General features: G+C 71.5%; 54 protein-coding genes (1 of these 54 cut by a window edge). 14 read left to right on the top strand and 40 right to left on the bottom strand.

The window, feature by feature from the left end; genetic code table 11:
- The 18 genes from pgeF to asnS all read right to left on the bottom strand — a co-directional run.
- Positions 1-772, bottom strand: the 5' portion of a protein-coding gene (pgeF, locus tag AC1U7O_RS04945; protein ID WP_479893471.1) for a peptidoglycan editing factor PgeF. Its footprint begins 11 nt before the window's first position; only the first 772 of its 783 coding nucleotides appear in the window; it begins with the start codon at positions 770-772; its stop codon lies beyond the left edge, outside the window.
- Between the two features lie 158 nt (positions 773-930).
- Entirely contained in the window at positions 931-2,133 is a 1,203-nt protein-coding gene (gene ftsZ, locus AC1U7O_RS04940; RefSeq protein WP_479893469.1) for a cell division protein FtsZ, read from the bottom strand.
- 225 nt (positions 2,134-2,358) lie between these two features.
- A complete protein-coding gene (gene ftsA, locus AC1U7O_RS04935) occupies positions 2,359-3,594 on the bottom strand; it encodes a cell division protein FtsA (RefSeq protein ID WP_479893467.1) in 1,236 nt (411 codons plus the stop codon).
- Positions 3,595-3,610: 16 nt separating this feature from the next.
- Entirely contained in the window at positions 3,611-4,435 is an 825-nt protein-coding gene (locus tag AC1U7O_RS04930; RefSeq protein WP_479893465.1) for a cell division protein FtsQ/DivIB, read from the bottom strand.
- Entirely contained in the window at positions 4,432-5,505 is a 1,074-nt protein-coding gene (locus AC1U7O_RS04925) for a D-alanine--D-alanine ligase (protein ID WP_479893463.1), read from the bottom strand. Before AC1U7O_RS04925 ends, AC1U7O_RS04930 begins: the two co-directional genes overlap by 4 nt.
- A 20-nt stretch (positions 5,506-5,525) precedes the next feature.
- Entirely contained in the window at positions 5,526-6,488 is a 963-nt protein-coding gene (gene murB / locus AC1U7O_RS04920; protein ID WP_479893462.1) for a UDP-N-acetylmuramate dehydrogenase, read from the bottom strand.
- Between the two features lie 14 nt (positions 6,489-6,502).
- Positions 6,503-7,885, bottom strand: coding sequence for a UDP-N-acetylmuramate--L-alanine ligase (murC, locus tag AC1U7O_RS04915; RefSeq protein ID WP_479893499.1), 1,383 nt, complete (start codon positions 7,883-7,885; stop codon positions 6,503-6,505).
- A 106-nt stretch (positions 7,886-7,991) separates the two neighbouring features.
- A complete protein-coding gene (gene murG, locus AC1U7O_RS04910; RefSeq protein ID WP_479893461.1) occupies positions 7,992-9,089 on the bottom strand; it encodes an undecaprenyldiphospho-muramoylpentapeptide beta-N-acetylglucosaminyltransferase in 1,098 nt (365 codons plus the stop codon).
- Between the two features lie 8 nt (positions 9,090-9,097).
- Positions 9,098-10,312, bottom strand: a complete 1,215-nt coding sequence (ftsW, locus tag AC1U7O_RS04905) for a putative lipid II flippase FtsW (protein WP_479893460.1) — start codon at positions 10,310-10,312, stop codon at positions 9,098-9,100.
- A gap of 117 nt (positions 10,313-10,429) precedes the next feature.
- Positions 10,430-11,842, bottom strand: a complete 1,413-nt coding sequence (murD, locus tag AC1U7O_RS04900; RefSeq protein ID WP_479893459.1) for a UDP-N-acetylmuramoyl-L-alanine--D-glutamate ligase — start codon at positions 11,840-11,842, stop codon at positions 10,430-10,432.
- 58 nt (positions 11,843-11,900) lie between these two features.
- Positions 11,901-12,977: a phospho-N-acetylmuramoyl-pentapeptide-transferase gene (gene mraY, locus AC1U7O_RS04895; RefSeq protein WP_479893458.1), complete on the bottom strand. Its 1,077-nt coding sequence runs from the start codon at positions 12,975-12,977 to the stop codon at positions 11,901-11,903.
- A 108-nt stretch (positions 12,978-13,085) separates the two neighbouring features.
- The gene (locus tag AC1U7O_RS04890; RefSeq protein ID WP_479893457.1) at positions 13,086-14,510 is read right to left on the bottom strand and encodes a UDP-N-acetylmuramoyl-tripeptide--D-alanyl-D-alanine ligase; all 1,425 of its coding nucleotides are present in this window, start codon (positions 14,508-14,510) and stop codon (positions 13,086-13,088) included.
- 40 nt (positions 14,511-14,550) lie between these two features.
- Positions 14,551-14,763 (bottom strand): hypothetical protein, encoded by a 213-nt coding sequence (locus AC1U7O_RS04885; RefSeq protein WP_479893456.1) that lies wholly within the window; start codon positions 14,761-14,763, stop codon positions 14,551-14,553.
- 16 nt (positions 14,764-14,779) lie between these two features.
- Positions 14,780-16,279, bottom strand: a complete 1,500-nt coding sequence (locus AC1U7O_RS04880) for a UDP-N-acetylmuramoyl-L-alanyl-D-glutamate--2,6-diaminopimelate ligase (RefSeq protein WP_479893455.1) — start codon at positions 16,277-16,279, stop codon at positions 14,780-14,782.
- Positions 16,276-18,024 carry a peptidoglycan D,D-transpeptidase FtsI family protein gene (locus AC1U7O_RS04875; RefSeq protein WP_479893454.1) on the bottom strand — a complete coding sequence of 583 codons (1,749 nt, stop codon included), beginning with the start codon at positions 18,022-18,024 and terminating at the stop codon, positions 16,276-16,278. Before AC1U7O_RS04875 ends, AC1U7O_RS04880 begins: the two co-directional genes overlap by 4 nt.
- A 1-nt stretch (position 18,025) precedes the next feature.
- Positions 18,026-18,373 (bottom strand): hypothetical protein, encoded by a 348-nt coding sequence (locus AC1U7O_RS04870; RefSeq protein WP_479893453.1) that lies wholly within the window; start codon positions 18,371-18,373, stop codon positions 18,026-18,028.
- Positions 18,370-19,308 (bottom strand): 16S rRNA (cytosine(1402)-N(4))-methyltransferase RsmH, encoded by a 939-nt coding sequence (rsmH, locus tag AC1U7O_RS04865; protein WP_479893498.1) that lies wholly within the window; start codon positions 19,306-19,308, stop codon positions 18,370-18,372. The genes AC1U7O_RS04870 and rsmH overlap by 4 nt, the downstream gene beginning before the upstream one ends.
- 242 nt (positions 19,309-19,550) lie before the next feature.
- Entirely contained in the window at positions 19,551-20,846 is a 1,296-nt protein-coding gene (gene asnS / locus AC1U7O_RS04860) for an asparagine--tRNA ligase (protein WP_479893452.1), read from the bottom strand.
- A gap of 159 nt (positions 20,847-21,005) precedes the next feature.
- Here asnS and AC1U7O_RS04855 point away from each other — a divergent pair, with 159 nt between their 5' ends.
- Complete coding sequence (locus tag AC1U7O_RS04855) at positions 21,006-22,025, top strand: hypothetical protein (RefSeq protein WP_479893451.1); 1,020 nt, start codon at positions 21,006-21,008, stop codon at positions 22,023-22,025.
- Between the two features lie 59 nt (positions 22,026-22,084).
- Here AC1U7O_RS04855 and AC1U7O_RS04850 read toward each other — a convergent pair whose 3' ends face one another.
- The 9 genes from AC1U7O_RS04850 to AC1U7O_RS04810 form a co-directional block, all read right to left on the bottom strand.
- Positions 22,085-23,158: a WD40/YVTN/BNR-like repeat-containing protein gene (locus AC1U7O_RS04850; protein WP_479893450.1), complete on the bottom strand. Its 1,074-nt coding sequence runs from the start codon at positions 23,156-23,158 to the stop codon at positions 22,085-22,087.
- A gap of 46 nt (positions 23,159-23,204) precedes the next feature.
- Positions 23,205-23,702, bottom strand: a complete 498-nt coding sequence (locus AC1U7O_RS04845; protein WP_479893449.1) for a YajQ family cyclic di-GMP-binding protein — start codon at positions 23,700-23,702, stop codon at positions 23,205-23,207.
- A 244-nt stretch (positions 23,703-23,946) separates the two neighbouring features.
- Entirely contained in the window at positions 23,947-25,935 is a 1,989-nt protein-coding gene (locus tag AC1U7O_RS04840; protein WP_479893448.1) for a carbon starvation CstA family protein, read from the bottom strand.
- Between the two features lie 54 nt (positions 25,936-25,989).
- Positions 25,990-26,991, bottom strand: coding sequence for a lysylphosphatidylglycerol synthase transmembrane domain-containing protein (locus AC1U7O_RS04835; protein WP_479893447.1), 1,002 nt, complete (start codon positions 26,989-26,991; stop codon positions 25,990-25,992).
- Positions 26,984-28,399 carry a CDP-alcohol phosphatidyltransferase family protein gene (locus tag AC1U7O_RS04830; RefSeq protein WP_479893446.1) on the bottom strand — a complete coding sequence of 472 codons (1,416 nt, stop codon included), beginning with the start codon at positions 28,397-28,399 and terminating at the stop codon, positions 26,984-26,986. The genes AC1U7O_RS04835 and AC1U7O_RS04830 overlap by 8 nt, the downstream gene beginning before the upstream one ends.
- A complete protein-coding gene (locus AC1U7O_RS04825; protein ID WP_479893445.1) occupies positions 28,396-29,121 on the bottom strand; it encodes a phosphocholine cytidylyltransferase family protein in 726 nt (241 codons plus the stop codon). The genes AC1U7O_RS04830 and AC1U7O_RS04825 overlap by 4 nt, the downstream gene beginning before the upstream one ends.
- Positions 29,122-29,134: 13 nt before the next feature.
- The gene (locus AC1U7O_RS04820) at positions 29,135-30,229 is read right to left on the bottom strand and encodes a pyridoxal-phosphate-dependent aminotransferase family protein (RefSeq protein WP_479893444.1); all 1,095 of its coding nucleotides are present in this window, start codon (positions 30,227-30,229) and stop codon (positions 29,135-29,137) included.
- 77 nt (positions 30,230-30,306) lie between these two features.
- Positions 30,307-30,897, bottom strand: coding sequence for a thiamine pyrophosphate-dependent enzyme (locus AC1U7O_RS04815; protein WP_479893443.1), 591 nt, complete (start codon positions 30,895-30,897; stop codon positions 30,307-30,309).
- Positions 30,894-31,391, bottom strand: coding sequence for a thiamine pyrophosphate-binding protein (locus AC1U7O_RS04810; protein ID WP_479893442.1), 498 nt, complete (start codon positions 31,389-31,391; stop codon positions 30,894-30,896). Before AC1U7O_RS04810 ends, AC1U7O_RS04815 begins: the two co-directional genes overlap by 4 nt.
- Positions 31,392-31,602: 211 nt before the next feature.
- On the opposite strand from AC1U7O_RS04810, the gene AC1U7O_RS04805 reads away from it, so the two are divergent.
- From AC1U7O_RS04805 to AC1U7O_RS04795, 3 genes are all read left to right on the top strand, one after another.
- Entirely contained in the window at positions 31,603-32,181 is a 579-nt protein-coding gene (locus AC1U7O_RS04805) for a hypothetical protein (protein WP_479893441.1), read from the top strand.
- A gap of 34 nt (positions 32,182-32,215) precedes the next feature.
- Positions 32,216-32,767: a hypothetical protein gene (locus AC1U7O_RS04800; protein ID WP_479893440.1), complete on the top strand. Its 552-nt coding sequence runs from the start codon at positions 32,216-32,218 to the stop codon at positions 32,765-32,767.
- Positions 32,768-32,855: 88 nt separating this feature from the next.
- Positions 32,856-34,529, top strand: coding sequence for an isocitrate lyase/phosphoenolpyruvate mutase family protein (locus AC1U7O_RS04795; protein WP_479893439.1), 1,674 nt, complete (start codon positions 32,856-32,858; stop codon positions 34,527-34,529).
- 22 nt (positions 34,530-34,551) lie between these two features.
- Here AC1U7O_RS04795 and AC1U7O_RS04790 read toward each other — a convergent pair whose 3' ends face one another.
- The 3 genes from AC1U7O_RS04790 to AC1U7O_RS04780 are packed head-to-tail and all read right to left on the bottom strand — an operon-like array spanning position 34,552 to position 35,990.
- Positions 34,552-35,040 (bottom strand): hemerythrin domain-containing protein, encoded by a 489-nt coding sequence (locus AC1U7O_RS04790; RefSeq protein ID WP_479893438.1) that lies wholly within the window; start codon positions 35,038-35,040, stop codon positions 34,552-34,554.
- Between the two features lie 33 nt (positions 35,041-35,073).
- Positions 35,074-35,514 (bottom strand): OsmC family protein, encoded by a 441-nt coding sequence (locus AC1U7O_RS04785; protein ID WP_479893437.1) that lies wholly within the window; start codon positions 35,512-35,514, stop codon positions 35,074-35,076.
- Positions 35,511-35,990, bottom strand: a complete 480-nt coding sequence (locus AC1U7O_RS04780) for a hypothetical protein (protein WP_479893436.1) — start codon at positions 35,988-35,990, stop codon at positions 35,511-35,513. Before AC1U7O_RS04780 ends, AC1U7O_RS04785 begins: the two co-directional genes overlap by 4 nt.
- Positions 35,991-36,311: 321 nt before the next feature.
- Between AC1U7O_RS04780 and AC1U7O_RS04775 the strand changes: the two genes are divergently transcribed.
- The 3 genes from AC1U7O_RS04775 to AC1U7O_RS04765 are packed head-to-tail and all read left to right on the top strand — an operon-like array spanning position 36,312 to position 41,480.
- Positions 36,312-36,965 carry a TetR/AcrR family transcriptional regulator gene (locus AC1U7O_RS04775; RefSeq protein WP_479893435.1) on the top strand — a complete coding sequence of 218 codons (654 nt, stop codon included), beginning with the start codon at positions 36,312-36,314 and terminating at the stop codon, positions 36,963-36,965.
- Positions 36,962-38,152, top strand: a complete 1,191-nt coding sequence (locus AC1U7O_RS04770; protein WP_479893434.1) for an efflux RND transporter periplasmic adaptor subunit — start codon at positions 36,962-36,964, stop codon at positions 38,150-38,152. The genes AC1U7O_RS04775 and AC1U7O_RS04770 overlap by 4 nt, the downstream gene beginning before the upstream one ends.
- A 58-nt stretch (positions 38,153-38,210) precedes the next feature.
- Positions 38,211-41,480: an efflux RND transporter permease subunit gene (locus AC1U7O_RS04765; protein WP_479893433.1), complete on the top strand. Its 3,270-nt coding sequence runs from the start codon at positions 38,211-38,213 to the stop codon at positions 41,478-41,480.
- Here the strand turns inward: AC1U7O_RS04765 and AC1U7O_RS04760 are convergent.
- A complete protein-coding gene (locus tag AC1U7O_RS04760) occupies positions 41,477-41,803 on the bottom strand; it encodes an SCP2 sterol-binding domain-containing protein (protein WP_479893432.1) in 327 nt (108 codons plus the stop codon). The genes AC1U7O_RS04765 and AC1U7O_RS04760 overlap by 4 nt on opposite strands.
- A gap of 54 nt (positions 41,804-41,857) precedes the next feature.
- Positions 41,858-42,394 carry a Slp family lipoprotein gene (locus AC1U7O_RS04755; RefSeq protein WP_479893431.1) on the bottom strand — a complete coding sequence of 179 codons (537 nt, stop codon included), beginning with the start codon at positions 42,392-42,394 and terminating at the stop codon, positions 41,858-41,860.
- Positions 42,395-42,497: 103 nt separating this feature from the next.
- Here AC1U7O_RS04755 and AC1U7O_RS04750 point away from each other — a divergent pair, with 103 nt between their 5' ends.
- Positions 42,498-42,668, top strand: coding sequence for a hypothetical protein (locus tag AC1U7O_RS04750; RefSeq protein ID WP_479893430.1), 171 nt, complete (start codon positions 42,498-42,500; stop codon positions 42,666-42,668).
- Between the two features lie 75 nt (positions 42,669-42,743).
- Here the strand turns inward: AC1U7O_RS04750 and AC1U7O_RS04745 are convergent, their stop codons facing one another.
- The 8 genes from AC1U7O_RS04745 to AC1U7O_RS04710 form a co-directional block, all read right to left on the bottom strand.
- Positions 42,744-44,057: a tetratricopeptide repeat protein gene (locus AC1U7O_RS04745; protein ID WP_479893429.1), complete on the bottom strand. Its 1,314-nt coding sequence runs from the start codon at positions 44,055-44,057 to the stop codon at positions 42,744-42,746.
- A 102-nt stretch (positions 44,058-44,159) separates the two neighbouring features.
- Positions 44,160-45,278: a DUF2914 domain-containing protein gene (locus AC1U7O_RS04740; protein ID WP_479893428.1), complete on the bottom strand. Its 1,119-nt coding sequence runs from the start codon at positions 45,276-45,278 to the stop codon at positions 44,160-44,162.
- A gap of 16 nt (positions 45,279-45,294) precedes the next feature.
- Positions 45,295-46,356 (bottom strand): hypothetical protein, encoded by a 1,062-nt coding sequence (locus tag AC1U7O_RS04735; protein WP_479893427.1) that lies wholly within the window; start codon positions 46,354-46,356, stop codon positions 45,295-45,297.
- Between the two features lie 30 nt (positions 46,357-46,386).
- Entirely contained in the window at positions 46,387-47,010 is a 624-nt protein-coding gene (locus AC1U7O_RS04730) for a YajG family lipoprotein (protein WP_479893426.1), read from the bottom strand.
- Between the two features lie 125 nt (positions 47,011-47,135).
- Positions 47,136-47,756, bottom strand: coding sequence for a hypothetical protein (locus tag AC1U7O_RS04725; RefSeq protein ID WP_479893425.1), 621 nt, complete (start codon positions 47,754-47,756; stop codon positions 47,136-47,138).
- Positions 47,753-48,121 carry a hypothetical protein gene (locus AC1U7O_RS04720; RefSeq protein ID WP_479893424.1) on the bottom strand — a complete coding sequence of 123 codons (369 nt, stop codon included), beginning with the start codon at positions 48,119-48,121 and terminating at the stop codon, positions 47,753-47,755. Before AC1U7O_RS04720 ends, AC1U7O_RS04725 begins: the two co-directional genes overlap by 4 nt.
- Positions 48,122-48,157: 36 nt before the next feature.
- Complete coding sequence (locus tag AC1U7O_RS04715) at positions 48,158-48,499, bottom strand: hypothetical protein (protein WP_479893423.1); 342 nt, start codon at positions 48,497-48,499, stop codon at positions 48,158-48,160.
- The gene (locus AC1U7O_RS04710) at positions 48,496-48,774 is read right to left on the bottom strand and encodes a C1 domain-containing protein (protein WP_479893422.1); all 279 of its coding nucleotides are present in this window, start codon (positions 48,772-48,774) and stop codon (positions 48,496-48,498) included. The genes AC1U7O_RS04715 and AC1U7O_RS04710 overlap by 4 nt, the downstream gene beginning before the upstream one ends.
- 194 nt (positions 48,775-48,968) lie before the next feature.
- Here AC1U7O_RS04710 and AC1U7O_RS04705 point away from each other — a divergent pair, with 194 nt between their 5' ends.
- The 6 genes from AC1U7O_RS04705 to AC1U7O_RS04680 all read left to right on the top strand — a co-directional run bounded on the left by AC1U7O_RS04705 (position 48,969) and on the right by AC1U7O_RS04680 (position 54,632).
- On the top strand, positions 48,969-49,220 hold the full coding sequence (locus AC1U7O_RS04705) for a hypothetical protein (protein WP_479893421.1): 252 nt from the start codon (positions 48,969-48,971) through the stop codon (positions 49,218-49,220).
- Between the two features lie 25 nt (positions 49,221-49,245).
- The gene (locus AC1U7O_RS04700; RefSeq protein ID WP_479893420.1) at positions 49,246-49,488 is read left to right on the top strand and encodes a DUF2283 domain-containing protein; all 243 of its coding nucleotides are present in this window, start codon (positions 49,246-49,248) and stop codon (positions 49,486-49,488) included.
- A 106-nt stretch (positions 49,489-49,594) separates the two neighbouring features.
- Complete coding sequence (locus AC1U7O_RS04695) at positions 49,595-52,006, top strand: ATP-binding cassette domain-containing protein (protein WP_479893497.1); 2,412 nt, start codon at positions 49,595-49,597, stop codon at positions 52,004-52,006.
- Positions 52,003-52,794 carry an energy-coupling factor transporter transmembrane component T family protein gene (locus AC1U7O_RS04690; protein WP_479893419.1) on the top strand — a complete coding sequence of 264 codons (792 nt, stop codon included), beginning with the start codon at positions 52,003-52,005 and terminating at the stop codon, positions 52,792-52,794. The genes AC1U7O_RS04695 and AC1U7O_RS04690 overlap by 4 nt, the downstream gene beginning before the upstream one ends.
- 19 nt (positions 52,795-52,813) lie before the next feature.
- On the top strand, positions 52,814-54,079 hold the full coding sequence (soxC, locus tag AC1U7O_RS04685) for a sulfite dehydrogenase (protein ID WP_479893418.1): 1,266 nt from the start codon (positions 52,814-52,816) through the stop codon (positions 54,077-54,079).
- Positions 54,072-54,632, top strand: a complete 561-nt coding sequence (locus AC1U7O_RS04680; protein WP_479893417.1) for a c-type cytochrome — start codon at positions 54,072-54,074, stop codon at positions 54,630-54,632. Before soxC ends, AC1U7O_RS04680 begins: the two co-directional genes overlap by 8 nt.
- Positions 54,633-54,766: the final 134 nt, after the last annotated feature.

Below are 54,766 nucleotides of genomic sequence, written 5' to 3'. Positions count from 1 at the left end.
GAAGCCTCCGGCGATTGACAGGTCGCAAGCGCCCGGCCCGCTCCGGCCGGCCCGTCGGGGGGCGGCGGCCGGTCAGCATGATCCCGCTCACCATCGTGCCGCGCACCTCGCCGTCGCGCCGGTAGGAATGGAAGAGGGCGGGGCGACAGATCGTGCAGAGGTTGACGGCCTGGATCGAGTCGGCCGGCACGCCGGCGGCCTCCGCCTGCAGGCGCACGAGCAGCCGGAGGTCGAGGAGGGCCCGACCGGGCCGATGGACACGGAGCACCGACGGCCAATCGGGCACCGACGCGCGCAGCCCGGCGAGCACCGGCTCGTCCACCTCGTAGCAGCAGGGCCCTGCCGAGGGGCCGACGGCGACCCGGAGCGCCGCGGGGACGGAGCCGAACCGCTCGGCCATGGTCGCGATCGTCCGCGGCACGATCCCCCCCAGCGCGCCGCGCCAGCCCGCATGGACCGCCGCGACCGCACGCCGGGCCGGGTCGTGGAGCAGGACCGGGACGCAGTCGGCCGTCCGCACCGTCACCATGACGCCGGGCTGGTCCGTCATCAAGGCGTCCCAGCCGCCGTCGAAGGTTTCGCCGGGCTCGACGGGACGGTCCAGTACGAGCACGTCCGTCCCGTGCACCTGGCGGACCGCCACGATCACCGGCTCACGGCCGCGTCCCGCCCAGCCCCGCCGGGGCGCGGACGCCAGCCGCGTTCCGAAGAAGTGCCGCGCCCCCGCGCGCTCGGTCGAAAAGGCCGGCAGCGTGATCACCCCCACCGCCATCGGATCATCCCTTCTCACTGGTGACACATCCCCGGCCGCTCGTGCAGCGTCACTCGCGGGGCTGATTGCTTCCTCCCGTTTCCCGCCTCCCGTCTCACCTTTCCCGCCTCACCTTTCACGTTTCACCCCTTACCCCTTACTCCTCACCGCTCCCCCCCTCACGCCTCCCGCTTGCGCAAGAACGTCGGTACGTCGAACTCGTCGTCGATGTCCAGTCGGAGCCGCTCCTGCATCGCGTGCGACGTGACGGGCCTGCGCGTGAAGGCGGGCCGGTCCAGATCCTTCTCGGTCAGGCACCCGTCCCCGCCGGCCCCCACGCCCGCGGGCACCGGCTGCGGCACGCTGGGCGCCGGCCGATCCCCGTACGTCCCACGATCCGGCAGACCGATCCGCGGCTGGGGCTCCTCCCGGTCGAAGCCGGTCGCGATGACCGTCACCACGATCTCGTCGGTCATGGCCGGGTTGATGACCTGGCCGACGATGATGTGGGCCTCCGGGTCCGCGGCCTTCTCGATGATCGAGGCCGCCTCGCCCACCTCGTGCAGCGAGAGGTTCGCCCCGCCGGTGATGTTCAACAGCACGCCGCGCGCGCCGCCCACGCTCCCCTCCTCCAGCAGGGGGCAGGACACGGCCTTCTCCGCCGCCTCGACCGCGCGGTTCGTCCCGCGCGAGACGCCCATGCCCATGACGGCGCGGCCCGTGTAGGTCATCACCGTCCGCACGTCGGCGAAGTCCACGTTCACGTGCCCCGTCGTCGTGATGACGTCGGCGATGCCCTGGATCGCCTGGCGCAGCACGTCGTCCGCGACCTTGAAGGCTTCCAAAAGCGGCATGGCCTTGTCCACGAGGCTCATGAGCTTCTGGTTGGGGATGACCAGGAGCGTGTCCACCTGCTTGCGCAGCTCCCGGACGCCCTCCTCGGCGTAGCTCATCCGCCGCCGTCCCTCGTACTGGAAGGGCTTGGTGACGACCCCGACCGTCAGGATGCCCAGCTCGCGGGCGATGCCGGCGACGACGGGCGCGGCGCCGGTCCCGGTCCCGCCGCCCATGCCCGCGGTGACGAAGACCATGTCCGCGCCCTCCAGCACCTCGCGGATCTGCACCTTGCTCTCCAGCGCGGCCTCCCTGCCGACCTCGGGCTTGGCGCCCGCGCCCAGCCCGCGGGTCCGCTCCAGCCCGAGCTGCACCTTGAAGGGCGCCCGCGCCTGGCCCAGGGCCTGCACGTCCGTGTTCGCCGCGATGAACTCGATCCGGTTGAGCCCCGCCGCGATCATCGTATTCACGGCGTTGCACCCCGCCCCGCCGACCCCGATCACCTTGATCGAGACCGGCATCACCTCATCGTCCTCGAAGGAATACATTGTGCCCCTCCCTCGTTGGGAAGCCTTCGGCTTCCGGTCTTCCGGCTCGTCGATCCGGCTCACCGTCGTCGCCCCGGCGGAAGCCGCGGCCCGGTCCGCGCACCGTGCGTGCGACCGAGGATCGGGCTCCGGCATTCGTCGGGATGACGTGCGCCCCCCGCCATCCCTCATCCGGGGCCCGCCCCGGAATGTCCCAATCCGGGGCCTGTTGCCCGACCGCCCTCGTTAGAAAAACTCGAACATCCACGTGCGCATCCGCTCCCAGACTCTTCCCAGCCGCCGGCCGCCCCGCGCGCCGACCGCCTCCAGGTCCTCGGCGTGCCGGCGGGCGTAGAGGATCAGGCCGACGCCCGTGGCGTACATCGGGTCATGGACGATGTCCCGCAGCCCGCCGACGCCGCTCGGCAGGCCACGGCGTACGGGCAGGTCCAGCACGCGCTCGCCCACTTCGACCATGCCGTCGAGCAGCGAGGTGCCGCCCGTGATCACCGCGCCGGCCGCGAGCATCCCCTCGTAGCCGGTCTTGACGATCTCCCGCCGGACCAGATCGAGCATCTCCTCCGCCCGCGAGTGGATGATCTCGGCCATCTGCCGCTTCGCCACGATGCGGGGCGGCCGCTCGCCCACGCTGGGCACCTCCACGGTTTCCTCGTCCGGCACCTGCGCGACCAGCGCCGTGCCGTGCCGGACCTTCAGCTTCTCCGCCTCGGCCTGCGGCGTGCGCAGCCCGATCGCCAGGTCGTTCGTCAGATGCAGCCCGCCGATCGGCAACACGGCCGTGTGCCGGATGCTCCCCTCCACGAAAATCGCCAGGTCCGTCGTGCCGCCGCCCAGGTCCACCATCACGACGCCGAGGTCCCGCTCCTCCGGCGTCAGCACCGCCTCGCTGGAGGCCAGGGGCTGCAACACGATCTCCTCCACGTCGAGGCCCGCCCCGTTGACGCTCTTGATGATGTTCTGCGCCGTGGTGTCCGCCCCCGTGATGATCTGCACCTCGACCTCCAGGCGTCCGCCCGACATCCCCAGCGGGTCGCGGATGGAGTCCTGGTCGTCCACCCTGAAGTCGCGCGGCAGCACATGCAGCACGCGCCGGCCCGGCTCGATGGGGGTCAGCGCCCGCGCCGCCTCGACCGCGTGCTGGATGTCGCCGGGGGTGACCTCCAGCTTCTTGAGCGCGACCACGCCCCTGGCGCTCCTGCCCGCGATGTGGCTGCCGGCGATGCCCGTGTACACCGAGTTGATCTGCACCGCCGCCATCAGCTCGGCGTCCTCGACCGCCTTCTTGATGGACTCGACCGTGCTCTCGATGTTGACGACCACCCCCTTGCGGAGGCCGCGCGACGGGCTGGACCCCACGCCGACGATGTCCACCCCCCCGTCCTCGGTCACCTGGGCGACCACGGCGACGACCTTGGTCGTCCCGATGTCCAGTCCCACCACGATCTGGTCCCGTTTGGCCACGGCTCGTCACCCCCTCTCAGCGAAGGATCACCTTGCCCGGATACTGCAGGTCGATTTCCTCGCCCTGGAGCGGCTCGTCGGCGCCCGCGCTGACGCGACGCGCCTGCTCCACCTGCCGGTACCGATCCCATTGGTCTTCGACCGACTCGGCCCCGAACCGGAACCGCCGGCCGTTGAAGTACGCGACCGGATGGTCGGGGTTCGTCACGTCCACCTCGGGACGCCCCTCGAAGGACCGGGCGAGCACGTCCGCCACCCGGACGCCCACCCGCACGGCCCGGCGCGCCGGCTCGTCCCCGTCGAGCAGCCGCCGCTGGTCCAAGCCGACGAGCACCGGCAGCGAGGAGCCGTCCTCGCCGGGCAGGACCTCCAGAAAGTGGCCGTCCTCGTCCACCGCCAGGGCGAGGCTCGCCGTCCGCACGATTGCCGCCGCGCGGCGCTCCGTGATGGACACCTCCAGCGTGTGGGGCGGCACGCGGCTGATCCGCGCCTCCTTCACCCAGGGATGGGCGAGCAGCCGCTTCTCCAGCTCCGCCGTCCGCACGGAGAGCAGCGTCGCGTCCTCGGGCAGGGCGAGCTGCTCCAGCACCTCCCCCCTCGTCAACTGGCTCAGCCCCTCGACCCGGACCTCCTGGACCTCGAACCACTCGGCGACCAGCGGCGCCGCGACGCGATACCCCTCCAGCCCGCCCCAGAGCAGCAGCCCGACCGCGGCCAGGCCGCCGACCAGCAGGACGAGCCGGCGGCCCCCGCCGCTCCGCCGGCGCGCCATCTTCGCCTTCATCCGTCCGCCCCAGTAGATGTCCGATTTCGGCCCCGCCTGCCGCCTCGTCCGCCTCATCCCCCACTCCCTGCGCGCGCCCGTGATCCCGTACCCGCCGCGCCGCGGCCGCCCGCCTTCCGCATCGCGACCTGCCGCGCGAGCGCCGAGGCCAGGATCCGCTCCGTGAGCTCGTCGTAGTCCAGGCCCGCCGCGGCCGCGGCCATGGGCAGCAGGCTCGTCTCCGTCATACCCGGCGTCGTGTTGAGCTCCAGCACGTAGGGCCGGCCCGCCGGCGTGACGCGAAAGTCCACCCGCGCCGCGCCCGCGCAGCCGACCAGCCCGTAGGCCCGCAGCGCCAGGTCCGCGAGCCGCTTCGCGAGCCCCGGCGCGATCGGCGCGGGGCAGAGGTAGCGCGTCCGCCCCTTCCGGTACTTGGCCGAGTAATCGTAGAACCCGCCGGGCGCGACGATCTCCACGGCCGGCAGCGCGACGGGCCCCGTCTTCCCGCCCAGCACCGACACCGTCAGCTCGCGGCCGGGAATATAGGCCTCCACCAGCGCCTCCGGGTCGAGCCGGTGCGCGCGGCGCAGAGCCGCAGCCCACTGATCCTTCGCGCGGACGATGCTCACCCCGATCGTCGAGCCTTCGCTCGCCGGCTTGACGACGACCGGCCGGCGAAGCCCCTCGGGCAGCGGCGGCACCGTCCCGCGCCCGAGCTCGCCCGCGCGCAGGACCGCGCCGTCCGGCACCGGGATGCCCTCCGCCGCCAGCAAGGCCTTGGCCGTCGGCTTGTGCATGGCGATCGCGCTCGCCCTCACGCCCGAGCCCGTGTAGGGGATGCCAAGGGTTTCGAGCAGGCCCTGGATCGTCCCGTCCTCGCCGCCCGGCCCGTGCAGCGCGACGAAAGCCAGCTCGACCCGCTCCGCCCGCAACCGACGCTCCAGCTCCGGCCCGACGTCGATCGCGACCGCCCGATAGCCGCGGCGGAGCAGCGCCCGATGGACCGCCCGGCCGGTCCGGAGCGACACCTCCCGCTCCGACGACCAGCCGCCCATCAACACACCGACCCGCGCCGTCGTCAGAGGGTTGGGACGCGGCAGCGGGTGTTGCGTGTTGAGTTGGGAGTGTCCGGTTTCGCGGATCTTCATGGACTCAACGCTCGCGGACCTCAGGGTCTCCCGACGATCTTCACCTCGAGCTCCAGCGTGACGCCGGTCCTCTCCTGCACCGCGCGGCCCACTTGCTTGATCAGCGCGATCACGTCCGCCGCCCGCGCCCGCCCCCGGTTCACGATGAAGTTCGCGTGGCGCTCGGACACCTGGGCGTCGCCGACCCGCGCGCCCTTGAGGCCGGCCTGCTCGATGAGACGCCCCGCCGGCTCGGCTCCCGGGTTCTTGAAGACACAGCCGGCGCTGGGCATCGTCAGCGGCTGGGTCGCCTTGCGGTAGCGCAGGTACTCCTTGACCACCCCCTGGATCTTCGTCCGGTCGCCGTGCTTCAGCTGGACCCACACGCCGACCACGACGCCGGGCGGGAGGTGGGCGCGTCGGTAGCTGAAGCGGATGGCCGAGGCCGGGCGGTCTTCGATCGCGCCGTTCCGGTCCAGGAACCGCACCGCGTGGACGACGTCCTTCATCTCCCCCAGGCGCGTGCCGGCGTTCATCACCAGGCAGCCGCCGACCGTGCCCGGAATCCCGGCCGCCCATTCCAGCCCGGCGAGCGAGCGGGCGGCCGCGTGGCCCATCAAGGTCGGCATCCCGACCCCGGCCTCGGCGTAGACCAGCCCGGCGCCCTCGTCCCTGATCCGGTTCAGCCTCGACAGGCTCACGACCACCCCGCGGATGCCCCCGTCGCGCACGAGGAGGTTCGTGCCCCCGATCACGAAGAGGGGGACGCGCGCCGCGCGCGCCTGCACGACCAGCCGCGCCAGGTCCGTCTCGGAGGCCGGGCGGACCAGGACGTCCGCCGGCCCGCCGATGCGGAAGGAGGTGTGGTCCGCGAGCGGGGCGCCGAACCGGACGTCCCCGCGCACGCCGGCCACGACGGCCTCCAGGGTGTCGCGGGGAACCCCGCCCCCCGATCTCCGTCCGGCCGCCGCGCGGCCGCCCGCGCGCCCTCCGGCCTGCCGCATGACCAGCCCTCCGCTCACAACGACTCCAACAGCTCCGGTCCCGCCTTCCAGATGTCGCCCGCGCCCAGCGTCAGGACGAGGTCGCCCGGCCGCAGGGCCGGCCGCACGCGCCCGGCGAGCTGGTCGCGCTGCGGCACGAAGCTCACCGCCGGATGGCCCGCCGCCCGCACGGCCTCGGCCAGCCGCTCGCCGGTCACGCCGGGGATCGGCGTCTCGCCCGCCGGGTAGATCTCCGTGATGAAGACCTCATCGGCGTCGGCGAAGGCCCGCGCGAAGTCCTCGAGCAGGTCGCGCGTCCGCGTGTAGCGGTGCGGCTGGAAGAGAACCACGAGCCGCCGCTCCCAGCCGGCCTTCGCCGCGGCCAGCGTCGCCCGGATCTCCGTCGGATGGTGCCCGTAGTCGTCCACGACCAGGACGCCGCCCTTCTCGCCCCGTTTCTGGAACCGCCGCTCGACCCCGGCGAAGCCGGCCAGGCCGCGCCGGATCAGGTCCAGCGGCACCTCCAGCTCCATCCCGATCGCGAGCGCCGCGAGGGCGTTGGCGACGTTGTGGACGCCCGGCGTGGAGAGGCGGAACGGCCCCAGGCTCTTCCCCCGGTAGAAGGCGCGGAACTCCGACGCCCCGGGCTTGAGCTCGATGTCCGTCGCCTTGAAGTCCGGCGCGGGACCGCCCGGCGGGTCCGTGAGACCGTAGGTCTGGTATCGCTTGACCACCCGCGGCAGCAGCCGCCGCAACCGCTCGTCGTCCGCGCAGAGGACGGCCAGGCCGTAGAAGGGGATGCGGTTGACGAACTCCAGGAACGCCTCCTCCAGCCGCTCCATCGTCGCGTAGTGGTCCAGGTGCTCCCGGTCGATGTTCGTCACGGCGACGATCGTCGGCGAGAGCTTGAGGAACGAGCCGTCGCTCTCGTCCGCCTCCGCCACCAGCAGCTCGCCGCGGCCCAGCCGCGCGTGGCTCCCGAGCGCGTTCACCTTCCCGCCGATCACCATCGTCGGGTCCAGCCCCGCCTCCCCGAGCACGGCCGCGACCATCGAGGTCGTCGTCGTCTTCCCGTGCGCGCCGGCGATCGCGATCCCGTACTTGAGCCGCATCAGCTCCGCCAGCATCTCGGCGCGCGGGATCACCGGCACGACGCGCGCTTTCGCCGCGACCACCTCCGGGTTGGTCGGCGAGACGGCCGAGGAGATCACGACCACCTGCGCCTCCCCGATGTTGGAGGCGTGGTGGCCGATGAAGATCTTCCCGCCCAGCTCCCGCAGACGCCGGACCGTGTCGGACTCGTGGAGGTCCGAGCCGGTCACCCGGTAGCCGAGCGTGAGCAGCACCTCGGCGATGCCGCTCATCCCCGCCCCGCCGATCCCGACCAGATGGATGTGTTGGATCTTCCGGAATCGCATGCCCCTCACCTCGACCCGGCCGGCGGGGCGATCCTGTCGCCCCACCGGCGGCCGTTCGAGCACCGCCTGCCCGTCGCCCATCGGTCAGCCTCCCTCGCGTGGGTTGTCAGCGACCGGCCCTCCCGCTCCGCACCAGGGCCAGGCAATCCCGCACGATGACCTCCGCCGAGTCCGGACGGCCGAGCGCGCGGCTCCGCGCCGCCATGGCCCGGAGGCGCGGCTCATCGCCCAGCAGCTCCCGCACCGTCCGCCCCAGGACCGCCCCCGTCGTCTCCCGCTGGAGCAGGACCACCGCCGCGCCGGCCGCCTCGACCGCGCGCGCGTTGCGCTCCTGGTGGTCGTGGATCGCCCCGGGCAGCGGGATCAGGATCGCCGGCTTGCCGCAGACGGCCAGCTCGGCCAGGCTCACCGCGCCCGCCCGCGCGAGCACGAGGTCGGCCGCTCGGAGCACGGACGGCATGTCGTAGAAGAACGGCGCGACTTCCACCCGGAAGCCGCCCGCCTCGTAGGCCCGCCGGACGGACGCCTCGTCGGCCTCGCCGGTCTGGTGGATGACCCTGAGCCGCGCCCGCCAGTCCCCGAGCTCGGCCAGCGCCTCGACCATGAGCCGGTTGATCGCCCGCGCCCCCTGACTCCCGCCGAAGACGAGCAGCGTCTTCTCCCTCTCTCCCGGCAACCGGTCGCTTGCGACCTGCCGTTCGCCTTCTTCAGAGAACTCCCTCCGCACCGGCGTTCCCGTCACCAGCGTCTTCCGGGGATCGAACCAGGCGGCGGCCGCCTCGGTCGCGAGGTACACGCGGTCGGCCAGCGGCGCGAGCGCCCGGTTCGCGACGCCGGGGATCGCGTTCGGCTCCAGCAACGCCCGCGGCACGCCCAGCAGAGCCGCCGCCGCCAGGACCGGCGGACTCGTGTAGCCGCCGATGCCAACGGCCAGCTCCGCCTCCCGCTCGCGCAGGAGCCGCCGGGCCTGGCCGATCGCCCGCGGCAGCGCGAGCAGCCCCGCCAGCGCCCCGACCGCGCCGCGCCCCATGACCGGCTTCGCGTCGATCATCGCCAGCTCGAACCCCTCGCGCGGCAGGACCTTCGACTCGATCCCCCGCGCCGTCCCGATGAAGAGCACCGAGGAGCCCGGCGCCTGCCGGAGCAGCTCCCGCGCCAGCGACAGGCCGGGGTAGAGGTGCCCGCCGGTGCCGCCGGCCGCCATCACGACCCTCATCGCCGCAGCGGGCCGCCCGCCTTCCCGACCGCGTAGACCGGCGCCGGCCGGCCGCCCTGGCGGTCGCGGGAGACGCTCAGCAGCATCCCGACCGCCAGCAGGGTCACGAGCAGCGAGGAGCCGCCATAGCTGACGAGCGGGAGCGTGAGCCCCTTGGTCGGGAGCAGCCCGGTCACGACGCCGGCGTTGATCAGGGCCTGGCCGCCGATCAGCAGCGTGATGCCCGCCGCCAGGTGCCGGCCGAACGGCTCGCGCGCCCGCCCCGCGATCTGGAACCCCCGGATCACCAGGGCCGCGAACAGGAGCAGGATCGCCCCCGCGCCCAGCAGCCCCAACTCTTCGCCGACGAGCGCCAGCACGAAGTCCGTGTGCGCCTCCGGGAGGAAGTAGAGCTTCTGCTTGCCCTCGCCCAGGCCCACGCCGGTGATCCCGCCACTGCCCAGGGCCATGAAGGACTGGGTCACCTGGAAGCCCGCGCCCTCCGGGTCCTCCCACGGCGAGAGGAAGGTCATCAGCCGCCGCATCCGGTAGGGCGAGCCGAGGACGAAGGCCGCCAGCACCGGGAGCGCGGCGCAGGCGAGCGCCGCGAGGTGCGCAAGCCGCGCCCCGGCCAGGAACAGAAGGCCGAGCGTCACGATGCCGACCACCACGAGCGTGCCCAGGTCCTTCTCCAGCACGACCAGCCCGGCCAGCAGGCCGATCACGACCAGCGGCGGGAGCAGCCCGCGTACGCCCTCCCTGATCCGCGCCTCCCTGCCGGCCAGGTAGGTGGCCAGGTAGATCACCGCGGCGAGCTTGGCCACCTCCGCCGGCTGCACCGAGATCGGACCGAACCGCAGCCACCGGCGCGCGCCCTTGACCACCGCGCCGACGCCGGGCACGAGCACGAGGACGAGGAGCGCGACCGTGACCGCGAGCACGGGGATCGCGGCGCGGCGCCAGACCAAGTAGTCCACGCGCGAGGCCAGGTGCATGAGCAGGAACCCGAAGACCAGCCACGCCATCTGCCGCTTCAGGAAGTAGCTCGCATCGTGGTAGCGGTTGTCGGCCACGACGGCGCTCGCGCTGAACACCATCACGAGCCCCACCAGCGCCAGGACGACCGTCATCGTCAGGAGGCCGTAGTCCGCGGAGGGGCGCGGCCGCCCCCTCCCCGGCCAGGTCGGCCAGGGAAGCGTCAGCGTCCCCGCCTGCACCGCCCTACGCGCCATGTCCGCCTTCGCGAAACCCGGGGGGTGAAACGTCGGGGGGGAGTCTCTCGCCGCCCCCGACTCCCATCGCTCCCTTCACCCCCGCCCCCTCACCCCTCATCCCTCACTCCTTACCCTTCACGGCAATTCGTGTACGAGCTGCTTGAACTGCCGGCCGCGGTCCTGGTAGTCGGCGAACATGTCGAAGCTCGCGCAGGCCGGCGAGAGCAGGACCACGTCGCCCGGCTCCGCCTCCGCCGCGGCCCGCGCCACCGCCTCGCGGAGGCTGCCGGCCTCGACCAGCCGGTCGAACGACCCCATCGCCGCCTTGATGAGCGGCGCCGCCTCCCCGATCAGGATCAGCCGCTTGACCCGCCGCGCGATCGCCTCCCGGAGTTTGGAGAAGTCGCCGCCCTTGTCCCGGCCGCCCGCGATGAGGAGCAGCGGGGCCTCGAAGCTCTCCAGGGCCTTGAGCGTCGCGTCCACGTTCGTCCCCTTCGAGTCGTTGACGTAGCGGACCCCGCGGCGCTCCCGCACCAGCTCCAGCGCGTGCTCCAGGCCGGGGAAGGTCCGGAGCGCCCCGCGGATCGCCTCGACGGGCCAGCCCGCCGCCAGGCCGATCGCCGAGGCCGCCGTCGCGTTGGCGAGGTTGTGCCCCCCGATCAGCCGCAGCTCGCCGGTCGCGACCACCTCGACCGGCGGGCCGCCCAGGGCCGCGACGATCTTGCCGCCCTCCAGCCAGGCGCCCGCCTCTTCGGGCCGACGCAGGGCGCGCCAGCAACTGAAGCCCAGGCGGCGGGACCGGAGCCCCCGCCCCATCGCCGCCACCCGGCCGTCGTCCAGGTTCAGCACCGCCGTGTCGCTGGCCGTCTGGTTCATGAAGATGCGCGCCTTGGCCGCCACGTAGTCGTCGAGCGCCTCGTACCGGTCCAGGTGGTCCGGCGTGACGTTCAGCACGGCCGCGACCGCCGGCCGGAACCGCTCGATCGTCTCCAACTGAAAGCTCGACACCTCGGCCACGACCACGTCATAGGGCGAGACGCCGGGCGCCGCGCTCCGCCGATGCTCCCAGGTCGCCCGGGCCGCCTCGCAGAGGGCACGGCCGATGTTGCCGCCGACGAAGGCCCGCCGCCCGGCCCGCTCGGCCATCAGGCCCAGCAGGGTCACGGTCGTGCTCTTGCCGTTGGTACCCGTCACCGCGAGCACCGGCGCGGCCAGGAACCGGAAGGCCAGCTCCAGTTCCCCGATCACCGTCGCGCCGCGCGCACGGGCCGCCCGGACCATCGGCAGGCCGACCGGGACGCCGGGGCTCACGACGACGACCTCCGCCCCCTCCAGCGCCGCCTCGTAGGCGGGACCGACCCGGACCGCGACGGCCTTCCGGTCGAGCTGGGCCAGCATCGGCCCGAGCTGGGCTTCCTCCTTGGCGTCGGCCACGGTCACCCGCGCCCCCACCGCGACGAGCAGCCGCGCCGCCGCCACGCCGCTGCGCGCGAGGCCGACGACGGTCACCCGCCTGTCCCTGAATTCCTCCCCCGGCTCCCGTTCCATCGTCTGCAACCATCGGCACTCAGCCGTCAGCCCTCGGTCCACTCACCGCTCCACAGGTTCACCTCAGCTTCAGCGTGCTCAGGCTCAGCAGCGCGAGCAGGATGGCGATGATCCAGAGCCGCACGACGACCTTGGGCTCCTCCCACCCCTTCATCTCGAAGTGGTGGTGGATGGGCGCCATCAGGAAGATCCGCTTGCCCCGCGACTTGTAGGAGGCCACCTGGAAGATCACCGAGATCGCCTCGATGACGAAGACCCCGCCGACGAGCAGCAGCAGCAGCTCGTGCTTGCTGGCGACGGCCACGGTCCCGAGCGCCGCGCCGAGGGGCAGCGAGCCTACGTCCCCCATGAACACGGAGGCCGGATAGGTGTTGAACCAGAGGAACCCCAGGCTCGCGCCGAAGATCGCCGCGGTGAAGACCGCCAGCTCGCCCGCCCCCTCGATGTAGGGAATCAGCAGGTAGTCGGACATGATCTTGTTGCCGACGACGTAGGCGACGATCGTATAGGCCAGCGCGGCGATCATCACCGGTCCCACGGCCAGGCCGTCGAGCCCGTCGGTCAGGTTCACGGCGTTGGAGGCGCCGACGATGACCAGGATCGCGAAGGGGATGTAGAAGGCGCTCAGGTCCGGCATGAAGTTCTTGAAGAAGGGCACGCTCAGCTTGGTCGAGTAGCCGGGCAGGTAATAGAAGAAGACGCCCAGCGCGAGCGCGACGAGCAATTGCGCGAGGAACTTCTGCTTGGCCGAGAGCCCCCTGGACTGGCCCTTCACGAACTTGAGGTAGTCGTCCGCGAACCCGATCGCCCCGAAGCCCACCGTGGCGGTCGCCACCAGCCAGACGTACCGGTTCGTGATGTCGGCCCAGAGCAGGGTCGAGAGCAGCACGGCGAACAGGATCAGGAGCCCGCCCATCGTCGGGGTGCCGCTCTTGGTCAGGTGGGTCTTGGGGCCGTCTTCCCGGATGTGCTGGCCGAGCCGGATCTCCTGCAGCTTGCGGATCAGCGGCGGCGCCAGGACGAAGGCGATGAGGAACGCCGTCACCGCCGCGTAGATGATCCGGAAGCTCAGGTAGCGGAAGACGTTGAAGATCGAGAACTCGGTGTGCAGGGGGTAGAGCAGTAGATAGAGCATTCAACACCCGGATGCGCGTCGAGCGTGGAATCGTGCGTGTTGAGTTGTCACGGTTCCTCCCCCCAACTCAACGCTGAACACTCGACACGCACGCCTCCCCCTCCCCGATCACTTCGCCTTCCCCGCGAGCGCCTCGACCACCCGCTCCAGCTTCATCCCCCGGGAGGCCTTCACGAGCACCGTGTCGCCGCGCCGGACCAGGCCGCGGACCAGCGTCGCCGCCCCCGCCGCGTCCGCCACCTCGGACACCCGCTCCGCCGGCAGCCCCGCCGCCCGCGCCCCCTGCGCCAGCTTGCGGCCCAGGAGCCCGCAGGCGACCAGGTGCGAGACGTCGCGGCCCGCGAGGTGGGCGCCGACCTCCCGATGCCAGGCCTCCGAACCCGGCCCGAGCTCCAGCATGTCGCCCAGGACGGCGATGCTGCGGCCGCCGCGGGCCAGCTCGGCCAGGAGGTCGATCGCGGCCTTCATCGAGGCCGGGTTCGCGTTGTAGCAGTCGTTGATGATCCGAACGCCGCCCGCCATGAGCATCTGCGTCCGCTGGGGCGCGGCCCGGACCCGCCCCAGCCCGCGGGCGATGGCCGCCCCGCCGACGCCGAGCGCGTGGCCGATCGCGGCGGCCGCGAGCGCGTTGGCGACGTTGTGGACCCCGGGCAGGCGCAGCGTCACCGGGATCGTCCTGGCGCGGCCGGGGAGCGTGAGCTGGAACCGCGCGCCCTCCGGCGCCTGGACCAGGTCGCTCGCTCGGACCTCGGCCGCCGGGCCGAACCCGAAGGGCAGGACGCGGCAGCGGGCCCGGGAGGCCAGGTACTCGAAGAAGGGATCGTCCGCGTTCAGCGCCACCACCCCGCCCGGGGGCAGGAAGTCCAGCAGCTCGCCCTTCGCCCGGGCCGAGCCCTCCAGGCCGCCGAAGAACTCCAGGTGGTCCGGCCCGATGTTCGTGATGAGCCCGGCGGTCGGCCGCGCGATCTCGCAGAGGCGCGTCGTCTGGCCCCGGCGGTCCACGCCCATCTCCACGACCGCCGCGCCGTGTCGGGAGGTCAGGCGCAGGAGCGTCAGCGGGACGCCGATCCGGTTGTTCAGGTTGCCCTCGGTCTTGAGCAGGGGGCCTCGCTCGGCCAGCACCGTCGCGACCATCTCCTTGGTCGTCGTCTTGCCGTTGCTCCCGGTGACGGCGATCACGGGGATCGCGAAGCGGCCCCGGTGGTGGGCCGCGAGCGCCTGGAGGGCGAGCAGGCTGTCCGGGACGAGCACGAGGAAGGGCTCGGCGGCCGCCCGGCCCCCGCGCCGCGCGCCGGCCGCCGGCGCCGGGACCGCCCGCTGCACGAGCGCGCCGGCCGCGCCGCCCGCGAGCGCCGCGCCGACGAAGTCGTGCCCGTCGAACGTCTCGCCCCGCAAGGCCACGAAGAGGTCGCCGCGCCGGACGTCCCGCGAGTCGGTCGTGACGCGCGTGACGCCCGTCCGGCCGTCGGCCGCCCCCGCGAGGAGCCGGCCGCCCGTCACTTCCAGGATCTCTTCGACCGTGAACAGCGCCATGTCCCAGATCGAGCGACGCTCGACGCCCGACGCCGCCGGGTCAGCGAGACACGCCTTGAGCCCCACAGATCTCCCCCCGCACCGCCGAGTACCGCGCCTTGACGCGGCCGAGCGCCGCCCCGATGGTTTCGCCGGGCTGGACCGCGAAGGTCGTGCCCGTTTCCGGGTCCAGGCAGAGGACCAGGGGCCCGCCCGGGTCCCCCCGCTGCACGCCGTGGACCGTGACGCCCGCGAGCCGCTCGAGATCCGTCATCGTCCCGCTCCCTCCCTCAGGCCGGACGGCGCAGCCGCAGGATGGCCTCCCGCGCGACCTCGCGATCGTCGAAGGGCAGCCGCTGCGCGCCGATGATCTGGTAGTCCTCGTGGCCCTTGCCCGCGATCAGCACCATGTCGCCCGGCCCGGCCAGGCCGACCGCCGCCTCGATCGCCCGCCGACGGTCGGGGATGACCTCGTAGGGCACGGCGACGCCCGCCTCGCGTACCCCCGCTTCCACCTCCCGCAGGATCTCTAGCGGGTCCTCGCTGCGCGGGTTGTCGGAGGTCAGCACGAGGAAGTCGCTCCGCAGCGCGGCGGCCCGCCCCATCCGGGGGCGCTTGCCGCGGTCCCGGCCTCCGCCGCAGCCGAAGACCGTGATGACCCGGCCCGTCTTGAGCGCCTGCGCGGCCTCCAGCAGGCGGACCAGCGCGTCCTCCGTGTGGGCGTAGTCCACGACGACGGTGAACTGCTGCCCCGCCTCGACGCGCTCGAAGCGGCCGGGGACGTTCGCGACGCCCCGCAGGCCGGCCCGGATCGCCTCCGGCGAGAGCCCTTCGTGGAGCCCGACGCCGATCGCCGCGAGCAGGTTCGAGACGTTGTGCCGGCCGACGAGGCGGCTCTCGATCGGGAAAGTCCCGTGCGGCGTCGCGCAGGTGAAGCGGGAGCCGGCGAGCGAGAGGCGCAGGTCCGTCGCGCGCAGGTCCGCGGGCGCGTCGATGCCGAAGGTCCAGACCGGCACGGCGCTCGCCGCGCAGACCAGCGGGCCGCGCGGGTCGTCCGCGTTGACGAGGGCGCGCTTGGGCCGGCGCTTCGTCGCGCGCGCGCCGAGCCCGGTGAAGAGCGTGAGCTTGGCCCGGAAGTAGTCCTCCATGTCCCGATGAAAATCCAGGTGGTCCTGCGTCAGGTTCGTGAAGATCGCCACGTCGAACTCGCAGCCGGCGACCCGATCGAGCGCCAGCGCGTGGGAGGAGACCTCCATCACCGCCGTATCGAGCCCCGCCTCGACCATCCGTCCCAGCAGCGCCTGCAATTCGGCGGCGCCGGGGGTGGTGTGTGAGGCGGCGATCCGCTCCGCGCCGATCTGGTAGGCGACGGTGCCGATGAGGCCCACGCGCCGCCCGGCCGACTCCAGGAGCGCCCGGCACAGATAGGTGATCGTGGTCTTGCCGTTGGTCCCCGTCACGCCCACCATGGTCAGGCGCGACGAGGGGTCGCCGCGCAGCCGCCCCGCGAGCAGGCCGACCGCGCGCCGCGAATCGTCCACGCGCACCACCGGGACCTGGCGCGCGCCGGGCGGGGGGGTCCAGGGCTCCTGCACGACGACCGCCGCGGCGCCCGCGGCGGCGGCGGCGGACAGGAAAGCATGGCCGTCGGCCCGGCCGCCCTTGACGGCGACGAACAGGCTGCCCGGCCCCACCCGCCGGGAGTCATCGGTCACGTCGGTCACCTCGACGTTGAGGTCCCCCCGCCGCTCCAGCACCGTCACCGGTTCGATCAGCTCCGCCAGGGTCATAGGCCCGCTGCGAGCGGCGCGACCGCCGGCCCGCGCGGCGCGACCGCCACCTTGATCGGCTCCTGCGGCGTCACGCCCAGGTAGGGCAGCGCCTGCTCGGCGATCTTCCTGAAGACCGGCGCGGCCACCAGCCCGCCCCAGCCCTCGTTCTGCGGCTCGTCGATCGTCACGACGATCGCCAGCCGCGGGTCCTCCACCGGCACGAAGCCGACGAAGGAGCCGACGAGGAGGGTGGAGGAGTAGGCGCCGGTGGTCGGGTCGATCTTCTGGGCCGTGCCGGTCTTGCCCGCGGTGCGGAAGCCGGGGACCGCCGCCTTGGTGCCGGTCCCTTGGGTCACCACCCCCTCCAGCAGATGCGCAAGCGTCATCGCCGCCTGCGGCGAGATGGGCCGGCGCCGCACCTGCGGCTCCGTCCGGGCGACGACGCGCCCCTCGGCATCCCTGATCTCCGACACGAGGAAGGGGCGCATCAGCCAGCCGCCGTTCGCCACGGCCGCGACGGCGGTCACGAGCTGGAGCGGCGTCACCCCGACCTCCTGCCCGATGGCGATGGAGGCGAGCGAGCGGCGCCCCCAGTCGCGGGGCGCCTTGAGCAGCCCGGTCGCCTCGCCGGGGAGGTCGATCTCGGTCTTTTGGCCGAAGCCGAAGGCGGTGAGGTAGCGGAACAGCCGCTCCTCGCCGAGCGCCTGCGCGGTCTTGACCGCCCCGATGTTGCTCGACTTCTGGATGACCTGGGCGAAGGTGATCCAGCCGGCCTTCTCGTGATCGTGGATGACCGTGTTGGCGACGGTCATGGCGCCGTTCTCGGCGTAGATCAGCGAGCCCGGCGCCATCACATGCTCCTCGAGCGCCGCGGCGGCGACGAACACCTTCATCGTGGACCCCGGCTCGTAGGCGTCGGTGACGGCGCGGTTCCGCAGCCGGTCCGCCGCCGCACCAGCGACGGCGTTCGGGTCGAAACGGTGGCTCAGGGCCATGGCCAGGATCGCGCCGGTCCGCGGCTCCATCACGACGACGACCCCGCCCTTGGCGCGGCTCGCGGCGACCGCCTCGTCCAGCTCCTTCTCCGCGATATACTGGATGACCTCGTCGATCGTCAGCACGAGCGTGCGGCCGGCCTCCGGCGCGCGGTCGGTCAGGTCCGTGGGGAAGACGGGGCGGCCCAGGGCGTCGCGCTGCAGCACGATCTCCGTCTTCTCGCCCCGGAGATGGGCGTCGTAGCGGCGCTCGATCCCCTCCAGGCCGTTCCCGTCCATCCCCGCGAACCCGAGCACGTGCGAGAGCAGCGTCCCCTTGGGATAGAAGCGGCGCCCCTCCATCACCGTGCCGATGCCCTCGATCGAGAGCGTCTCCAAGCGGCGGCCCTGCTCCGGATCGAGCTTGCGCGCGAGCCAAACGAAGCTGCGGTCCATCCGCAGCTTGCGCTCGATGTCCGCCGCCTTGACCGGCAGGACCCGGGCGAGGTCCCGGGCGACCGCCGCGGGATTCCCCAGGGAGGTCGGCACGCCGAACACGGAGGGCACCTGCATGTTGGCGGCGAGCACCTTGCCCCGACGGTCCAGGATCGCGCCCCGCGCGCCCTCCAGCGCGACGGTCTTCCGGTGCTGCCGCTCGGCCTTGGCGGTCAGCTCCGCCGCATCGAGCACCTGGAGCGTGAAGAGCCGGCAGAGGACCACGAGGAAGCCGGCCATCAGGACCAGCCCCGCGAAGGCCCGTCGGCCACGGTAGGGGTCGCCCTTCTCCATCCTAATCGCCCTTCGCCGCGGGGGGCGGCGTGTCGTTTTTGGCCAGCCGGATCTCCTCGCGGCCCCTGCCGCCCGCCGGCCGCGCCTCGCGGTCCAGCTTGACCATGACCACCTGACCCTGCGCCGGCGGCCCCATCGCCAGCTTCTCCGCGGCCGCACGCGCGAGCCGCTCCGGGGAGGTCAGGGCCGAGACCTTGAGCCGCAGCTCGTCCCGGTCCCGGAGGAGCTTGGTCCGCTGATGCTTGAGCTGCTCGATCCGGTACCCGACGCTCACCAAGTCCGCCCGCTCCCAGACATAGCCGAGCGTGAGCACAAGGCCGATCGCGATCGCCGCGCCGAAGGTGTTCATGCCGCCCTCCGCGCGGGCAGCCGCTCGGCCACCCGCATCTTGGCGCTCCGGGCACGCGGGTTCTCACCGCATTCGCGCTCCGAGGGCGTCACCGGTTTCTTGGTCAAGGACCGCAGGCGGGGCTCCGGCCCGCCGGCCATGGCGCGGATCGCCTGCTTGGCGATCCGATCTTCGAGCGAATGGAAGGCGATGACGCAGAGGCGGCCGCCCGGCGCCAGCAGGTCCGCCGCATCGCGGAGCGCGCCCTCCAGGGACTCCAATTCGCGATTGATCGCGATGCGGAGGGCCTGGAAGGTCCTGGTGGCGCAATGGAGGCGGCCGTGGCGGTAGGCCCCGGGCACGGCCGAGCGGATCACAGACACCAGCTCGAACGTGGTGCGAAGTGGGGCGGTCGCGCGCGCCGCGACGATGGCGCGAGCGATCCGGCGCGAGAACCGCTCTTCCCCGTAGTGATAGAGGAGGTCGGCTAGCTCCCGCTCGGGCAGGCCGTTGACCAGGTCCGCGGCGGTGCGCGGCTCGCGCCGGTCCATGCGCATGTCGAGCGGGCCGTCCTGGGAGAAGCTGAAGCCACGCTCCGCGCTGTCGAGCTGCGGGGAGGAGACGCCGAGGTCGAAGAGGATGCCGTCCACGGCCGGCAGGCCCACCGAGCCCAGATGCTCCCGCAGCCCGCTGAAATTTCCGCCGATCAAGCGCACCCTCTCACCGAACCGGCGCAATCGCTCACCCGTCGCCCTGATCGCATCCTCGTCGCGGTCGATCCCGACGAGCAGGCCGTCGGGGCCGATCACTTCCAGGATCCGCTCCGCATGCCCGCCCCGCCCGACCGTGCAATCCACATAGCGCCCGCCGGGCCGGCAGGCCAGCCAGGCCACCACTTCGTCGAGCAACACCGGGACATGACCGTTTCCCGTGAGTTTCCGCCCAGTTTCATTGATTCCCACTTTTTCCCACTTTTGTGCAGGAGTATACAGTCTCCGCGCGGCATGTCAACAAAAATCTTCTGGCCCCGTGCAAATTTAGGACGACTTTCGCCCTGTGGGTCGAGCGGCGGGCCCGCTGTCCGGTCCGGCGGCGTGGGCGGTGGCCCGCGCTTCGGGGACAGCCGAGAGAAGGACGCTGTCGGGGATGGGGCATGGTCGCGACCCCGCCGATCAGGGACGTCGCGTGGGGCGAACGGTTACGGGTAGAGCCGGTACAACATGCGCGGGAAGGGGATGGTTTCTCGCACGTGGTCCAGCCCGCAGATCCAGGCCACGGCCCGCTCGATCCCCATGCCGAAGCCCGCGTGGGGCACGGAGCCGTACCGGCGGAGGTCCAGGTACCAGCGGAAGGCCTCCTCGGGCAGCTTGTGCTCGCGGATGCGCGCGAGCAGCCGGTCGTGCTCGTGCATGCGCTGGCCGCCGCCGATGATCTCGCCGTAGCCCTCGGGGGCCAGCACGTCCATGCAGAGCGCCAGGTCCGGCCGCTCCGGGTCGCTCTGCATGTAGAAGGCCTTGACGGCCGTGGGATAGCGGTGCACGATGACCGGCCGGTCGAACTGGTTCGAGAGCAGCGTTTCCTCGTCGCCGCCGAAGTCGTCGCCCGGTTGCATGGGGTTCCCCCGGCGGCGCAGCAGCGCCACCGCCTCCTCGTAGGTGACGCGGGGAAAGGGCGGGACGACACGCTCCAGCTTGGTCACGTCCCGCTCCAGCACCGCCAGCTCCGCGCGCCGCGCCTCCAGCACCCGCCCGACGATATGACACAGGAACTGCTCGGCCAGCGCCATCACGTCCTCCAGCTCGGCGAAGGCGACCTCCGGCTCCACCATCCAGAACTCCATCAGATGCCGCCGCGTCTTGGACTTCTCCGCCCGGAAGGTCGGGCCGAAGCAGTAGACCTTGCCGAAGGCCGCCGCCGTGGCCTCGCTGTAGAGCTGGCCGCTCTGCGTCAGGTAGGCCGTCTCGTCGAAGTACTGGGTCTGGAACAGGGTGGTCGTGCCCTCGCAGGCGTTGGGCGTGAAGATCGGCGCGTCCACCAGCACGAAGCCCCGCTCGTCGAAGAAATCGCGGCAGGCGCGGATGACCTCGTGCCGGATGCGGAGGATCGCGTGCTGGCGGCCGGAGCGAAGCCAGAGGTGCCGGTGCTCCATCAGGAAGCCGACGCCGTGCTCCTTGGGCTGGATCGGAAAGGGCTCGGCGATCTGGAGTACGCGGATCGTCGCGACGTCGAGCTCGTAGCCGCCCGGTGCACGGGCCTCCCAGCGGGCGCGACCGGTCAGGACCAGGGACGACTCCTGCGTGAGCTGCGCGGCCCGGGCGAAGGCCTCCTCCCCGACCGCAGCCTTGCTGACGACGGCCTGGAGGTCGCCCGTCCCGTCCCGCACGACGAGGAACTGGATCTTGCCGCCGGCGCGCCGGTGCCGCAGCCAGCCGCGGATCGTCACCTCCTCGCCGGCATGGCGGGCGATCTCCTCGATGTAGACGACGGGCGGCATGCCTGATTCCGGGCGGGCTCGACGACCGACGCGGCCAGCCTAGCCGATCCGCCGCCGGCAATGCAAGGGAGCCTCGGTCGCGGCCTAAGCACGGCCGTCCGACCTCACGGCCGGCGTCCGTTGATTGACATGTCGAGTCACGGCGGGCAGAATGACCGCATGTCCGCCGGGGGCCTCGGCACCGCGGGAATCGTCGGCCTCGCCGCCGCCATCGGCGGCGCGGTCTGGCTCGCGCCCGGCCGCGCCGCGGAGTTCGACCCCAAGAATCCGCTGAACCCCCCGGCCCCGCCCTACTGGTGCCCGAACCGCACCCCAGACCGCCAGTACTCGGCCAATCCCGAGCCCGGCTGCGCCCCGCTGGTCGGGAAGGAGGAGAAGAGCTTCAAGGAGAAGAGCCGCGCCCCCGGCAAGCCGGCCCCGGAGAAGGAACCGGTCAGGATCCAGGACATTCAGGCCGAAACGGGGAAGTTCCTCGACCGGTACCGCCGGTTCCTGGACTGCTGCGCCGACAACCCCGGGTTCCTCGCCGAGCTGGAGGACCTTGAGGACGAGGCCGTCCACCTATTGCGGTCCATGGAAGCGGTCGGCTTCCTCAACATGGGCACCAGTCAGCGCGGCTTCACGGTCAGCCAGATCGTCCGGCCGGTCGCGACCGCGCGGGACACCCTCCGCAAGCTGCGGGCCGACTGGCGGACACTGGAGGAATCCCAGGACCGGCTGGGGCGGCTGGACTACGAGAAGGAGGGCCGTGAGCGCCGTCGCATTCAGCAGGAGGAACACCGACTGAAGGAGGAATTTCGGCCGGCGGCTCCGCCGCGATCGGCCCCGACCGGCACCGACCTGAGCTCTCCGGACCGGACGCAGGGGCCTCCGGCGTCGACCCTGCCCAGCCGGGTCGGCACCACGATCGAGAGCACGACGCTGCCCAACGCATTCGGCGCGGACATCGGCGAGGTCGGCTCTCCCGCCAGCGACCAGAAGGCGGGCTTGAACGCCCGCAAGGGCCTGGACACCCAGGACACGACCCTGCCCACACGCCAGGGGACGGCCACCCAGAGCACGACCCTCCGGCCGAGCGTCGGCTTCGAAGCCGGCACGGAGGAGGGCCCGACCGGCCGCAGCACCCTCCCCTCGCGCGCTGGCCCCGCCATCGGCGACTCCAGCCTGAACAGCCGGTGACCCAGGATGAAGCCGGTGTTGCGTGTTGAGTGTCCGGATGTCCCGCGACTCAACACTCCTCACTTCTCTTTGACCGGCGGCATGGGCTCCCAGGTCTCGCCGCCGTCCCCGCTCCGGTAGAGGCCGCTCCCGTTCGTGCCCACGTACCAGACCCGGGGGTCGGTCGGGCTCTGGGCGAGCGAGCGGATGTTGAGCGTGGTCAGGCCCCTGGTGAGCGCCCGCCAGGACGCGCCGCCGTCCCCGCTCTTGTGCACCCCCTCGCGGCTCGCGACGTAGATCGTGTCGCGGGCCGACCGGTCGAGCACCATCGCGCTGATCATCTGGTCGGGCAGCGCCCGGGCGATCCGCGTCCAGGACTTCGCCCCGTCGGTCGTCTTGTAGAGACCGTCGAGCGTGGCGGCGTACACCGTGTCCGGCGCGAAGGGATCCACCTGCATCGCGGTCACGCCGAGCGCGCGGGAGGACTTGATGATCTCCGGCGGCACGAGGCCGTTGTTCACCTTCTCCCATGTGCCCGCCCCGTTGACCGTCTTGTACACGCCACCGCTGGTCCCCGCGTACAGAATCCGCGGCCGCGTGGGGTCCATGGCGAGCGTGACGACCATCAGGACCTCCTTCATCCCCTCCATCTTCTTCTGCCAGGACTCGCCGCCGTTGGTGGACTCGAAGACGCCCATGGTCGTGGCCGCGAAGAGATGGGTGTTGTCCGCCGGGTCGAAAAGGAACTGGTTGACGACCGAGCTGATCGTCGCGTCGTCGAGCCCGCGCCGCAACGACACCCAGCGGTGCCCGCCGTCGTAGCTCTTGAAGACCGCGTCGCCCTTCGTGCCCGCGTAGACGGTGGCGGGGTAGGCCGGGTCCACGGCCATGGCGATCACGCGCGAATGCGTCATGCCCCGCGAGAGGTTCTCCCAGGTCCGGCCCCCATCCCGCGTCTTGTAGATGTAGTCGTTGGTCGCGACGTAGAGGATGTCGGGGTTGGCGGGGTGGAGCTGGATGACGACGATCGCGTCGCTGCGCTGGCAGCCGGCGGCCGCCAGCGCGACCAGCAGCGTCCCGATCGCCAGCCACGCGGCGACCGGGAGCGCGTGCGGAGCCGCGAGTCTCGAGTGAGAAGTTTCTGGTCTCACCATGAACTCAACACTCCTCACCAACACTCCCCTGCTCGTCCGCTGGGGGCTACCGGTAGTTGGTGAACTGCAGGTCGAGGCCGAAGTCCTTCGACTTCAGGAACGCGATCACGGCCTGCAGCTCGTCCCGGCTCTTGCTCTGCACCCGGAGCTGGTCGCCCTGAATCTGGGCCTGGGCCTTGAACCTGCCGTCCCGGATCGCCTTGGCGATCGCCTTGGCCTTCTCGTCCGGGATGCCGCTCTGGATCGCGACGACCTGCCGCACCGTGCCGCCCAGGGCCTCCTCCACCTTGCCGTAGGTGAGGGCCTTGAGCGAGACGTTCCGCTTGACGAGCTTGGCCTTGAGGATCTCGAGCACCGCGTTGAGCTTGTACTCGTCGTCCGAGAGAACGACCATCTCCCGCTCCTTCTCCTTGAGCGTCAGCTCGGTCTGTGAGCCCTTGAAGTCGAACCGCTGCCGGATCTCCTTCGTGGCCTGCTCGATCGCGTTCTTGACCTCCTGCATATCCACCTTGGACACGATGTCGAACGAACTCTGATCGGCCATGACCTTCTCCTTCAATGATGCTGTCAGCGGTCAGCCGTCGGCTTTCGGCAAGACCGTCACCCCGAACAGTACCACTCCCCGGCCAGAGCACGTCAGGCCGGCGCAAGCCAGCATCCAGGTCCGGCCGACACGACTCGGACTGGGCCCCGGCGTCCGCCGGGGTGACGGACTGGGCCCTGGCATCCGCCGGGGTGACGACCCCTCACCGAAGTGACCAGGCTGAACGCCGACGGCCGACACTTCCTCAGCAGCAACCGCCGACCGTGAACGAATCGCCGGCCGCCGCGCTCGGGCGGGCGCCGGCGGGCGAGGAGCCGCCGGCCATGATGAGCACCTCGCTGCTCGTCCAGGGCTGTCCGCGGACAAGGTAGCCGTACCACTGCCGGACGCCGTCCGCCAGCACGACGAGCGCCAGGACCGCGACCACGGACACCAGCGCCGCGTCCAGGTAGAGCGCGACGGCCCCATCCCCGGCGGCCGCGGCCTGCTCCAGAAACAGCCGGAACATCTCGTAGCAGCCGGTCAGCGTGATCGTCCCGACGAACAGCATCGGCGCGGCCGTGAGCCAGAGGAACCGGGGCTTGCCCATCTTGATGAGCACCGTCGTCCCGACGCAGAGGGCGAGCGTCCCGAGCAACTGGTTGGCCGCGCCGAACATCGGCCAGATCGTCGAGATGCTCCCGGTCCCGATCAAATAGGCCCAGCCGCCGACGACCAGCGCGCTGCTCGCGATGACGCCCGGCCACCAGGCGAACCGCCGCAGCGGGGCGTAGACCCGCCCGCCCATCTCCTGCAGCAGGTACCGCGCGACGCGCGTGCCCGTATCGATGGTCGTCAGGATGAACAGGGCCTCGAACAGGAGCGCGAACTGGTACCAGTAGGCCATCAAGCCCGCCATGCCCGGCAGGGCGGCGAAGATGGACGCCATGCCCACGGCCAGGGACACGGCGCCGCCCGGCCGCCCGGCCACGTCCGTCTCGACGAGCGCCGACAGCTCCGCGAGGCGCTGCACCGGGAAGCCCATCGTCGCCAGCGTCTCGGCGGACAGCGTCGTGTTGATCGCCAGGTAGTCGCCGGGCGCGAGCACGGACGCGGCGATCAGCGCCATCACGCCGACGAAGCTCTCCAGCAGCATCGCGCCGTAGCCGACCCGCGCGTGGGACTCCCGCTCGATCATCTTGGGCGTCGTCCCCGAGGACACGAGCGAATGGAACCCCGAGATCGCGCCGCAGGCGATCGTCACGAAGAGGAAGGGAAAGAGGGTGCCGGGGATGATCGGCCCGCCGCCGTGGACGAAGGCCGTGACGCGCGGCATCTCGATCGTCGGCGCCATCAGGATCACCCCGAGCCCGAGCAGCACGACGACGCCCAGTTTCATGAAGGTCGAGAGATACCCACGCGGGACCAGCAGGAGCCAGCCGGGCAGGACCGAGGCGAGGAAGCCGTAGCCCGCCAGGAGCCAGACGAGCGCCTCCCGCTCCAGCTCGAACCAGGGCGCAAGCGGCGACTGCGCCACGACGCGCCCCACCCAGACCGAGACGAGCAGCAGCGCAACGCCGAGCGCGGACACCTCGCCGACCCGCCCCGGCCGGAGCTTCTCCAGATAGACCCCCATCAGGAGCCCGACGGGGATCGTCAGCGCGATCGTCACCGTGCCCCAGGCGTTCCGGTGCAGCGCGTTGACGACCGCGAGCCCCAGCCCGGCCAGCGCGACGATCACGATGAACAGGACCGAGACCGCCGTGGCCGTGCCGGTCACGGGCCCCAGCTCATCCCGCGCGATCTCCGGCAGCGACCGGCCGTTGCGCCGCATCGAGGCGACGAGGATGATGAAATCCTGCACCGCCCCGGCCAGCACCGCGCCGATCACCAGCCAGAGGAACCCCGGCAGGTAGCCGAACTGCGCCGCCAGCACCGGCCCCAGCAGCGGGCCGGCCCCTGCGATCGCGGCGAAATGGTGGCCGAAGAGGACGTACGGGTTCGTGGGATAGAAATTGGTGCCGTCGCGGAGCCGATGGGCCGGCGTCACCCACTTGTCGTCGAGCGCGAGGACCGGTCCGGCCAGGAACCGCCCGTAGAAGCGGAGCGCGAGGACGTAGAAGCAGGCGGCGGCGACGACCAGCCAGAGGCCGTTCACCCGCTCGCCGGGGTTGAGGAGGCCGGCGACGAACCCGAAGGCGACGGCGCAGAGCGCGGCAACGAGCGCCCAGAGGATGTTCGCGGCGAGGGTCATGGCCGCCCATCCTAACAAGCGGCGGCAGGCCTGTAAACGGCCGACGAGGGGCCGTCAGCGCGCCGCCGGCTCGGCCGGACGGCCGCCGAGCGCGGCCAGGCAGAGGAGCCCGATGGCGATCCAAACCAGCTCGCGGACCCGCCGGAGCAGCGCGAAGGTGATACCCGTCACCTCGCTGTAGCCGAAGGCGACGAGCAGGAGCAGGTTTCCGCCGTCCTGCGTGCCGAGGCTCCCGGGGATGAAGAAGGTCCCGCCCTTGATGAAGACGGACAGTCCGGCGACGGAGATCGCCGCGACGACCGAGGGCGTCCCGCCGAGCAGCCAGAGGATCACGTAGACCTCCAGCGCCTCGGACAGCCAGGCGAGGAAGGACACGCCGGTCGAGCGGTAAAAGCCGCGCCGGTCCTCGGTGTAGAACGTCAGGATCGTACGGTCCAGCTCCTTGAGCCGCTCCTCCCGCCGCTCCAGCGCCGCGATCCTGACGCCAAGGCGACGCAGGCCGTTCAACAGGGCCATGAACAGCCCCCAGCGCCGGATGAGGACCAGGACGGCGATCAAAAAGGCCAGGAGCCCCGCCGCGGCCACGACCGCCGCGACGACCGCCGCGGGGGGCGCGGTCGGCTCCGCCAGCCCCAGCGCCCAGAAGGCCAGGAAGACGCTCAGGAGGATGAAGGCGACCTGCGCGATCGTGAGCGTCGTCTTGGCCGTGACGACCGAGGCCAGGCCGTCCACCATCGCGATGCCGTCCCGCTTGAGCAGATAGGCTTTGAGCGGCTCGCCGCCGACGTAGGCGGCGGGCGTCGTCATGTTGATCACCTCGCCGGCCGTGCGGACGGCCAGGAGACGGCCGAAGGAGACTTGCCGCGCGTGGCGCCCGAGCGTCCACCGCCAGCCCTGCGCCTCGGCCAGGTACATGAGCAGCGAGGGGATCAGCATGACCAGCAGCGCCGCGGGGCCGAGCATCGAGGCGGCGTCGGCGATGCGGGCCGGCCCGATGTGCCAGACCAGCCCCAGGAGCACCGCGAGCCCGAAGAGGAAGAGGGCGGCTCTAACCACGAAGGACTTTGGACGGCCGGGTCACCCAGCCCAGGGTGATCCAGAAGAGGTTGGCGCCGATCGCCGCGAAGAGGATGAAGAGGTCGAGCCGGCCGACCAGGGCGAAGCCCAGGACGGTGACGGAAAAATCGCGGCTCGCCGTGGTCCGGAGGAAGCCGTCCACGCGGGCGGCGGTCGCGGCCGTGGCGAACCGGCCGCGCTCGCGGAGCGCGTGGGCGCGGATCACCAGCCAGAGGGACAGGAGCGTCCCCGCGACGGCCGCGGCGCCGCACGCGAGGGACAGGCCGGCCGGCAACAGACTCGACGGCGAGCGGGCCACCGCCCAGGCGACGCCCGCGAAGACGGCGACGTGGACGAGGTTGTCGCCCCAGAGGTCGAGCCGCTCGCCGAGCTTGGATTCCGTGAAGGTCAGTCGGGCGATCTCCCCGTCGCAGCAATCCACCACCGCTGCGAGCTGGAAGAGCAGGGCCCCGACGATCCCGGCCATGTAGCTGCCCCGCGCGATCACCGTGGCCGCGAGCAGCCCGATCAGCGTCGCCAGGACCGTGACCGCGTTGGCCGGCAGCCCGATCCGCAGGAACAGCCGGGTGAGCGGCGCGGAGAACCGCCGGTTGAAATAGCGGTCCACGAAGCCTTCGAAGGGGGACGCGAGCGCGGTGAGGAGCCGGCGCTCCGCGCGCCCGGCCTCCGCCGGCCCGCGCACCGGCTGGAGCCAGCACGGCGAATCCGGCGGCAGGGAAAGGGTGCGGAGCCCGCCCTCCGCGGCGGCGCGGTCGATCATCGCGGCCAGCCATCCCGACCGGGCCGGCGGCAGGGCCTCGGCCCCGACGCCCCGCCCGCCGGACCAGCTCGCGGTCGCCGCGGCGTCCCGCCCGCCCGTCCGCGCCGCGCCGAGGAGGCTGCCCCGGACGACCATGAGGTCGGCGCGGGCTTCATCCCGGTTTCCGGCGGCGGGCCGCGCGGGCCCGCGCTCTTCCGGACGGCAGATCAGGAGCGCGGCGGGCGACTCCCGGACCTCGCGGCGCAGGCGCTCCACCAGCTCGCGGGAGAAGAGGGTCTGGGCGCCGACGAGCAGGCAGTAGCCTCGGACGTCCCCGAGCGCGGCCTCCCACGTCTGGGGATCCTCGGGCGGAAACTCCCGCACCGGCAGCCAGCGGACCGCGATCGTCATCCGCGGATCGCCGCGGACCAGCCGCTTGAGCGCCGCCTCCTCCGGGCCGGCGAGCACCAGCGCCTGGCCGATCCCGCCGCGCTGGAGCGTGAGCAGGGTCCGCTGGAAGAGCGTGAGGCCGCCCACCAGCGTCAACGGCCCCGGCCCGGCGGCGTCCCGCCCCCCCGCGGTGAGCACCACGGCCGTGTCCAGCCCCTCCGACTCCGCGACCCCCTCGTGCAGGATGCCGTCCGTCATGCGTCGAGCTTCGGGAGGATCTCCCGCTCCGCGCGCGCCACGTCCTCGGGAAAGTCGATCTCGATCCAGGGCAGCCCGCCGATCCGTTCGTAGCCGACGGGGACGGCGGAGAAGAACCCGTCGAGCGCGTCCTCGTACTCCATGTCCAGGTTGCCGCGCCCGACGTGGGCCTCCAGCGATTCCACGAGCGCGCCCGTGTCGCGCCGGCTCACCTTCAGGAACCCGACGCCCTCGCCCGCGAGGTCGTACTGCGCCGGCATCCGCTTGCTGAGCGCCACGACGCGGCCGCCCCGGACGGCCGCCATGCACTCCTCGGTACGCTGCGTCACCGTCTCGTCGAGCAGCAGGGCCGTGGGCCTGGGCGACTCGACCAGCCGCCGGAGGATCATCCGGTGGAACAGGACGTCCGCGTCCATGATGAGCACGTCGTCGTCGAACTCGCTCCGGGCAAGCCACAGGGACGTGATACTGCCGCGCTGGAACTGCTCGTTCGTCAGGTACCGGGCCTCGACGCCCGCCGCCGCGCGGGCCACGGCTTCGCGGATCATGTCCTGCTTGTAGCCGACGACCAGCGTCGCCCGCTTGATGCCCACCGCGGCGAGCGCGTCCAGGTACCGGGCGAGCAGGGTGCGCCCGCCGACCTCGATCAGGCACTTGGGCCGGTGCTGCGTCACCGGCCAGAGACGCTTGCCGACGCCCGCGGCCAGGATGACGGCCTTCATGGGTGGATCGCCTTCATCCGTGGACCGGCGAGGCCTCCAGGACCTGCTTCACCGCGGCGACGAAGCCCTCCAGGTCCGCCTGGGTCAACGCCCCCATGTTGGCCACCCGGAACACCCGGGCCTCGAGCGGGCCCTGGCCCGCGTAGATGACGTAGCCCCGCTCCTTGAGCCGGTCGTGGAGGGTCTGGTAGGACAGGCCCGCCGGCAGGTGATAGGTCGTGATCGTGTTGGACTGAAGCTCCGGTGGGAGCACGGGCTTCAAGCCCAGGGCCGCCAGTCCCCGGCGGAGGAAGGCCGAGGCCCTCTGGTACCGCTGGATGCGGTTGGCGACGCCCTCCTCCAGCAGCTCGTCCAGCGCCTCCTCGAGGGCGTAGCAGAGCTGGACGGGCGGGGTGAAGGGGATCACGCCCCGTTCCTCGCTCTCGTAATAGTGGGGCAGGTGCAGGTACCAGGACCGCTTCGGGTAGCCTTTCATCCGCTCCATGAAGCCGCGCCGCACCAGCACGAAGGACACGCCGGGGAAGGCCTGGATGCACTTGCCCGCGGTGCCGGCGACCATGTAGACGTGCGGGCCGGCCAGGTCCACCGCCTCGCCCGCCAGGCCGCTCACCGAGTCGAGGATGAAGACCCGGTTCTGGCCGTCCACGACCTCCGCGATCTCCTTGGCGGGGTTGATGAGGCCGGTGGTCGTCTCGTGGTGGACCATGGCGACGGCGTGCACCTCGGGATGCTGCCGCAGCGCCAGCCGCAGCCGCTCCGGGTCGGGCCTGACGGTCCAGTCGTACTTGAGCTCGGACACGCCGAGCCGGTGCACGCCCCAGATCGCGGACATGCGCTCGCCGTAGACGCCGTTGTTGATCACCAGGCCGCGCTTGCCCACCGGCACCGCGCAGAGCATGGCCGCTTCGACCGCCGCCGTGCCGGAGCCGGCGAGCACGATCGCCGCGTACTCGTGCTCCGCCCCCGGCACGAAGGCGGTCAGCAGCTTCTGCCTGATCCGCTGGAGCAGCTCGGCGAACTCCGACTCCCGGTGGCAGATGTCCGGGCGCAGGAGCGCCTTGCGCACCCGCTCGGAGACGTTGACGGGGCCGGGGTTCAGAAGAATCATGCTCGCCTTCGGCTTACGTGAAGCGATCGCGGGGCCGCCCCCCTCGGGCCTCACCCTTCACGCCTTCCGCTTACGTTTCACGCCCTGTTGATCGCCTCTTTGAAGCGCTGCGTGATGACCGGCGGGTCGTGCGGCACCCGGTCCACGTCCTCGACCAGCTCGGTGACCTTGACGAGGAGGAAGCTGGGGCCGTCCTTCTTGAGCATCTGCGTCATCTCGTAGACCAGGTCCTCCCGCTCGCGGACCCGCTCGACGTTCACGTAGCCCGCGGCCTTCGCCACCTGCTCCAGCCGGATCACGCGCGAATAGGTCGGCTGATTGCCGGTGCTCCCGTAGACCTCGTTGTCCAGGACGACGTGGATGAAGTTCTTCGGCTTGAGCGCGGCGACCGTCGCCAGCGTCCCCATGCCCATCAGCACGTTGCCGTCCCCGTCCAGGACCACGACCGTCTTCTCCGGCTTCGCCAGGGCCACGCCGAGCCCGATGGCCGCGGCCACGCCCATCGAGCCGATCATGTAGAAGTGGGTCGGCCGGTCGGCGATGCGGCAGGCCTCCCGCGAGGGGAAGCCGTTGCAGATGATCACCGGCTGGTCCGTGAGCAGGCCCAGCACCGCGGCGATGGCCTGCGCGCGGCTCTGCATCGTGCCCTGTTCCGGTCCGAGGCTCACGGGTGGAGGCCCTTGACGACGCCCTTCTTGATGAGCAGGGCATGGGGAATGCGCGTCTTCATGAAGGTCTCCGCCACCCACTTAAGGTCGGCGGCGGCGGTCGCCGCCGAGAACGTGCGGTGCGGAATCTTCATCGTGTCCAGGAGCTGGGGCATGGCCTGGCCCATGACGAGGTGCTCCGGGGCATCCTGGCCCTGGAAGCCCCGCCAGGAGACGATCAGCAGGCAGGGCTGCCGGTAGATCAGGTTGAGCGAGATCAGCGTGTTCAGCGAGGTGCCGAGCCCGGAGTTCTGCATCAGGACGGCCGGCACCCGGCCGGCCATGTAGGCGCCGGCCGCCATCGCCACCGCCTCGTCCTCCCGGACCGCCGGCGTGTAGAGGCGGCGCTCGATCAGCGTCTCGATGATCCCGCCGAGGATCGAGTCGGGCACGCCGGTGAAGAAGTCGAAGCCGATGTCCTGGAGGGCCTGGACGAACTGGTCGCTGTCGATCATGGGCGCGCGGCGGTCCTCAAAACGACGGCGGCCGGGCCTCCCGCAGCGCCGGCCGCAAAACCGGCGCGGATTATAGCGGAGCGGTCGGGGATTCTCAAGCGAGCCCGGCCGCGCGGTTGGGCGACGACCCGCCCGATCGTCCGGTCCGGCGCCCGTTGCCTTCATCGGTCGATCGTGGTAGGGTTCCGCCGATCCTTCCGGAACTCCGGCCATGCGCGAGCGATGCCTGCGAATCTGCACGGTCGTCTTCTTCTTGGTCATCGTCGCTTCCTCGGCCGGCCCGTCGGGGCCGGCGCCCCTGGGCGCGGCGGACATCGAGAAGGACCCGCAGGGGTTCAACGGCATCCCCTGGGGTACGCCGCTCGCCGGCCGCTCGGACTTCACCCTCGTCGCCTCCGCCGAGCCGATCATGGAATATGAGCTGGCGAAGGGGCCGCCGCCCCTGGGTGAAGCCCGCGTGGACTCGATGCGTTTTTCGACGATCGACGGCCGCTTCGCCCGCGTCACGATCCGCTATCGCGGCCAGGCCACCCACGACCGGGTCATGGCCTACCTCCAGGCCACCTTCGGACCGGCGGACCGGACGCAGGGTTCGATGGTCCGCGGGCTCAACCAGCAGTTCAACTGGCGCGGCGCGGACACCGAGGTCAACCTGACCTACGAAGGGAGCGACGAGCGCGGCTACCTTTTCATCGAGAGCCGCCAGCTCGCCGGCCGGTTCAACGACCGGCTGCCGATGGCGCATCACGGAACGCGGCGGGGCGGGTCCCCGCAGCCGGTCCGGCTCTGACCGCTCCTCGGATGTAGATGTAAGGGAGGCCTGGATGGCCCCTCCTTCGCTCCCGGAGATCGCTTCCGTCGCGCCGCGGCGGCGGCGTCTCGCCCCGGCGGCGCCGGCCCTCGCCGCCTGCCTCCTCGCGCCCGCGCTCGCCGCGGCCGTCGGGATGGTCAACGACCCCAAGGGCTTTCAGGGCATCCCCTGGGGCACACCCCTCGCGGAACGGCAGGACCTGCGCGAAGTGTCGGCCGGCGACAAGATTCGGGAGTACGAGCCGGCGGACGGAACGGCGAAGCTGGGCGAGATCCCGGTCGCGACCCTGCGCTTCTCCACGATCCAGGGCAAGTTCGCGCGCGTGACCATCCGGTACCAAGGCGCACAGACGCACCGGCGAATCCTGGCCTATCTCCAGGGGCAGTTCGGCCCGCTCGACCTGACGCCCGGCCAGCTCGCCGGCGGCGAGGAGCAGCAGCTCACCTGGCGCGGCCCCGACACCGAGGTCACCCTCCTCTACCAGCGCGGAGGGGAGCGCGGCCTGCTCTTCATCGAAAGCCGCATCCTGGCCCCCGCGTTCATCGAGAGCGTCGGCTGCCAGTGAGCGCGCCCGGCCGCGGCGGACCCGCACCGCCGTTGCCGGAACAATTCCATTGACAAGGGCCGCGTCTCCTTCGTTATAGTGGCGCCCCATGCATCAGGCGACCAAGCTCAGGAGCCTGTTCAGCCGTCCCGGCCTCGTCAAGGTCGTCGGCGCCCACGACGCGCTCAGCGCCAAGCTGATCGAGCGCGCGGGTTTCGACGGCGTCTGGGCCAGCGGCTTCGGCATCTCCGCCTCCTTGAAGTGCGTCCCCGACGCGAGCTTCGTCACCTCCTCCGAGCAGCTCGAGGTCGAGCGGAACATCGCCGAGGCCGTCGGCATCCCGGTCATCGCCGACTGCGACACGGGCTACGGCAACGCGCTCAACGTGAAACGGACGGTCAACGACCGCGAGCGGGCGGGCGTCGCTGCGATCTGCATCGAGGACAACGTCTACCCCAAGCGGTGCAGCTTCTACGCCGGCGTCCGCCGGGAGCTGATCCCCATCGAGGAGCATTGCGGCAAGATCCAGGCGGCCAAGGCCGCGCAGACCGTCCCCGACTTCATGGTCATCGCGCGGACCGAGGCGCTGATCGCCGGCTGGGGCCAGGAGGAGGCGCTCAAGCGCGCCGAGGCCTACGCGCGGGCAGGGGCCGACGCGGTGCTGATCCATTCCAAGTCCAAGACCTTCGACGAGCTGCGGCAGGTCGCGCGGGCGTGGTCGGGCCGCGTCCCGCTGGTCGTCGTGCCCACGATCTTCGACGGGGTCACCGCCGCGGAGCTGGAAGAGGCCGGCTTCAAGGTCGTGATCTACGCCAACCAGGCGGTGCGGGCCGCCATCAAGGGCATGCGCGACGCGCTGGAGCTGATCAAGAAGGACACCCGCCCCGGCGCGGCGAACGACCGCATCGTCCGGCTCGACGAGGTGTACGACCTGGTCGGCGTGCCCCAGATGGAGGAGGACGAGCGCCGGTTCCTGCCCGTGGGCGCCGAGAAGATCACCGCGGTGATCGCGGCGGCGGGGTTCGAGAAACACCTGCTGCCCCTGATCCAGGACAAGCCCAAGTGCCTGCTCGACATCAAGGGCAAGTCCATCCTCGAGCGCCAGGTGGCCGCGCTGAACGACTGCGGGATCAAGGACATCGTGCTCGTGCGCGGCTACCGCAAGGACGCCATCGCACTGCCGAACATCCGTTATTACGACAACGATCGGTTCGAGGAGACGGGCGAGCTCTATTCGCTGTTCTGCGCCGAGCGGGAGCTGACGGGGCGTTGCATCCTGTCCTACGGCGACATCATCTACGACGAGGCGGTGCTGCAGAAGCTGCTCAAGAGCCCCGCCGACATCACGCTCGTCGTGGACCTGGCCTGGAGCGACCAGCGCGAGCGGGGCCCCAGCCAGCCCGCGGGTCGGCGGGACCTCGTAGTCTTGGAGAACCCCCCCGGCGTCGGCTACCGCTACGTCACGCCGGAGGAGCCGAGCCGTGTGCTCCGGATCGGCCAGACCCTCGACCCGGCGCACGCGCACGGCGAGTTCGTCGGCCTGGCCATGACCTCCGAGCGGGGCACCGAAGCGCTCGTCCGGGCCTATAAGCGCGCCGTCGAGCGGGGCGCCGACCGGCCGCTGCACGAGGCGCCCAGTCTTGCCAAGGCCGCCCTCACCGACCTCCTGCAGGACCTCATCGCCGCCGGCCAGGAGGTCGCCTGCGTGCCCATCTACAAGGGCTGGATGGAAGTGGACTCCTTCGAGGACTACCAGAAGGCCTGGGCGGCGATCCGCAAGTAGCCGCCCTCCTCGCGGGCCGGGCTCAGGCCCCGGCCTCGTGCCCGCCGCAGCAGACCTCGTAGCGCTCCCTCGGCATCTCCAGCATGGCCGTGTAGATCGAGGCCCGCTCCTCCTCGTCCAGCGCCTGATCGATGGCCGGATAGAGGATGCGCTCCTCCTTCCTGTTGTGGGACTCGAGGACCGCGATCAGCCGCTCCTCCGCCTCGTCGCTCTCCAGGTCCTGCGCCCGCACCCTGTCGTGGATGGCCTCCAGCCACCGGCCGATCTGGCGATGCTCCATGCGCATCACCGACGTCGGGCCGCCCTCGGCCAGGCCGGTCTTCTGCTCCCAGACGGGGAACAGCAGCTCCTCCTCCCAGACGATGTGCCGCTGGAGGCCGAACCTAAACTGCTTGAAGGCCTCCTTGGCCTTCGGGAAGTCGCTGCGCTTGAGCGCCTGATACGACCGGAACAGCGAATCCAGCCGCCCGTGGTCCTGCTCGAAATACTCGCTGAGCGCCCGCTCCTCCATCGTTCGCTCCTTTCTTCTCCCCCTCCCCGCCGGTCAGCCGGCCCGGACGACGCTGCCGGTTGCCGGTGGGGCGTCGGCCTGCGACGCCTCAAGGGTGATATCCACCGTCGGCGGCACGAGCAGCGACTGGTGGACCGTGCAGCCGTGGGCCACCTTCAGGAGCCGTGCCTCCTGCTCCGGCGTGACGGCCGCGGGCAGCCGGAGTCGGAGCGCGACGGCGCCCACCCGGTGCGGCCGCTCGGCCGTGGACCACTCCACGTCGATCGCCAGCCCTTCGGCCGGAATCCCGTGTCGCGCGCAGAACCGCGACACGAAGTAGCCGACGCAGGCGGCTAGCGAGCCGACGAACAGCTCGACCGGGCTCATCCCCGCGTCCGTCCCGCCCTCCTCACGCGGCTGGTCGGCGACCACCGTGTGCCCGCCGCCGGTCACGTCGAACCTCGTCCCGCCCCGATAGGTCACGGTGAGCGTCATGGCGCCCCTCCGGGCGAGGGCAGTTGGTACAGGTCATGGCAGGTCGTGCATCGGGCCGTGATGCTCGCCAGGCGCCGCAGGATCTCGCCCTCCGACTCCCCCGCCGCGATCCCGTCGGCCAGGCCGTCGAAATCCCGATGGACCGACATCCCCATCTGCTTGAAGGCCAGGGGCAGCTTCGCCATCAGGGCCGGCTCCACGTCCGCGGCCATCCCCATTCCGGCCGCCCGCGCCGCCTGCTCGGCCTGCCGCCGGTCCGACTCCGGCTCCCCCAACCCCGTCACCACGCCGTGCAGGGCCTTCAACAGTTGCCGCATCTCGCCGAGAACGAGGGCCCGCTCGGCCGGCGCCAGGCGGACCTCCGTCCTGCCGTCGCGCCCCGGCGCGGTCCATCCGTTGACCAAAACCCACGCGGCAATCGCGGCCGTGGTCAGCCACAAGAGCAGCAGGCCAAGGCAAAGGCGTCGCGCAACCATCGTCGTCCCCCCATGCCACCGTGGGGGAGTCTGCCAGGACCATGCCACGCGCCGGGATGGCGCATCGGCCGAATCCCGCGAGGCTCCGCGGGGTTGCGCACGAGCCCGGCAGAGGCCGGACCGCCGGCTGAGGAGAAAAGCGACAGGGCCCTCCGGTGGACAGTGCGAGATGCCACAGCCCGGCGCCGGCCGAGGCTGCCCCCGGCCGAGACAGGGCCGGCCCCTCCCCACTGTGACAGGGCCCCCGCCCATCCCCCTTGTTCCCTGCCCGCCGGCCGTGCTAGCATTATGGTTAGTAATTACTCACTTACCCGATCGGACATGACGCCACGGAGGCCGCCCATCCAGACCCGCGCGTCGCGGCAGGAGCGTCAGGCCGGGATCATCGAGGCCGCGGCGGCGCGGTTCGCCCAGAAGGGCTTCAGCGGCACCACCACGCGGGAGATCGCCCGCGCGGTCGGCATCAGCGAGGCCCTGCTCTTCAAGTATTTCCCGACCAAGCGCGCGCTCTACGCCGCGATCCTCGCGGAGAAGGCGCCCATGTCCCAGCTCATCGCCCTCGTGGACGAGGCGGCGAAGAAGCGCGACGACCAGCGGGTCTTCCGCCTGATCGCCGCCTCCCGCATCCGGCGGGACGCGGACCCGACGCTGCTTAGGCTGCTGCTCTTCAGCGCGCTGGAGGGCCACGAGCTGTCGGACATGTTCTTCCGCAACCAGCACCGGGTCTTCTACGACTACCTGGCCGGCTACATCGCGCGGCGCACGCGCGAGGGCGCCTTCCGCCGCGTGGACCCCCTGCTGGCGGCCCGCGCCTTCATCGGCATGCTGGCGCACCACCGGCTGCTGCACGAGATCTTCCGAGTGCCGGCCCACCGCCCGCCCGAGGACAGCGTCTCGACCTACGTCGGACTCTTCCTGGAGGGGCTGCGCACGGCGCCCCGTCGTCGCGGCCGCCGAGCCGGCGTGACCGCATGAACCGCCTGAGGCAATATCCGGGGCTCACGGTCGTCGTGATCCTCCTCCTGGTCCTGGCCGGCCTCGTCGTCTTCCGGCTGACGAGCAGCGGGGCCAAGAGCGACCCGCGCAAGGGCCGGGTGATCACCGTGGGCGTGACCGCGCCGATCCGGGCGGACCTGGAGGTCCGGCTGCCCTTCACCGCCGACATCCTGCCCTACCGGCAGGTCAACCTCTTTTCGCGGGTGGACGGCTACATCGCCAAGCTTCACGTGGACCGGGGCGACTTCGTGAAGCCCGGCCAGCTCCTCGTGGAGATCGACCACACCGAGTACGTGCACGCGGTCAACCGCGCCAAGGCCAACCTGGCGGCGGCGCGGGCGGACGTGCTGCGCCAGGAGGCCACGGTCCGCAACGCCAAGCTCACGCTGGACCGGATGCGCGCGCTGATCAAGGATCAGTTCGTCTCGCAGCAGGACCTGGACACGGCGCAGGTCAACTTCGACATGGCCGCCGCCCAGCTCGAGTCGCTCCGGGCGCAGGTCAACCAGCTCGCGGTCGCGCTCCAGCAGGCCGAGACGAACCTGGCCTATTCCTACATCCGCGCGCCCTTCGCCGGCTACATCGCCGAGCGCAACCTGGACCCCGGCGCCTACGTGACGAGCACGACGGCCAGCACCTCCACGACCGCGCGCGGCATCCTCACGCTGCACGAGATCGAGCCGGTGCGCATCATGCTGGACGTGGTCGAGAAGGACGTCCCGCTCGTGAAGGTCGGCCAGCGGGCCGAGGTCCGGGCCGAGGCCTATCCGGACCGCGTGTTCGTCGGACAGGTGACGCGCATCCTGCAAGCGCTGAACCCGGCGACCCGGAGCATGACGATCGAGGTGGACCTGCCGAACCCGGACCACCTGCTCAAGGGCGGGATGTTCGCCCGGGTCGAGGTGGTCGTGGGCCGACACGCCAACGCCGTCCAGATCCCGATCGACGCGCTGACCCGGCTGGAGGAGCACCAGTACGTCTACGTCGTCCGGGAGGGCAAGGCGCAGCAGGTGAACGTCGAGACCGGCGTCCGGTCCGGCAACCGCATCGAGATCACCAAGGGGCTGGACGGCACGGAGCAGGTCATCGTGTCCGGCAAGGACCTCGTCAGCAACGGCGTGCCCGTCCAGGCGCGCCCGATGGAACCCGTGGGGGGCGAAACGTGACCGGTACCCCGTCCAGGATCGGCTTTCACCCCTCGCCTCTCACTTTTCACGCTGGGCTATGTGGCTGACCTCGCTCGCGCTCAGGAATCGGATCGGCATCCTGATGCTGTCGCTGGCGATGGTGGTGCTGGGCGCCACCTCGCTGGATCGGCTGCCGGTGGACCTCTTCCCCAACATCCAGGTGCCGGTGGTCTTCGTCGGGGTCATCTACAAGGGCGCCCCGCCGGTGGACATCGAGAAGAGCGTCGTCTACCCGATCGAGAAGGCGGTCAGCTCCGCGTCCAACGTCGAGCACGTCGAGTCCTTCTCCAAGCACGGGATCGGCGCCGTCCAGGTCTGGTTCAACTGGGGCGCGGACATCAACGTCGGCCAGATGGAGGTGATGCAGCGCATCACCCAGATCCTCAACCAGCTCCCTCCCGGCGTGCTGCAGCCCTTCGTGGTGAAGTTCGACGTCTCCAACATCCCCGTCGCCTTCGTCACGGTCGCCGGCGGCAACCTGGACGAGCGGGCGCTCTACGACCTGGCCTTCAACACGATCGCGCCCCAGATCGAGAGCCTCCCCAACGTCGCCGCGGCCACCGTCGAGGGCGGCAAGATCCGCCAGATCAACATCAACCTGGACCCCTCGCTGCTCCAGGCGCGGGGACTCTCGATCCTGGACGTGGTCCGGTCCGTGAAGGCGTCCAACCTGATCCTGCCGTCCGGCGACATCAAGGCCGGCAATCTCGATTACAACGTCTTCACGAACAACCAGTTCAAGGCGGTCGAGCCGATCAACGACGTGATCGTGAAGGTGACGCCGCAGGGCAACCCCGTCCGCGTCCGCGACCTCGGCACGGTGACCGACTCCTCGGACATCCAGACGAACATCGTCCGCACCGACGGCGAGCGGTCGGTCTACCTCCGGGTCAACAAGCAGCCGACGGCCAACACGGTGGAGGTGGTGGACAAGCTGCGGGAGGCCTTGCCCCGGATGATCGGGGTGCCGCCCGGCGTGCGCCTCGGCATCTCCTTCGACCAGTCCACCTACATCCGCATGGCCATCCAGAACCTGATGGAGCAGGCCCTGCACGGCTCGCTGCTCGCGGCCGCGGTCATCCTCATCTTCCTCCGCAATCTCACGAGCACGCTCATCATCTCGGTGGCGATCCCGCTGTCCGTCCTCGTGACGTTCATCGTCCTCTACTTCACGGGCCAGACGCTCAACATCTTCACGCTCGGCGGGCTCGCGCTGGGCGTCGGCCGCCTCGTGGACGATTCGATCGTGGAGCTGGAGAACATCCAGCGCCACCTCAACGACAGCCACCGCCGCTGGGAGGCGGTGCGCGAGGAGGCCCGGGCGCTCGCGCCGGAGGCCAGCCTCCAGCTCGGCGTCCCGACCAAGTGGGAGGCCCTGCTGGAGGCCGCCCGCGAGGTCGCGATGCCGATCTTCGCCTCGACCGTCACCACGGTCGTCGTGTTCCTGCCGATCTTCTTCGTCGTCGGCATCGCGAAGCTGCTGCTGATCCCGCTGGCCTACACGATCGCGGTCGCGCTGTTCACGTCCTTCTTCGTCTCCCGCACCGTGACTCCGGCCCTCTGCTTCAAGTTCCTCAAGCCGGAGCAGGAGACGCGCGCGCGGCTGCCGGGCTGGTGGCTGCGCTTCATGGACCGGAGCCGCGACTGGTACGAGCGCTTCGACGACCGCTACCAGCGGGCGCTGGCCTGGACGCTCGGCCATAAGCGGGTGCTCATCGGCGTCATCCTGGCCATCTTCGCCGCCTCGCTCGCGCTGGTGCCCTTCATCGGGACGGAGTTCATCCCCGTCACCGACGAGAGCCAGTTCCGGATCGTCGTGCGCGCGCCCGTGGGCCAGCGCGTGGAGAAGACCGAGCAGCAGGTCGCCGAGATCGAGCGGGTCCTCCGGGAGACGATCCGCCCCGAGGAGTTGGATACGATCGTCTCCAGCACGGGCGTGCTCGCGCAGGGCCGCTCCTCCCTGTTCAACCCCAACACGGGGCCGCACACCTCCCTGGTCCAGGTCTACCTGGTCCCGCCCGACCGGCGCTCGCGCAACCAGGTCCAGATCATGAACGAGGTCCGCCCCAAGGTTCTGGGCCTGTTCCCCGGCGTCGCGATGTTCTTCGACCCCGGCGGCATCGTGAAACGCGTCACCAGCTTCGGCTCCCAGAAGGCGGTGGACGTGGAGATCTACGGCTACGAGCTGGAGAAGGCCCGCGGGGTCATCCGGCAGGTCGAGGCCGCGATGCACCAGGTCGCCGGGCTCGCCGACGTCGAGGTGAGCCGCGAGGAGAACTACCCGGAGCTGGACATCACCGTGGACCGGGAGAAGGCGGCGCTGCTGGGCATCAGCGAGCAGGACGTCGCCAGCGCGGTGCTCTACTCGCTCAACGGCAACGGGCAGACGGACCCGATCATCTACACGGACCCCGAGACCGGGAACGAGTACTACATCAGCGCATGGCTCGCCGAGCCGTTCCGGAAGGACCTGACCGACCTGGAGCAGATCGTGCTCATCAGCCGATCCGGCGAGCCCGTGCTGCTCAAGAACCTCGCGGCCATCTCGTTCAACGCCGGCCCCGTCAAGATCGACCGCAAGTACTTCCAGCGGGTCGTGCACATCACGGCCAACCCCGTGAACCGGGACCTCGGCTCGATCGCCGAGGAGCTGGAGGAGCGCTTCAAGGAGATCCAGCTCCCGCCCGGCTTCAGCATCCGGCTGGCCGGCCAGGTCCAGCAGCAGCGGGAAACCTTCGAGGGGCTGATCTTCGCCAGCGTCCTCGCCCTCGTGCTCGTCTACATGGTCATGGCCGCCCAGTTCAAGTCGCTCGTGGACCCCTTCATCATCATGTTCTCCGTGCCGATGGGGCTGCCCGGCGTGATCCTGATGCTGTTCCTCACCAAGACCACCCTGTCCACGACTTCGTTCATGGGCGTGATCATGATGCTCGGCATCGTCGTCTCGAACGGCGTCCTGCTGGTGGACTACACCAACGTGCTCCGGCGGCGCGGGCGGCCCCTGCGCGAGGCGGTGATCCAGGCGGCGCGGACCAGGCTGCGGCCGATCCTCATGACCTCGCTCGCGACCGTGTTCGGATTGGCGCCGATGGCGCTGGGCTGGGGCGTGGGCGGCGAGACGAACGCGCCGTTGGCGCGGGCGGTGATCGGCGGCCTGAGCGTCTCGACCCTGCTGACGCTCTTCCTGATCCCGGCGCTGTACCTGATCCTGGAGGAGAAATTCCCGCGGCGCTCGGACCCGGAGATCGACCCCGCGCGCGACCGGGCGTGGCGCGAGGGGACGGTGGGGAGTGGAGCCCGAGGCTAGGCCACGGACGGGAAGAGGGACTTGAGCTGTAGCGCCAGCCCGAAGTCGCCCTCGATCCGCAGGCGGCCGGACAGGAAGACGGACGAGCCGTCCAGCCGGCCCGTGAGCACGCCGAGGCAGTCCTCCCCCGACATGGCGAGCACGACCTGCGGCCGGGGGTGGGCACCCTCCTCGACCGAGCAGGCGCCGCCCCGGACGATCAGATGAAACTGCCCGCCCTGCGGCCCGCTCAGGTCGAACTGGACGACCGCGTCCAGCCCCTCAGCCGCATTCCGATCCAACTTGGCCGGCAAGGCCTTGAGAAATTCCCGCACCTGGGTCATGGCGAGGCAGTCTAACGGAGCGAGGGGGGGGATGCAAGGGGCGCCGCCGCAGGCTCAACGCGAGGCGACGCAGTAGGTTTCCTCGGCGAGCGGATAGTAGCCGTCGGCGAGGTTCGGAAAGTCCCCGATGGCGTAGCCGCCCGTCTTCCAGACGTGCAGACAGCGGGCGTGCAGGAAGGGGACGGCCTTGTTCGCCTCGCCGTCCTCGATCGGCTGGGTCCCCTTGAGCTCGCCGATCAGGGCGAATTTGTTCCCGCGCTGCAGCCCGCCCGCATCAATGCGGCCCCGGTACAGGATCACGAACTGACCGCTCGGCTTGACCTCGTCGGCCGGCCGCGGGGGGGAACCCTTCAGGGGCAGCTCCTGCGCCGTGATCAAGGTCCCCTCCTCGGACGGCGCGGCGCGGAGGATGACGCCGCCGAGCTGCACGACCCGACCGGCCAGGTAGGTGTCGGCCTCGGGGTTGAAGATGCCGATCTGCTCGTGGGGGTCGAACCCCTTCGAGGCTTCGGCGGGAAAGGTCGGCTCGTGGGCGCAGCCGGCCAGGCACGCCGCCGCCAGAGCCGCCCACCCCATGGACGCCGCACGCATGGGGACCATTCTACGCCCACCGCTCTGGCGACGCCAGCAGGCCGTTCCGAGCGGGCCGCCGTCTCGTTGACAACCCGCGGACCGGTCGGGGACAATGCCGCCCATGACCGACCAGCCCCGTTCCGAGCAGCCCGCCGCGGCGCCCGAGACGATCCCCGACCGCCTCTGCACTTGGTGCAAGGTGCCGATGATCAAGCGCCTCGTCGGCCGCGGCGCCTACATCCACTACACCTGCCCCCAGTGCATCTTCCAGCACGCGTCGAAGCGGGAGTGAGCCGGGTGATCGCGCAGGGCGAATCGGCCACGTCCCGCAAAACGTGGAAGCAGCTTGCGGGCGATGGGACTCGGCTCAGTGCGTCCCGTTCCTGCCGTTGGCGCCGTTCTTGTCCTCGAACCGGCCCAGGATCTGGAGGATGGACCGGGCGCGCTCGATCCAGACGTGGTTGGCGGGCGTGTCGGGGATGAGCTTGAGGTAGTCGCGGAAGGCCTGGGCCGCCTCGCCCGGGCGGTTCTTGGCCATCAGGGCGATGCCCAGGTTGTAGTGGGCCAGGGCGTAGTCGGGCTTGAGCCTGAGCGCCGCCCGATACTCGCCGATCGCCCCCTCCATGTCGTGCTTGTCCTGGAGGGCGCGCCCCAGGTCCTGGTGAATCTCCGGGTCGTTGGGCTTGAGCCGCAGCGCGGCCTGGTACTCGGCGATCGCCTCGGCCAGGTCGCCGTGCGCCTGCAACGCCCGGCCGAGCCCGTGGCGAGCGGCCGTGTTCTCCGGCTGCAGTTGCAGGAGCGCTCGGAACTCCGCGATCGCGCCCGCAAGGTCGCCCTTGGTCAGCAGCGCCGTCGCCAGGTTGGCCCGCGCGCGGGGCTCCTTCGGCTGGAGCTTGACCGTCGCGCGGTACTCGGCGACGGCGCCGTCTAGGTCGCCCCGCTCCTGGAGCAGGAGCCCGAGGTGGTGATGCGCCGGCGCCAGGTCCGGCCGCAGGGCCAGCGCCGCCCGATAGGCCGCGATCGCCCCCTCCACGTCCGCCCCCGCCGCGAGCGTCTGGCCCAGTTCGTAGTGGTAGGCCGGCTCGTCCGGCTTCAGCTTGATCGCGGCCCGGTAGGCGTCGACGGCTCCCGCCCGGTCGCCCTTGGCCCGCAGGGCTTGGGCCAACGTGGCGTGCGCGGCGGCGTCCTCCGGATAGAGGCGGACCGCCTCCCGCAACTCGCTCACGGCGCCGTCCAGGTCGCCCTTGGCTTCGAGCGCGAGCCCCAGGTTGTGATGGACCGCGGGCAGATCGCTCTGCAGATGAAGGGCCTTGCGGTATTCCTTGATGGCCCCGTCCAGGTCGCCCTTGCTCTGGAGCGCCAGCCCCAGACCGTGGTGGGCGGCGACCATGTCGGGCCGCAGGTGGATCGCCTGGCGGAACTCCCGGATCGCGCCCTCGTGGTCGCCCTGTGCCTCCAGGGCCAGCCCCCGGTTATAGTGGGCGATGGCGTCGGCCGGCGGAACGGCGCTGGCTGCCGGGACGGAAGGCCCATGCGGCGTGCTTTCGTGCGCGGGCGGGGCGGCCGGCTCCGCCCCCGCCGCCGTGACGGCGAGGCAGAGGATCGCCGCCGCCCACCCCAGCGGAGTCGGGCCGCTTCTCGCGGAACAGCGTGGTCGCCGCAGAAACCGTTCGACGGGCATGACGGGCTCCGCGTTTCCTGGACAAGGAGCCGGTTGGGCCGGGCTCCATGGCGCTATCGTCCTTCCTCCGGGTCGGCGAAGTCAAGGCGCCCCAGCCGGCGTTCAGTAGAGGCGGACCTCCATCTCGGGAGGAGGCTCCGCCGCCTCGACGACCGTGAAGGCGATCCGTCCGATCACCCGGCCGTCTGCCGCCTCCACGTCCACACGCCATTCGCCCGGCGTCACCCGCTGCTTGGCCGTCACCCCGCGAAACCCCGCGTCCCTTCCCCCCGAAAGGCGTATCGGCAGCCGGTCGGTCGTCATGAAGGGCCCCCGGCCGCCCTGCGCGGCTGGCCGGTGCTGCCAGTGATGGTAAACCGTGGTCGTGATCGTGGCCGGCGCGAACACGGCCGTGAAGCAGTAGGCGGAAGCCCCGGCGGGGAGCCGCCCGTCCGATTTCTTCCAGAACCGGTACCAGGGCGGCTTCGCGTAGGTGAGCTCGTAGGCCCCGTCCTTCTTCACGACCCGGTGGTAGGCGCCGCCGAACTTGAGCGAGAGCGGCACGGGGGGAATCCAGTTCAGAAAATAGAAGGCCACGAAGAGGAGCACCACCGCCGTCGCCGGCAGAGCGGCCATCCGGCGCTCTCGCGGCGGCCGGTCTGGCGCGCCCCGGTAGACCAGCTCGACCAGCTTGAGCGCCACGCCGGCGCTCAGGAGCGCGCCGATCAGGAACATGGCCGTGTTCATGAAGCCGGTCACCACCGGAAGAAAATAGGTGAAGAAGCTCAGGCAGACCAGGGCGTAGAGGCTGGCCAGCAGCTTGAGGTTCGTCAACCGGCTGTGGAGAAACTCGTTGCCGACCAGCAACCCGACCAGGACGAAGAAGTAGACGGCGTCCGCGCTCCAGGAGGCGCTCTGCGAGTAGAAGACGGCGTAGGCGCTGAAGAGCCCGCCGAGCAGGAACTGGATCGCCATGGGCGCGTAGGGGCGCGCGCGGGCCGCGAGCGCGGCCGCGCCCGTCGGCGGCCCGTCCTCGGCGGCCGGCCGGCCGGCGAGGTCGGCCCGGCCGACCAGGACGATCAGCGCCCCCAGCAGGGCGATGTAGAGGCAGAGGAGCAGGTTGTCGAGGAACCGGTCGATCCGCGTCAGCGTCAGGCCGTCGTAGATCACGCCGGCGAAAAAGAAGACGACCGGCATGACGGGTTTGGCGAGCACGGCGCGGAGGCGGGCGACCGGGGTCATGGAGGCGCGGGCGGGATCACGGAAAGGGCGGGAGCGGGGCGGCGGTCACGGGCAGGCCCAGGAGCGCTTCGAGCCACGGGCCCATGCGCGCCTCGGGCAGCGGGGCGCGGTTCAAGCGGACTTCGATCTGGAACCCGCCCTCCCGGCCCACGATGCCGACGATCGCCGAAGCGTCCTCCCCCTCGGGCAGCAGGCGCCGGGTCTGGAACTCGCACAGCATCGTGTAGACCCGCCCCTCCGGCTGGACCGCCTCCAGGACCTCCGACAGCTCGTCGAGCGGGCAGTGGACGGAGCAGCGGTACGCCAGGCGGGCCTCGGGCAGGACGGTCCGGAACTCGGCCAGCGCCTCCTCGGAGAACCCCGTCAGGTAGGCCCGCACCGGCACCGGCTCGCCGCCGCAGGAGGCGGCCAGGCGGCCGGCCGGGACCAGGAACTCGAAGACGTCGGAGGAGTTGAACTCGAACTGGCAGGGGCCGAAGGCGTCGGGCCAGGAACAGAGGAGCGGGGCCTTGGGGTTCCAGGCCCGCAGGACCACGTTCCCCTTCTCCACATCCGCCTCGATGGGCAGGTCCAGGAACGCGACGGCGGCCTCGAAGACCCGCCGGCGCTCCGCCGTCCACTCGTCCCGACGCGCCTCCCCGCGCGTCTCGCCGGGGGTGATCACCTCGGTCGTGTGCAGCCGGACGCGGATGAAGGCGTGCAGGTGGCGGAAGCCCACCCAGAACATCCCGCGGGGGAAGTGCAGCGCGGGGGTCCACGGGAGCCGCCAGGGATGGCTCACCGAGCAGTAGGTCCCGACGTCCTGGTGCCGCTGGAAGACGGTGTGGTAGCCCCCCGCCAGCAGGAAGAAATCCCCCCGCCAGCCCTCCTGGAGGTGGACGAGCGTCACGTCCTCGATCGCCCAGGGCGAGAGCGCGTCGAGCTCTTCCGGCTCGGTCACCCGCCACTCCTCGACGTAGGCGATCACGTCGCGGGCCGGCGGTGTCGGCTCCAGGCCCAGCGCCGCGAGCCGCTCCCCCAGCGCCAGCACGTCGCCGAACGCCAGCTTCGCGGGAGACTCCCACCGCCGCTCGCGCACCGCCGCCCCCCTTGCCCGAGGCCGCCCGGGCTACTTCAGCCGCAGGGTCCGCTGCTCCACCTTCACGTCCGCGACCATCCGCTCCAGGCTCTCCTGGACCGTCTGGTTGACGAGCCGCTGCACGTCCTCCTCGTCGAACCAGAAGACCGTGTCGGTGCGGCTGCCCTCCAGGGTCAGCCGCGTCCGGCTCTTGTCCGACGCGTTGACGGCCTGCAGCTCCATCTTGAGCGCGACGGCGATCTTCGTGGAGAAGAAGCGGCTCTTCACGGCCACGGCGAACTCGCCGATCTCCCCCGTGATGACGACATCGGGGTGATCCCCGCCGCCGGCGCCGGCCGGCCGCGCCTTCCAGCCCCGGTGGGTGAGGTAGTCGGCGACCGTCTTCGCCATCGCCGGGCCGACCTTGCCCCCGGGGAGGTCGAAGTTGGTCACCCCGCCCCAGATGTGCGTCCGCACTCCGAGCCGCTCCTTCGCGGGCCGCTTGTCCGCGAACGCCTCGACCAGGACCCGGAGCGCGTCCTCGTTCTGGATGGCCGGCGTCGAGCCGGGCGGCACCGGTTGCAGGTCGAGCGTCACCACCTCGCCGGTACCGGCGCAGCCGGCGAGCGCCAACGCCACGATCGTCGCCGTCAGGCGACCAATCCGTCCGATCACGGAGCCCTCCTTTCGCCAGAGTGATGATGAGTTCGTCATGACGGGCGGGACGTCCGAGCCGCACCCCCGGCGGAGTGTAGCGCAGCGGCCCGGCCCCGGTCCACCGTCGGCCACCGGGGCTCGGCTCAGGCGCCGATGACGGGCAGGAGCGCGCGCAGGGCCTCGCAGCCGACCTCCACCAGCCGCCCCTCCCGGACCGCCGGATCGTCCGGCGGGACGAACCGTCCCAGTTTGACGAAGCGCCGCCCCGACAGGACGGCCGCCGTCTGCGACTTGCGCTCGTGCGTCAGCGCGAGGGTGTAGCCGTCCCCGCAGCGCCACTCCCAGGGCGTCGGGCCCAGTGAGAGGTGAATCCCCCGCCCGGCCACCGCGTGGTAGCGATTGATCAGGTTCTGTTTGTACCGGAGCAGCCCCGCCCCCTCCAGGATCAGGGCGAAGACGAAGTGGTGGCCCCACCAGAAGAGGGTCCGGAAGGTGAACTTCTCGTCGCCGGCGAAGTGCTTGGGAAAGTCGAGGTACTGGTAGGGGCAGGCGTCCAGGTGCTCGCCCTTGACGAGCTGGAACTTCTTCGGGTCGAACCCCGGCGGGGCGAGGAGCTCGACGCCGGCAAGCTCGCGCTCGACCGCCGGCCGCATCTCCTCCAGCAGGCCGCGGACCTTGGCCATGACCCGCGCCTTCGCCAGGAAAAACCGCTCGTCGGCGATCAGCGCCAGCTCGTCGGGGGTGAAGGGCACGGGCGGGGTCACGGCTGGTGCGTTTCGAACAGCGAGACGTCGAAGTCGTAGAGGCGGCGGCATTCCGCACAGCGCATCCCGACGAAGTCCCGCAGCACGTCCATCTCGCGGACGCACAGGCCCGTCCCGTGGCCCGCGGCGCAGCCGGCGAACCAGTCCTCGGGCTTCCCCGTCGGCTCCGCAGGGGGCCGGCCCTCGTGCGGGGCCACGGGCAGGCGCGAGGCCATGCCGCGCAGCGTCAGCCGGTGCTGCAGGTTGCAGGAGGTACAGGCGAGGATCAGCCGGTCCGGGAGCGCGTGCTTCTTGAGGACGAGGCAGCGGGGATGGACCGCGAAACACTGCTGCACGAAGGCCCCACTTTTGAACAGCGGCGACACGGCTCCTCCGTCACGCCGCCCTCGCGGGGCGGCTCGTCAGCGGGCCAGCGCCAGCAGCGCCAGGACACCGGCCACGTAGGGAATCGCGCAGGAGTAGACCACCGCCCGCAGCGGCCGGCCGTCCGACGGTATGGCGCTCCGCGCCCGCTGCTCCTTGTAGACGAACTCATAGGCGAGGATCAACACGGTCAGGGTGAGCACCGCGACCTTGCTGGTGCGCGGCCAGGTGTACTGGCCGCTGAGGACGAAATCGGCGGTGAAGAACCCGGCGGAGAGGAGCACGAGGGGCGCGATGACCAGCCGCGTGACCTCGGCGAACCAGGCGTGGGCTCGGACCGGCGTCGCGACGGGGCCGCGCCCTCGGTCGGAGGAGGTCACGTGCCGGCCGCCATGGGAAGCGGGCCGCTCGAGGCGGCGCGCGCCTGTTCCTCGCGGCACACCCGACAGACGCGGGGCCGCGCCTTGAGGAAGGCCACCTTCCCGCTCGCCAGGCAGCTATAGTGCACGTACCGGTTGCAGACGGTGCAGCGGGCCCAGCCGCCCCGGAAGAAGGTGATGTCGCGGGACAGGCCCTTCCCGCAGACCCGGCAGCTCCGGGGCTCGATCCCCAGCAGCAACGGCTCCCACTCCCCGCCCGCCATCCTGATGCTCATGGGGGCGGAGTCTATCAAAGCCGGTCGAGGAAAAACAACGGGGCGGCCCCCGCCGATGTCCTTGCTTCCCCGCAGCGTCGGCGCGACGACGTGAGGGCGGCGCCCGCCGGTCCGCCCCGGCGGCGATTGACCCCCGGCGGGCGGCGGCCGATAATACGGCCCGCCAGCCCATCCGTCCATCCCCGGAGGATCCCGTGATCGTTCGCCTCCATCCTCACGCACGGGATCGCCTCTCGGAGCGCGGCGCGACGGAGGAGGAGGTCCGTGCGACCGTGCTCGGCGGCGAGACCTTTCCGGCGAAGTTCGGTCGCAGCGGGTTTCGGCGGAATTTCCGCTTCGATTCCCTGTGGCGGACGCGTCACTACGCCATCAAGCAGGTCGAGGCCTTTGCCGTGCGTGAGGGTGAAGACTGGCTTGTGATTACCGTGGTCACCCGCTACTATTAGACACTTCGCCCGGGCAGGAGGCCATATGCAGCTCACCTACGACCCTCGCCACAATATCGCGTACCTCCGTCTCCATGCCAAGACGGCGGAGGTCGAAACGATTCGCGTGAGCGACGAGGTCAACGTCGACCTGGCGCCCGACGGTACGGTGTACGGCATCGAGCTGCTCAATGCCAACGTCCAGTTGGCCCGCGAGGATGCCGGGCAGCTCGTCTTCCTGAATGAAGCCACCGGCGAACGGACCACGGTCACGTTGCCGCTCGCCTGAGCCGCGGCGTACGCTCCGCTCTTCCCCGCGGCCGCCGGTCCGCCCCGGCGGCGATTGACCCCCGGCGGGCGGCGGCCGATAATACGGCCCGCCAGCCCATCCGTCCATCCCCGGAGGCGCCGCCCTGCGATCGGTCCGCCGGCACGTCCACGACCTCTTCGCCGTCTGGCGCGACACGCGCCTGATCGTCCTCGTCGCGCAGACCGCCGCCGTCTACGCCGCGGTCCTCATCCCCTTCAAGGTCGGCATCCCGCTCATCCCCGGCTTCGCGGAGCTGCGGCCGGCCAACGCGCTGCCCGTCGCGGCCTCGCTCCTGTTCGGCCCCGCCGCCGCCTGGGGCTCCGGGTTGGGCAACCTGATCGGCGACGGCTTCGGCACGCTCGGGCCGGCGAGCCTCTTCGGCTTCATCGGCAACTTCTGGTACGGCTACCTGCCCTACCTGCTCTGGGGCCGCCTCGGCCCCCTCTCCTCCGGCCGCGAGCCGGAGCCGCGTTCCTGGCGGCAGATGGTCGAGTTCGCGGTGATCTGCGCGGTCGCCTCCGCCGCCTGCGCCGTCACCATCGGCTGGGGCGTGGACCTGCTCGGGCTGGTCCCCTTCAAGGTCCTGACGACGGCGATCTTCGTCAACAACCTCCTCATGTCGCTCCTGCTCGCCCCGGCCCTCCTGTTCTTCCTGCACCCGCGCGTGAAGCGCTGGGGGTTGCGGTACCAGGACATCGGGCCCGCGGCGTCGGAACCGGACGAGGTCGCGGCGGCCCCGAGGGACGGCGCGCCCCTGCTGGCCGTCGAGCGCCTCGGCTTCACCTACGCGGGAGCCGGCCGCCCGGCGTTGCGGGACCTGTCGCTCACCCTCGCGCGGGGCGAGTCCCTCGCCGTCATGGGCCGGAGCGGCGCGGGCAAGTCCACGCTCTGCTACGCGCTGAACGGGCTCATCCCCCACCTGGTCGCGGGCGAGCGGTCGGGATCGGTGCTCGTGGAGGGCCGGGACACGACCTCGCGGCCGGTCTGGAAACAGGCCGGCTCGGTCGGGCTGGTGTTCCAGGATTTCGAGGCTCAGCTCGTCTCGACGAACCTGGAGATGGAGCTGGCCTTGCCGCTGGAGCTGGCCGGCCGCCGCGACCGACCGCTCTCGCGGGCGGAGATGGCGGAACGGATCGCGCGGACGCTGGCCCTCATCGGCCTGGCCGGGCTGGAGCGACGGAACCCGCTCACGCTCTCGGGCGGCCAGCGCCAGCGGCTGGTCATCGGATCGGTCCTCGTCCGGGAGCCGGCCCTCCTCGTCCTGGACGAGCCGTTCACGGACCTCGACCCGGCGGGCCGGCGTGATCTCTGCGCCCTGCTCCACCGGCTGAAGGCGACGGGCATGGGCCTCGTCCTCGTGGACCACGACCCGGAGGAGGCGGCGGCGGCCGACCGCGTCCTGGTGCTGGACGGAGGCACGCTGGCCTGGGAGGGACGGCCCCGGGACCTCTTCGGCCGCGCGGAACGGACGGACCTGCCCGCGGCCTTCGGGCTCCGGCCGCTCCCGCTGGCCCGGTGCTTCGCCGGCCTGGGCCTGCCCACCCTGCCCCTCACCGTCGAGGAGGCCTGGCGGATGGCGGACGAGCACGGGCTGACGCTCTCGGGCGCCGAGCCCGCGCCGCCGATCGAGCCGGAGGCCCCGCCGGTGATCGAGTGCCGCGGCGTGGCGTACGGCTACGAGCGGGGCAGGCCGGTCCTGGCCGACCTCGACCTCACGATCCGGGCGGGGGAGTTCCTGGCGATCCTCGGAGAGAACGGCTCGGGCAAGAGCACGCTCGCCAAGCTGTTCAACGGCCTGCTTCTCCCCGACCGCGGGTCCGTGCTCGTCGAGGGCGAGGACACGCGCCGCCTGGGACCCGGGCGGCTCGCCGCGCGCGTCGGCTCCGTCTTCCAGAACCCGGACCACCAGATCTTCGCCGAGACCGTGGAGCTGGAGGTGTCGTTCGGCGTGCGCAACCTGGGCCTGCCGCCGACGGAGCGCGAGGCCCGTGTCGCCGCCGCGCTCCAGGCCGTCGGGCTCGACCGGCCCGAGGTGCGCGGCCAGGACCCCTTCTCCCTGACCAAGGGGGACCGCCAGCGGGTCGCGGTCGCCTCCGTGCTGGCGACGCGGCCGCGCATCCTGATCTTCGACGAGCCGACGACCGGGCTGGACGCGGAGGAGACCGACCGCATGATGGCGATGCTCCGGCGACTGAACGACGCCGGCCATACGATCCTCATCGTCACCCACGCCCTGCCGTTGGTCGCGGCCCACGCGCGGCGCTGCCTGGTCCTGCGCGAGGGAAGAATCGTCGCGGACGGTCCGACGCGCAAGCTGTTCGGCCGGTTGGCCGAGCCGGTGGAGGCGGCGGCGCTGGGCCTGGAGGCTCCGCCGCTCACGCGGTTCGCGGCGCGCTGGGGACGCACGCTGCTCACGGTGGAGGAGGTCCGCGCCGCCCTCCAGCCCTCCATTCGTCAAGCCGGCAACCCCTCAATCAGCTCCCCCTTGCTCCCATGAGCTCCTTCTTCCTCTACCGCGACCGGGACACCTGGCTCCACCGGCTAGACCCCAGGACGAAGATCCTCGCCGTGACGGGCCTCTTCGCGATCGCGCTGCTGTTCTCCGACCCGCGGTACCTCGCGGCGGCGACGGCGGGGGCGCTCCTCCTGGCCGCGGCGGCCGGCGCCCTGCCCGCCCTGCGCCGGACGGCGCCGTTGCTGGTCTTCCTGTTCCTCTACTGCCTCCTCCTCTGGCCCTTTTTCGTCGCGGGGCGGACGCCGTGGTTCACGGTCGGCGGACACCCGCTCACCGTCGAGGCCGTCCAGTTCGGGCTCGGCATGGGCCTGCGGCTGGACGCGATGCTGATCGGCGGCCTGATCCTGCTCTCCACGACGACGATCGAAGCCTTCAGCCTCGGGCTCCAGCGGATGGGGCTGCCCGCGGTCGCCGGGTTCGCCCTGTCGCTGGCCTTCCGCTGGGTGCCGAGCCTGATCGGCTCGGCGGCCACGATCGTGCAGGCCCAGCGCGCACGCGGGCTCGACCTGGCGGCCGGCGGCCCCCTGGCCCGGATCGGCCGCTACGCGCCCTTGATCGTGCCCCTCGTCGGCCACACGCTGCGGCAGACCCGGCTGCTCGCGATGGCGCTGGAGTCCAAGGGCTTCGGGCCGGGGCTCAGGCGACAGCCCTTCCTGGAGCTGCGCCTGCGGGCGCCGGACTACCTCGCCCTCGCCCTGACCGCGGGGCTCGTCCTCGCGAGCCTCTGGCTTCGCGCCCGCGGTCATGGCATTCTTGAGGCCGGTTTCTGACGAGCGAGAGGAGGAAGCCATGGACGGAGGGAAGCGGACGAAGCGGGAACGGCTGGCGGCGGCGGCGGGCCGACCGGCCTCGGGGCTCGATCGCCGGACCTTCCTCGCGGGCGCCGCGGCGCTGGCCGGACTGACCGCCGCGCAGCTCGTCGCGCCGCCCGCGCGGGCCGACGACGCCCCCGTGCCCGAGGACCCGACGCGCGTCCCCGGCGCCCTGCCCAGCGAGCTGGGCCGGCGGGCGCGGTTCGAGCAGGCGAAGCGGCTGGCCGGCTCCTCCCATTCACTCACGCCGCTGGCGGCGCTCGACGGCATCGTGACGCCCTCGGACCTGCACTTCGAGCGGCACCACAACGGCGTCCCGCTGATCGACCCGGCCAGGCACCGGCTCCTGGTCCACGGCCTCGTCGCCCGCCCGCTCTCCTTCACGATGGAGGAGCTGCGGCGCTTTCCCTCCGTCTCCCGGCTGGCGTTCATCGAGTGCGCCGGGAACAGCGCGGGCGAGTGGGGGGCGCCGGAGGCGCGGACCGTCCAGCAGACGCACGGGCTCCTGAGCACGAGCGAGTGGACAGGGGTGCCGCTCGCGACCCTCCTGCGCGAGGTCGGCGTCAAGCCGGAGGCGACCTGGATGCTGGCGGAGGGGGCGGACGCGGCCGCGATGACGCGGAGCATCCCGCTCGGGCCGATCCTGGAGGAGGCGCTGCTTTGCTACGGGCAAAACGGCGAGGCCCTGCGGCCGGAGCAGGGCTATCCCCTGCGGCTGCTGCTGCCCGGCTGGGAGGGGAACACCTGCATCAAGTGGCTGCGGCGCCTGAAGCTGGGCACCGCGCCCTCCATGACGAGGGAGGAGACCTCGCACTACACGGACCTGATGCCGGACGGCAAGGCCCGACAGTTCACGCTGGTCATGGAGGCCAAGTCGGTCATCACGAGCCCCTCCGGCGGCCAGCGCGTGCCCCACGGGTTCGTCGAGGTCCGCGGCCTCGCCTGGAGCGGCAGGGGCCGGATCACGGCGGTGGAGGTGAGCACGGACGGCGGCCGCTCCTGGCATCCGGCCCGGCTCGACGAGCCCGTGCTCCCGAAGTGCGTGACCCGCTTCACCTTCCCCTGGCGCTGGTCGGGCCACGAGGCCCTGCTCCAGTCCCGCTGCGCCGACGAGACCGGCTACGTGCAGCCGACCCGCGCCGCGTTGATCGCCGCGCGGGGGACCCATTCCACGTACCACTACAACGGCATCCAGACCTGGCGGGTGGGGAGCGATGGGCTCGTGGAGCACCACCATGCGTAGCGCGGCGGCGCGGGTCTGCGCGGGCGCGCTGGCCGCGATCCTGCTCGGCGGCGGCGCCGGGGCGGCGCCGCAGGAGGAGCCGTCCGCCCTCGGGCTCGGCCATCCGCCCACGCCCGCGGAGCTCCGTGCCTGGGACATCGACGTGGCCCCGAGCGGCGAGGGGCTCCCGCCCGGCCGCGGGACCGTCGCCGAGGGCGCGCGCCTGTTCGCGGCCAAGTGCGCCGCCTGCCACGGGCCCACCGGCACGGAGGGCCCGCGCGATCGCCTCGTCGGCGGGCACGGCACGTTGACCACCGACCATCCCATCAAGACCGTGGGCAGCTACTGGCCCTACGCGACGACGCTCTTCGATTACATCCGCCGGGCCATGCCCTACAACGCGCCCCAGTCGCTCGCCCCCGACGAGGTCTACGCGCTCGTGGCCTGGCTGCTCCATCAAAACGGCATCATCCCGGAGCAGGCCGTCATGGACCAGCACACGCTCCCCGCCGTGCGCATGCCCAACCGGGACGGCTTCGTCCCGGACCCCAGGCCCGACGTGCCCGCGCGCTGAGTCTCCCTCGACCTCTACCCTCGCCGGCGGGGCTCCGCCGGCCCTTCTCGGGGCACTTCACCTAGCCCTCATCCGAAACTACATGGAACGCGGCACTGCCTAAGAGGGAGCGGGTGGCGTGGCGAGCGGGTCCC

It is taken from the genome of Candidatus Nitrospira neuquenensis, from assembly GCF_979578155.1.
Note: the sequence above shows the minus strand (reverse complement) of the source record. Positions and strands in the feature narration are given on the sequence as shown.

What these genes read in the sequence shown, in the direction of transcription:
- AC1U7O_RS04925 (WP_479893463.1), bottom strand. Translation starts at nt 5,505, where the DNA reads ATGAAGATCCGCGAAACCGGACACTCCCAACTCAACACGCAACACCCG.
- soxC (WP_479893418.1), top strand. Translation starts at nt 52,814, where the DNA reads ATGGACGGAGGGAAGCGGACGAAGCGGGAACGGCTGGCGGCGGCGGCG.
- AC1U7O_RS04750 (WP_479893430.1), top strand. Translation starts at nt 42,498, where the DNA reads ATGACCGACCAGCCCCGTTCCGAGCAGCCCGCCGCGGCGCCCGAGACG.
- AC1U7O_RS04740 (WP_479893428.1), bottom strand. Translation starts at nt 45,278, where the DNA reads ATGACCCCGGTCGCCCGCCTCCGCGCCGTGCTCGCCAAACCCGTCATG.
- murD (WP_479893459.1), bottom strand. Translation starts at nt 11,842, where the DNA reads ATGGAACGGGAGCCGGGGGAGGAATTCAGGGACAGGCGGGTGACCGTC.
- AC1U7O_RS04805 (WP_479893441.1), top strand. Translation starts at nt 31,603, where the DNA reads ATGCGCGAGCGATGCCTGCGAATCTGCACGGTCGTCTTCTTCTTGGTC.
- asnS (WP_479893452.1), bottom strand. Translation starts at nt 20,846, where the DNA reads ATGCCGCCCGTCGTCTACATCGAGGAGATCGCCCGCCATGCCGGCGAG.
- AC1U7O_RS04930 (WP_479893465.1), bottom strand. Translation starts at nt 4,435, where the DNA reads ATGAGGCGGACGAGGCGGCAGGCGGGGCCGAAATCGGACATCTACTGG.
- AC1U7O_RS04775 (WP_479893435.1), top strand. Translation starts at nt 36,312, where the DNA reads ATGACGCCACGGAGGCCGCCCATCCAGACCCGCGCGTCGCGGCAGGAG.
- AC1U7O_RS04810 (WP_479893442.1), bottom strand. Translation starts at nt 31,391, where the DNA reads ATGATCGACAGCGACCAGTTCGTCCAGGCCCTCCAGGACATCGGCTTC.
- AC1U7O_RS04785 (WP_479893437.1), bottom strand. Translation starts at nt 35,514, where the DNA reads ATGACGCTCACCGTGACCTATCGGGGCGGGACGAGGTTCGACGTGACC.
- AC1U7O_RS04880 (WP_479893455.1), bottom strand. Translation starts at nt 16,279, where the DNA reads ATGACCCTGGCGGAGCTGATCGAACCGGTGACGGTGCTGGAGCGGCGG.
- AC1U7O_RS04800 (WP_479893440.1), top strand. Translation starts at nt 32,216, where the DNA reads ATGGCCCCTCCTTCGCTCCCGGAGATCGCTTCCGTCGCGCCGCGGCGG.
- ftsZ (WP_479893469.1), bottom strand. Translation starts at nt 2,133, where the DNA reads ATGTATTCCTTCGAGGACGATGAGGTGATGCCGGTCTCGATCAAGGTG.
- mraY (WP_479893458.1), bottom strand. Translation starts at nt 12,977, where the DNA reads ATGCTCTATCTACTGCTCTACCCCCTGCACACCGAGTTCTCGATCTTC.
- AC1U7O_RS04820 (WP_479893444.1), bottom strand. Translation starts at nt 30,229, where the DNA reads ATGATTCTTCTGAACCCCGGCCCCGTCAACGTCTCCGAGCGGGTGCGC.
- AC1U7O_RS04680 (WP_479893417.1), top strand. Translation starts at nt 54,072, where the DNA reads ATGCGTAGCGCGGCGGCGCGGGTCTGCGCGGGCGCGCTGGCCGCGATC.
- AC1U7O_RS04710 (WP_479893422.1), bottom strand. Translation starts at nt 48,774, where the DNA reads ATGAGCATCAGGATGGCGGGCGGGGAGTGGGAGCCGTTGCTGCTGGGG.
- ftsW (WP_479893460.1), bottom strand. Translation starts at nt 10,312, where the DNA reads ATGGCGCGTAGGGCGGTGCAGGCGGGGACGCTGACGCTTCCCTGGCCG.
- AC1U7O_RS04760 (WP_479893432.1), bottom strand. Translation starts at nt 41,803, where the DNA reads ATGACCCAGGTGCGGGAATTTCTCAAGGCCTTGCCGGCCAAGTTGGAT.
- murG (WP_479893461.1), bottom strand. Translation starts at nt 9,089, where the DNA reads ATGGCGGCCGGCGGCACCGGCGGGCACCTCTACCCCGGCCTGTCGCTG.
- AC1U7O_RS04700 (WP_479893420.1), top strand. Translation starts at nt 49,246, where the DNA reads ATGCAGCTCACCTACGACCCTCGCCACAATATCGCGTACCTCCGTCTC.
- AC1U7O_RS04840 (WP_479893448.1), bottom strand. Translation starts at nt 25,935, where the DNA reads ATGACCCTCGCCGCGAACATCCTCTGGGCGCTCGTTGCCGCGCTCTGC.
- AC1U7O_RS04770 (WP_479893434.1), top strand. Translation starts at nt 36,962, where the DNA reads ATGAACCGCCTGAGGCAATATCCGGGGCTCACGGTCGTCGTGATCCTC.
- AC1U7O_RS04875 (WP_479893454.1), bottom strand. Translation starts at nt 18,024, where the DNA reads ATGGAGAAGGGCGACCCCTACCGTGGCCGACGGGCCTTCGCGGGGCTG.
- AC1U7O_RS04690 (WP_479893419.1), top strand. Translation starts at nt 52,003, where the DNA reads ATGAGCTCCTTCTTCCTCTACCGCGACCGGGACACCTGGCTCCACCGG.
- murC (WP_479893499.1), bottom strand. Translation starts at nt 7,885, where the DNA reads ATGCGATTCCGGAAGATCCAACACATCCATCTGGTCGGGATCGGCGGG.
- AC1U7O_RS04845 (WP_479893449.1), bottom strand. Translation starts at nt 23,702, where the DNA reads ATGGCCGATCAGAGTTCGTTCGACATCGTGTCCAAGGTGGATATGCAG.
- AC1U7O_RS04890 (WP_479893457.1), bottom strand. Translation starts at nt 14,510, where the DNA reads ATGGCGCTGTTCACGGTCGAAGAGATCCTGGAAGTGACGGGCGGCCGG.
- AC1U7O_RS04790 (WP_479893438.1), bottom strand. Translation starts at nt 35,040, where the DNA reads ATGGAGGAGCGGGCGCTCAGCGAGTATTTCGAGCAGGACCACGGGCGG.
- AC1U7O_RS04780 (WP_479893436.1), bottom strand. Translation starts at nt 35,990, where the DNA reads ATGGTTGCGCGACGCCTTTGCCTTGGCCTGCTGCTCTTGTGGCTGACC.
- AC1U7O_RS04755 (WP_479893431.1), bottom strand. Translation starts at nt 42,394, where the DNA reads ATGCGTGCGGCGTCCATGGGGTGGGCGGCTCTGGCGGCGGCGTGCCTG.
- AC1U7O_RS04870 (WP_479893453.1), bottom strand. Translation starts at nt 18,373, where the DNA reads ATGAACACCTTCGGCGCGGCGATCGCGATCGGCCTTGTGCTCACGCTC.
- AC1U7O_RS04765 (WP_479893433.1), top strand. Translation starts at nt 38,211, where the DNA reads ATGTGGCTGACCTCGCTCGCGCTCAGGAATCGGATCGGCATCCTGATG.
- murB (WP_479893462.1), bottom strand. Translation starts at nt 6,488, where the DNA reads ATGCGGCAGGCCGGAGGGCGCGCGGGCGGCCGCGCGGCGGCCGGACGG.
- AC1U7O_RS04830 (WP_479893446.1), bottom strand. Translation starts at nt 28,399, where the DNA reads ATGACGGACGGCATCCTGCACGAGGGGGTCGCGGAGTCGGAGGGGCTG.
- AC1U7O_RS04825 (WP_479893445.1), bottom strand. Translation starts at nt 29,121, where the DNA reads ATGAAGGCCGTCATCCTGGCCGCGGGCGTCGGCAAGCGTCTCTGGCCG.
- AC1U7O_RS04745 (WP_479893429.1), bottom strand. Translation starts at nt 44,057, where the DNA reads ATGCCCGTCGAACGGTTTCTGCGGCGACCACGCTGTTCCGCGAGAAGC.
- AC1U7O_RS04855 (WP_479893451.1), top strand. Translation starts at nt 21,006, where the DNA reads ATGTCCGCCGGGGGCCTCGGCACCGCGGGAATCGTCGGCCTCGCCGCC.
- AC1U7O_RS04795 (WP_479893439.1), top strand. Translation starts at nt 32,856, where the DNA reads ATGCATCAGGCGACCAAGCTCAGGAGCCTGTTCAGCCGTCCCGGCCTC.
- AC1U7O_RS04850 (WP_479893450.1), bottom strand. Translation starts at nt 23,158, where the DNA reads ATGGTGAGACCAGAAACTTCTCACTCGAGACTCGCGGCTCCGCACGCG.
- AC1U7O_RS04885 (WP_479893456.1), bottom strand. Translation starts at nt 14,763, where the DNA reads ATGACGGATCTCGAGCGGCTCGCGGGCGTCACGGTCCACGGCGTGCAG.